At 64.4% G+C, this 56,252-nt stretch carries 55 protein-coding genes and 2 tRNA genes (2 of these 57 cut by a window edge); 14 read left to right on the top strand and 43 right to left on the bottom strand.

Annotated elements, in window-relative coordinates; translation table 11 throughout:
• The 5 genes from rbfA to rimP form a co-directional block, all read right to left on the bottom strand.
• Positions 1 to 244, bottom strand: the 5' portion of a protein-coding gene (rbfA, locus tag AC1MBU_RS08270) for a 30S ribosome-binding factor RbfA (RefSeq protein ID WP_277359862.1). Its footprint begins 203 nt before the window's first position; 244 of the gene's 447 nt are visible here — the first part of the coding sequence; the start codon lies at positions 242 to 244; the stop codon falls past the left edge of the window.
• A 117-nt stretch (positions 245 to 361) separates the two neighbouring features.
• A complete protein-coding gene (gene infB, locus AC1MBU_RS08265) occupies positions 362 to 3,256 on the bottom strand; it encodes a translation initiation factor IF-2 (RefSeq protein WP_479786923.1) in 2,895 nt (964 codons plus the stop codon).
• A 205-nt stretch (positions 3,257 to 3,461) separates the two neighbouring features.
• Positions 3,462 to 3,740: a YlxR family protein gene (locus AC1MBU_RS08260; protein WP_082566066.1), complete on the bottom strand. Its 279-nt coding sequence runs from the start codon at positions 3,738 to 3,740 to the stop codon at positions 3,462 to 3,464.
• A 74-nt stretch (positions 3,741 to 3,814) separates the two neighbouring features.
• A complete protein-coding gene (gene nusA, locus AC1MBU_RS08255; protein ID WP_277359211.1) occupies positions 3,815 to 4,786 on the bottom strand; it encodes a transcription termination factor NusA in 972 nt (323 codons plus the stop codon).
• A 30-nt stretch (positions 4,787 to 4,816) separates the two neighbouring features.
• Positions 4,817 to 5,434 carry a ribosome maturation factor RimP gene (gene rimP / locus AC1MBU_RS08250; protein WP_277359210.1) on the bottom strand — a complete coding sequence of 206 codons (618 nt, stop codon included), beginning with the start codon at positions 5,432 to 5,434 and terminating at the stop codon, positions 4,817 to 4,819.
• Between the two features lie 104 nt (positions 5,435 to 5,538).
• Between rimP and AC1MBU_RS08245 the strand changes: the two genes are divergently transcribed.
• A complete protein-coding gene (locus tag AC1MBU_RS08245) occupies positions 5,539 to 6,621 on the top strand; it encodes a DUF4439 domain-containing protein (protein ID WP_277359209.1) in 1,083 nt (360 codons plus the stop codon).
• Positions 6,622 to 6,630: 9 nt separating this feature from the next.
• Entirely contained in the window at positions 6,631 to 7,635 is a 1,005-nt protein-coding gene (locus AC1MBU_RS08240) for an aminoglycoside phosphotransferase family protein (protein ID WP_479786922.1), read from the top strand.
• 6 nt (positions 7,636 to 7,641) lie between these two features.
• On the opposite strand, the gene AC1MBU_RS08235 is transcribed toward AC1MBU_RS08240, so the two are convergent.
• The 10 genes from AC1MBU_RS08235 to dxr all read right to left on the bottom strand — a co-directional run bounded on the left by AC1MBU_RS08235 (position 7,642) and on the right by dxr (position 17,288).
• Positions 7,642 to 8,436 carry a sulfite exporter TauE/SafE family protein gene (locus AC1MBU_RS08235; protein ID WP_277359207.1) on the bottom strand — a complete coding sequence of 265 codons (795 nt, stop codon included), beginning with the start codon at positions 8,434 to 8,436 and terminating at the stop codon, positions 7,642 to 7,644.
• A gap of 9 nt (positions 8,437 to 8,445) precedes the next feature.
• The gene (locus AC1MBU_RS08230) at positions 8,446 to 10,245 is read right to left on the bottom strand and encodes a proline--tRNA ligase (protein ID WP_479786920.1); all 1,800 of its coding nucleotides are present in this window, start codon (positions 10,243 to 10,245) and stop codon (positions 8,446 to 8,448) included.
• Between the two features lie 110 nt (positions 10,246 to 10,355).
• Positions 10,356 to 11,147: a hypothetical protein gene (locus AC1MBU_RS08225; protein WP_346028870.1), complete on the bottom strand. Its 792-nt coding sequence runs from the start codon at positions 11,145 to 11,147 to the stop codon at positions 10,356 to 10,358.
• Positions 11,148 to 11,191: 44 nt separating this feature from the next.
• Positions 11,192 to 11,971, bottom strand: coding sequence for a GNAT family N-acetyltransferase (locus tag AC1MBU_RS08220; protein ID WP_277359204.1), 780 nt, complete (start codon positions 11,969 to 11,971; stop codon positions 11,192 to 11,194).
• 67 nt (positions 11,972 to 12,038) lie between these two features.
• Positions 12,039 to 13,205 carry a flavodoxin-dependent (E)-4-hydroxy-3-methylbut-2-enyl-diphosphate synthase gene (gene ispG, locus AC1MBU_RS08215; RefSeq protein WP_056548510.1) on the bottom strand — a complete coding sequence of 389 codons (1,167 nt, stop codon included), beginning with the start codon at positions 13,203 to 13,205 and terminating at the stop codon, positions 12,039 to 12,041.
• 55 nt (positions 13,206 to 13,260) lie between these two features.
• On the bottom strand, positions 13,261 to 13,557 hold the full coding sequence (locus AC1MBU_RS08210; protein ID WP_277359203.1) for a YciI family protein: 297 nt from the start codon (positions 13,555 to 13,557) through the stop codon (positions 13,261 to 13,263).
• A 17-nt stretch (positions 13,558 to 13,574) separates the two neighbouring features.
• Positions 13,575 to 14,009, bottom strand: a complete 435-nt coding sequence (locus tag AC1MBU_RS08205) for a hypothetical protein (RefSeq protein WP_479786918.1) — start codon at positions 14,007 to 14,009, stop codon at positions 13,575 to 13,577.
• The gene (locus AC1MBU_RS08200) at positions 14,009 to 14,629 is read right to left on the bottom strand and encodes a MarR family transcriptional regulator (RefSeq protein WP_277359202.1); all 621 of its coding nucleotides are present in this window, start codon (positions 14,627 to 14,629) and stop codon (positions 14,009 to 14,011) included. The genes AC1MBU_RS08205 and AC1MBU_RS08200 overlap by 1 nt, the downstream gene beginning before the upstream one ends.
• A gap of 64 nt (positions 14,630 to 14,693) precedes the next feature.
• Positions 14,694 to 16,043, bottom strand: coding sequence for a M50 family metallopeptidase (locus AC1MBU_RS08195; protein ID WP_479786916.1), 1,350 nt, complete (start codon positions 16,041 to 16,043; stop codon positions 14,694 to 14,696).
• A gap of 27 nt (positions 16,044 to 16,070) precedes the next feature.
• Positions 16,071 to 17,288 (bottom strand): 1-deoxy-D-xylulose-5-phosphate reductoisomerase, encoded by a 1,218-nt coding sequence (dxr, locus tag AC1MBU_RS08190; protein ID WP_346028866.1) that lies wholly within the window; start codon positions 17,286 to 17,288, stop codon positions 16,071 to 16,073.
• Positions 17,289 to 17,409: 121 nt separating this feature from the next.
• Between dxr and AC1MBU_RS08185 the strand changes: the two genes are divergently transcribed.
• Positions 17,410 to 18,369 carry an NAD-dependent epimerase/dehydratase family protein gene (locus AC1MBU_RS08185; protein WP_479786915.1) on the top strand — a complete coding sequence of 320 codons (960 nt, stop codon included), beginning with the start codon at positions 17,410 to 17,412 and terminating at the stop codon, positions 18,367 to 18,369.
• Positions 18,370 to 18,393: 24 nt separating this feature from the next.
• Here the strand turns inward: AC1MBU_RS08185 and AC1MBU_RS08180 are convergent, their stop codons facing one another.
• Genes AC1MBU_RS08180 through AC1MBU_RS08150 form a run of 7 tightly spaced genes read right to left on the bottom strand, consistent with a single transcriptional unit; the run spans position 18,394 to position 26,045 of the window.
• Positions 18,394 to 19,206: an HpcH/HpaI aldolase/citrate lyase family protein gene (locus AC1MBU_RS08180; protein ID WP_346028864.1), complete on the bottom strand. Its 813-nt coding sequence runs from the start codon at positions 19,204 to 19,206 to the stop codon at positions 18,394 to 18,396.
• Positions 19,199 to 19,714 (bottom strand): MaoC family dehydratase, encoded by a 516-nt coding sequence (locus AC1MBU_RS08175; protein WP_479786914.1) that lies wholly within the window; start codon positions 19,712 to 19,714, stop codon positions 19,199 to 19,201. The genes AC1MBU_RS08180 and AC1MBU_RS08175 overlap by 8 nt, the downstream gene beginning before the upstream one ends.
• Positions 19,704 to 20,360: a CoA transferase subunit B gene (locus AC1MBU_RS08170; RefSeq protein ID WP_056548528.1), complete on the bottom strand. Its 657-nt coding sequence runs from the start codon at positions 20,358 to 20,360 to the stop codon at positions 19,704 to 19,706. The genes AC1MBU_RS08175 and AC1MBU_RS08170 overlap by 11 nt, the downstream gene beginning before the upstream one ends.
• 2 nt (positions 20,361 to 20,362) lie before the next feature.
• Complete coding sequence (locus AC1MBU_RS08165; RefSeq protein WP_471673238.1) at positions 20,363 to 21,157, bottom strand: CoA transferase subunit A; 795 nt, start codon at positions 21,155 to 21,157, stop codon at positions 20,363 to 20,365.
• 48 nt (positions 21,158 to 21,205) lie between these two features.
• Positions 21,206 to 22,369, bottom strand: coding sequence for an acyl-CoA dehydrogenase family protein (locus AC1MBU_RS08160; protein ID WP_479789747.1), 1,164 nt, complete (start codon positions 22,367 to 22,369; stop codon positions 21,206 to 21,208).
• The gene (locus AC1MBU_RS08155; protein ID WP_479786912.1) at positions 22,363 to 24,435 is read right to left on the bottom strand and encodes an acetyl/propionyl/methylcrotonyl-CoA carboxylase subunit alpha; all 2,073 of its coding nucleotides are present in this window, start codon (positions 24,433 to 24,435) and stop codon (positions 22,363 to 22,365) included. The genes AC1MBU_RS08160 and AC1MBU_RS08155 overlap by 7 nt, the downstream gene beginning before the upstream one ends.
• 5 nt (positions 24,436 to 24,440) lie before the next feature.
• Positions 24,441 to 26,045, bottom strand: a complete 1,605-nt coding sequence (locus tag AC1MBU_RS08150) for a carboxyl transferase domain-containing protein (RefSeq protein WP_479786911.1) — start codon at positions 26,043 to 26,045, stop codon at positions 24,441 to 24,443.
• Between the two features lie 174 nt (positions 26,046 to 26,219).
• On the opposite strand from AC1MBU_RS08150, the gene AC1MBU_RS08145 reads away from it, so the two are divergent.
• Together AC1MBU_RS08145 and AC1MBU_RS08140 are read left to right on the top strand one after the other, a co-directional pair.
• Positions 26,220 to 26,834 (top strand): SACE_7040 family transcriptional regulator, encoded by a 615-nt coding sequence (locus tag AC1MBU_RS08145; RefSeq protein WP_479786910.1) that lies wholly within the window; start codon positions 26,220 to 26,222, stop codon positions 26,832 to 26,834.
• Positions 26,835 to 26,873: 39 nt separating this feature from the next.
• Positions 26,874 to 27,413 (top strand): GNAT family N-acetyltransferase, encoded by a 540-nt coding sequence (locus tag AC1MBU_RS08140; protein WP_318533035.1) that lies wholly within the window; start codon positions 26,874 to 26,876, stop codon positions 27,411 to 27,413.
• A 117-nt stretch (positions 27,414 to 27,530) separates the two neighbouring features.
• On the opposite strand, the gene AC1MBU_RS08135 is transcribed toward AC1MBU_RS08140, so the two are convergent.
• The 3 genes from AC1MBU_RS08135 to pdhA are packed head-to-tail and all read right to left on the bottom strand — an operon-like array spanning position 27,531 to position 31,104.
• Entirely contained in the window at positions 27,531 to 28,934 is a 1,404-nt protein-coding gene (locus AC1MBU_RS08135) for a dihydrolipoamide acetyltransferase family protein (protein WP_479786909.1), read from the bottom strand.
• Positions 28,935 to 28,942: 8 nt separating this feature from the next.
• Positions 28,943 to 29,959: an alpha-ketoacid dehydrogenase subunit beta gene (locus AC1MBU_RS08130; protein ID WP_346028858.1), complete on the bottom strand. Its 1,017-nt coding sequence runs from the start codon at positions 29,957 to 29,959 to the stop codon at positions 28,943 to 28,945.
• Positions 29,959 to 31,104: a pyruvate dehydrogenase (acetyl-transferring) E1 component subunit alpha gene (pdhA, locus tag AC1MBU_RS08125; protein ID WP_479789706.1), complete on the bottom strand. Its 1,146-nt coding sequence runs from the start codon at positions 31,102 to 31,104 to the stop codon at positions 29,959 to 29,961. The genes AC1MBU_RS08130 and pdhA overlap by 1 nt, the downstream gene beginning before the upstream one ends.
• 214 nt (positions 31,105 to 31,318) lie before the next feature.
• On the opposite strand from pdhA, the gene AC1MBU_RS08120 reads away from it, so the two are divergent.
• The 3 genes from AC1MBU_RS08120 to AC1MBU_RS08110 all read left to right on the top strand — a co-directional run bounded on the left by AC1MBU_RS08120 (position 31,319) and on the right by AC1MBU_RS08110 (position 32,973).
• Positions 31,319 to 31,789, top strand: a complete 471-nt coding sequence (locus AC1MBU_RS08120) for an Lrp/AsnC family transcriptional regulator (protein WP_056549215.1) — start codon at positions 31,319 to 31,321, stop codon at positions 31,787 to 31,789.
• A 106-nt stretch (positions 31,790 to 31,895) separates the two neighbouring features.
• On the top strand, positions 31,896 to 32,315 hold the full coding sequence (locus AC1MBU_RS08115; protein ID WP_346028856.1) for a DUF4383 domain-containing protein: 420 nt from the start codon (positions 31,896 to 31,898) through the stop codon (positions 32,313 to 32,315).
• 16 nt (positions 32,316 to 32,331) lie between these two features.
• Positions 32,332 to 32,973 carry a hypothetical protein gene (locus AC1MBU_RS08110; RefSeq protein ID WP_479789705.1) on the top strand — a complete coding sequence of 214 codons (642 nt, stop codon included), beginning with the start codon at positions 32,332 to 32,334 and terminating at the stop codon, positions 32,971 to 32,973.
• Between the two features lie 90 nt (positions 32,974 to 33,063).
• Here the strand turns inward: AC1MBU_RS08110 and AC1MBU_RS08105 are convergent, their stop codons facing one another.
• Entirely contained in the window at positions 33,064 to 34,683 is a 1,620-nt protein-coding gene (locus AC1MBU_RS08105) for a solute symporter family protein (protein WP_277359679.1), read from the bottom strand.
• Positions 34,680 to 35,063, bottom strand: a complete 384-nt coding sequence (locus AC1MBU_RS08100) for a DUF485 domain-containing protein (protein ID WP_277359680.1) — start codon at positions 35,061 to 35,063, stop codon at positions 34,680 to 34,682. Before AC1MBU_RS08100 ends, AC1MBU_RS08105 begins: the two co-directional genes overlap by 4 nt.
• 260 nt (positions 35,064 to 35,323) lie before the next feature.
• Here AC1MBU_RS08100 and AC1MBU_RS08095 point away from each other — a divergent pair, with 260 nt between their 5' ends.
• From AC1MBU_RS08095 to AC1MBU_RS08080, 4 genes are read left to right on the top strand one after another with little or no spacing between them, the layout of a single operon-like run.
• Complete coding sequence (locus AC1MBU_RS08095; RefSeq protein ID WP_277359681.1) at positions 35,324 to 36,517, top strand: sensor histidine kinase; 1,194 nt, start codon at positions 35,324 to 35,326, stop codon at positions 36,515 to 36,517.
• Positions 36,518 to 36,573: 56 nt separating this feature from the next.
• A complete protein-coding gene (locus AC1MBU_RS08090; protein ID WP_056548551.1) occupies positions 36,574 to 37,293 on the top strand; it encodes a LytR/AlgR family response regulator transcription factor in 720 nt (239 codons plus the stop codon).
• Positions 37,294 to 37,298: 5 nt separating this feature from the next.
• Positions 37,299 to 37,679, top strand: coding sequence for a DUF485 domain-containing protein (locus tag AC1MBU_RS08085; protein WP_479789704.1), 381 nt, complete (start codon positions 37,299 to 37,301; stop codon positions 37,677 to 37,679).
• Positions 37,680 to 37,690: 11 nt separating this feature from the next.
• The gene (locus AC1MBU_RS08080; RefSeq protein ID WP_479789745.1) at positions 37,691 to 39,151 is read left to right on the top strand and encodes a sodium/solute symporter; all 1,461 of its coding nucleotides are present in this window, start codon (positions 37,691 to 37,693) and stop codon (positions 39,149 to 39,151) included.
• A gap of 23 nt (positions 39,152 to 39,174) precedes the next feature.
• Here the strand turns inward: AC1MBU_RS08080 and AC1MBU_RS08075 are convergent, their stop codons facing one another.
• The 6 genes from AC1MBU_RS08075 to rpsB form a co-directional block, all read right to left on the bottom strand.
• Positions 39,175 to 39,753, bottom strand: coding sequence for a DivIVA domain-containing protein (locus tag AC1MBU_RS08075; RefSeq protein ID WP_346028926.1), 579 nt, complete (start codon positions 39,751 to 39,753; stop codon positions 39,175 to 39,177).
• Positions 39,754 to 39,824: 71 nt separating this feature from the next.
• Complete coding sequence (locus AC1MBU_RS08070) at positions 39,825 to 40,679, bottom strand: phosphatidate cytidylyltransferase (protein ID WP_346028925.1); 855 nt, start codon at positions 40,677 to 40,679, stop codon at positions 39,825 to 39,827.
• A gap of 155 nt (positions 40,680 to 40,834) precedes the next feature.
• Positions 40,835 to 41,392: a ribosome recycling factor gene (gene frr / locus AC1MBU_RS08065; protein ID WP_056548557.1), complete on the bottom strand. Its 558-nt coding sequence runs from the start codon at positions 41,390 to 41,392 to the stop codon at positions 40,835 to 40,837.
• A gap of 108 nt (positions 41,393 to 41,500) precedes the next feature.
• Complete coding sequence (pyrH, locus tag AC1MBU_RS08060; RefSeq protein ID WP_277359638.1) at positions 41,501 to 42,238, bottom strand: UMP kinase; 738 nt, start codon at positions 42,236 to 42,238, stop codon at positions 41,501 to 41,503.
• 207 nt (positions 42,239 to 42,445) lie between these two features.
• A complete protein-coding gene (tsf, locus tag AC1MBU_RS08055) occupies positions 42,446 to 43,282 on the bottom strand; it encodes a translation elongation factor Ts (RefSeq protein ID WP_277359639.1) in 837 nt (278 codons plus the stop codon).
• Between the two features lie 114 nt (positions 43,283 to 43,396).
• Positions 43,397 to 44,356 carry a 30S ribosomal protein S2 gene (gene rpsB, locus AC1MBU_RS08050; RefSeq protein WP_277359640.1) on the bottom strand — a complete coding sequence of 320 codons (960 nt, stop codon included), beginning with the start codon at positions 44,354 to 44,356 and terminating at the stop codon, positions 43,397 to 43,399.
• A 456-nt stretch (positions 44,357 to 44,812) separates the two neighbouring features.
• On the opposite strand from rpsB, the gene AC1MBU_RS08045 reads away from it, so the two are divergent.
• A complete protein-coding gene (locus tag AC1MBU_RS08045; protein ID WP_346028853.1) occupies positions 44,813 to 45,325 on the top strand; it encodes a M23 family metallopeptidase in 513 nt (170 codons plus the stop codon).
• 14 nt (positions 45,326 to 45,339) lie between these two features.
• Here AC1MBU_RS08045 and AC1MBU_RS08040 read toward each other — a convergent pair whose 3' ends face one another.
• The 7 genes from AC1MBU_RS08040 to AC1MBU_RS08010 form a co-directional block, all read right to left on the bottom strand.
• On the bottom strand, positions 45,340 to 46,530 hold the full coding sequence (locus AC1MBU_RS08040; protein WP_277359642.1) for an acyl-CoA dehydrogenase family protein: 1,191 nt from the start codon (positions 46,528 to 46,530) through the stop codon (positions 45,340 to 45,342).
• Between the two features lie 169 nt (positions 46,531 to 46,699).
• A tRNA-Ile gene (locus tag AC1MBU_RS08035) sits at positions 46,700 to 46,773 on the bottom strand.
• 63 nt (positions 46,774 to 46,836) lie between these two features.
• Positions 46,837 to 48,033 (bottom strand): glycosyltransferase, encoded by a 1,197-nt coding sequence (locus AC1MBU_RS08030; protein WP_479789703.1) that lies wholly within the window; start codon positions 48,031 to 48,033, stop codon positions 46,837 to 46,839.
• Positions 48,034 to 48,076: 43 nt separating this feature from the next.
• The gene (locus AC1MBU_RS08025; protein WP_346028852.1) at positions 48,077 to 48,967 is read right to left on the bottom strand and encodes a DMT family transporter; all 891 of its coding nucleotides are present in this window, start codon (positions 48,965 to 48,967) and stop codon (positions 48,077 to 48,079) included.
• 13 nt (positions 48,968 to 48,980) lie between these two features.
• Entirely contained in the window at positions 48,981 to 49,589 is a 609-nt protein-coding gene (locus AC1MBU_RS08020; protein WP_318533044.1) for a CDP-alcohol phosphatidyltransferase family protein, read from the bottom strand.
• Positions 49,590 to 49,669: 80 nt separating this feature from the next.
• On the bottom strand, positions 49,670 to 50,524 hold the full coding sequence (locus AC1MBU_RS08015; RefSeq protein ID WP_479789702.1) for a phage holin family protein: 855 nt from the start codon (positions 50,522 to 50,524) through the stop codon (positions 49,670 to 49,672).
• A gap of 74 nt (positions 50,525 to 50,598) precedes the next feature.
• A complete protein-coding gene (locus AC1MBU_RS08010) occupies positions 50,599 to 52,038 on the bottom strand; it encodes a sugar porter family MFS transporter (RefSeq protein ID WP_479789701.1) in 1,440 nt (479 codons plus the stop codon).
• 253 nt (positions 52,039 to 52,291) lie between these two features.
• Here AC1MBU_RS08010 and AC1MBU_RS08005 point away from each other — a divergent pair, with 253 nt between their 5' ends.
• Positions 52,292 to 53,515 (top strand): multidrug effflux MFS transporter, encoded by a 1,224-nt coding sequence (locus AC1MBU_RS08005; RefSeq protein WP_479789700.1) that lies wholly within the window; start codon positions 52,292 to 52,294, stop codon positions 53,513 to 53,515.
• A 37-nt stretch (positions 53,516 to 53,552) separates the two neighbouring features.
• On the opposite strand, the gene AC1MBU_RS08000 is transcribed toward AC1MBU_RS08005, so the two are convergent.
• From AC1MBU_RS08000 to dnaG, 3 genes are all read right to left on the bottom strand, one after another.
• The gene (locus tag AC1MBU_RS08000; RefSeq protein ID WP_346028849.1) at positions 53,553 to 55,031 is read right to left on the bottom strand and encodes an SDR family oxidoreductase; all 1,479 of its coding nucleotides are present in this window, start codon (positions 55,029 to 55,031) and stop codon (positions 53,553 to 53,555) included.
• A 93-nt stretch (positions 55,032 to 55,124) separates the two neighbouring features.
• A tRNA-Asn gene (locus AC1MBU_RS07995) sits at positions 55,125 to 55,197 on the bottom strand.
• A 55-nt stretch (positions 55,198 to 55,252) separates the two neighbouring features.
• Positions 55,253 to 56,252, bottom strand: the 3' portion of a protein-coding gene (gene dnaG, locus AC1MBU_RS07990; protein WP_479789699.1) for a DNA primase. 938 nt of this gene lie beyond the right edge of the window; the window shows 1,000 of its 1,938 coding nt (coding positions 939-1,938); the start codon falls outside the window, past its right edge — the gene reads right to left on this strand; its stop codon occupies positions 55,253 to 55,255.

Raw genomic sequence — 56,252 nt, 5'->3', positions numbered from 1 at the left:
TCCGACCCACCTCAGAACGGAGCACGCCCTTGGCCGACTCGAGTGCCTTATGCACTGCTGCCTGCTCTTCGGACTCACCGAACACTGTGTAGTAGATGGTGGCATGCTGCAGATCGTTGGTAACACGGGCGTCAGTAACGGTGACCGCTTCCAGCCGAGGGTCCTTCACCCGGCGGCGAAGGGCCTCCGCAACGATGACCTTGATGCGCTGTGCCAGCCGTGCAGCGCGTGCGGCGTCTGCCATGACTTCTCCTTACTTCCTCCCCCAGGGGAGCTGAAACGGCGATCGAGCGCTCATGCGTCGATCGCCGGTATGGGCTGGATGGGCCCGCTGCGAGCAGCGGACCCACCCGATACGGGCCTAGACCCGAGGCTTCTCACGCATCTCGTAGGTCTCGATGGTGTCGCCTTCCCTGATGTCATTAAACGATCCGAGCCCGATACCACACTCGAAGTCCGTGCGGACCTCGGTGGCGTCGTCCTTGAAGCGGCGAAGCGTGTCAACGCTGAGGTTGTCGCCAACCACCACTCCGTCACGGATCAGACGTGCCTTCGTGTTCCTGCGGATAACACCGGAACGGACAATCGAGCCCGCGATGTTGCCGAACTTGGAAGACCGGAAGACCTCCCGGATTTCCGCGGTACCGAGCTGCGCTTCCTCGTACTCCGGCTTGAGCATGCCCTTGAGTGCAAGCTCAATGTCATCGATGGCTCCATAGATGACCGAGTAGAAGCGCAGGTCCACGCCTTCGCGCTCAGCGAGGTCAGCCACACGTTCGGCCGGCTTGACGTTGAACCCGATGATGATCGCGTTGTCCACCGTTGCCAGGTTGACGTCGTTCTGCGTGATCGCACCGACACCGCGGTGGATGACGCGCAGTGCGACTCCCTCGCCGACGTCGATCTTGAGCAGCGAGTCCTCGAGCGCCTCCACGGCACCGGAGACATCGCCCTTGAGGATGAGGTTGAGAGTGTCAACCTTGCCCTCGGCCACGGCCTGGTCGAAGTCTTCCAGGCTGACGCGCTTGCGGCGCTTGGCCAGGGCCGCGTTGCGATCTGCTGCCTCGCGCTTCTCGGCGATCTGGCGGCCCGTGCGCTCGTCCGGGGTGACGAGGAACGTATCGCCGGCACGGGGAACCGTGGACAGACCCAGTACCTGGACCGGACGGGACGGGCCCGCCTCGGTGACGTTGTCGCCGTTCTCGTTGAACATTGCGCGGACACGGCCGTGCGCGATGCCCGCGACAATGGTGTCTCCGACAACCAGCGTTCCGGACTGGACCAGCACGGTAGCAACCGCACCGCGGCCCTTGTCGAGGTTTGCCTCGATCGCGATACCGCGGGCGTCCTTGTTCGGGTTTGCGCGCATGTCAAGTGCGGCATCGGCGGTCAGCAGAACCGCTTCGAGCAGTTCGTCGATTCCCTCGCCGCGCAGCGCCGAGACGTGCACGAACATGGTGTCGCCGCCATACTCTTCGGGGACCAGTCCGTACTCGGTGAGCTGGCCCTTGACCTTGTCCGGGTTGGCGCCCTCCTTGTCGATCTTGTTCACCGCCACGACAACCGGCACGCCGGCCGCCTGGGCGTGGTTCAACGCCTCGACGGTCTGCGGCATGACGCCGTCATCCGCTGCCACAACAAGCACAGCGATGTCGGTAACCTTCGCGCCACGGGCACGCATGGCGGTGAACGCCTCGTGACCCGGGGTGTCAATGAAGGTGATGGGACGGTTGTCGCCCTCGTGCTCATGGTCGATCTGGTACGCACCGATGTGCTGGGTGATGCCGCCGTGTTCGCCGGCCACGACGTTCGACTTGCGGATCGCATCCAGCAGACGGGTTTTACCGTGGTCGACGTGGCCCATAACGGTCACTACGGGGGGACGTGCTTCAAGCTGCTCGTCACCCTCGGCCGCAAGTTCAGCATCCAGGTTGATGTCGAAGTTGTCGAGCAGCTCGCGCTCCTCGTCTTCCGGCGACACAACCTGGATCTTGTAGCCGAGCTCGCCGCCCAGTACCTCGAAGGTCGCTTCGTCCAGGGACTGGGTTGCTGTGGCCATCTCACCGAGGTGGAACAGAACGGTAACCAGTGCTGCGGCGTTCGCATCAATCTTCTCGGCGAAGTCGGTGATCGACGATCCGCGACGCAGCCGGACAACAGTGTTGCCGTCGCCGCGGGGAACGCTGACGCCGCCCAACGATGGAGCTGACATCTGCTCAAGCTCTTGCCGCTTTGCCCGCTTCGACTTGCGCTGCTTGCCGCGGCCGGCTCCACCCTTGCCGAAAGCACCGGCAGTGCCGCCGCGACCGCGGCCGCCCTTGCCGAAACCGCCACCGGCGGGCGCTCCACCACCGGCACCGGGGGCTCCCCCGGGGCCGCGCCGAGGTCCAGCGCCTGCACCGGCAGCTCCACCACGACCGGGCGCAGCCGGACGCTCGGTACGGTTGGGCATCATGCCCGGAGTCGGTCGGGCTCCACCGGCACCACCGGGGCGCGGAGCGCCAGGGCGAGGCGCACCCGGACGCGGCGCTCCGGGTCGCGGACCACCTGCACCAGCGGCAGGACGTGGGCCGCCTGCACCCGCGGCAGGACGGGGGCTGCGCTCATCGTCGCGGCGCCCTCCCGGACGGGGCATGCCCTGGGATGGCGCGAACGGGTTGTTGCCCGGACGCGGACCACCGGCGCGGTCGCCTTCTCCGCGGCCGGACCGCGGCATACCCTGCGATGTCGCGAAGGGGTTGTTGCCGGGGCGCGGCCCACCGGAGCGGTCGCTGCCTGGGCGGGCTGCTCCCGGACGGGCAGAGGTTGGCCGTGCGGCTGCGGGCTTTGGCCCCGGCTTGCTGTCGGTGCCGGGGTCGCTGCTGGGAGCAGCATCCGTGCCCGCGCCTTGAGGGGTCTTCGTCTCTGCTGCGGGAGTCTCCGGCGCCTTGAATGCGGGCGCTGCCGGAGCCTGCTCCTGCGGAGCAGCGGGGGCCGGCGCTGCCGGCTTTTCCGGGGCAGGTGCCGGGGCTGCCGGAGCAGGACCTTGCGTTGCCGCCTTGGGGGTGGGCTGCGACCCACGTGCCGGTGCCGACGCCGGTGCCTTGGCTGCCGCCGGGGCGTCCGGGAAAGCGCCGCGAAGTTTCTTCACGACGGGCGCTTCAATGGTTGAGGATGCCGACCGGACGAATTCGCCCAGTTCCTGCAGCTTTGCTACTGCATCCTTCGAAGTAATTCCGAGCTCTTTGGCGAGCTCGTGTACGCGGACCTTGGCCACATTTCTCCTGTCTCGGTCCGCACCGAGTCAGGAGCGAACCGTCTAATTCCTACTGCAGACCCCAGCCGCCGGGGCAGCTGACGCGCTGATTGCAGAGCTCAACAGATTGTTCATCGTTGGGCACTCATCGCTGGGTACTCATCGGGTTTCCATCAGTTTTCTGACCCGCTTTCAGGGAGGACGGTGTACGTGCGGGGAACCTCCATCAGGAGGTGCCCCGGAGTGTGTGCAGCCACTGCTCAACACTCTGCGAATCAACGACACCACGAAAGGCGCGGTTGAACGCTTTGCGTTTGAGCGCAAGCTCCACACAGGACGGTCGGGGATGCAACCAGGCACCCCTGCCCGCTAGCTGACGGCGGTGATCCACCTCGGCGACAGTGACGCCGCTGCGGTTGACCGCTGACCATCGAACCAGATTGGCTTGGTCATCACGACTTCGGCAACCGATACAGGTTCGTACCGGTTGATGACGTAACGACATAAGCCCTATCCATTCTAGCGCCAAGCATCTCGATATGACGCATCGGCGGGTTTATTGAGGCGAGCCCCGGTGCTTCACGCGCCGGCGGCGTCCGAGGCGATGTCGATCCGCCATCCGGTCAGCTTCGCGGCGAGCCGCGCGTTCTGGCCTTCCTTGCCGATGGCGAGTGACAGCTGGTAGTCCGGCACAACCACCCGGGCGCTGCGGGTTTTTTCATCAGTGATGGTCACCGATGAAACCCGCGACGGCGAGAGTGAGCTGGCAATGAAGGTGGCTGGATCGTCGCTGTAGTCAACAATGTCGATCTTTTCGTCGTTGAGCTCGTTCATCACGGCGCGGACGCGTGATCCCATCTCTCCGATACAGGCGCCCTTGGCGTTCACTCCGGGAACATGTGCCTTCACAGCGATCTTGGTGCGGTGGCCGGCTTCCCTTGCCAACGCGACGATTTCCACGCTCTTGTCGGCGATCTCCGGTACCTCGAGCTCGAACAGCTTCCGGACGAGACCGGGGTGCGACCGCGAGAGCGTGATGGACGGACCCTTCATCCCGCGGTGGACGTCAATGACGAAAGCGCGCAAGCGGGTACCGTGCAGGTATTTTTCACCGGGTACCTGCTCGGGCGGCGGAAGCAATGCCTCAACTGAGCCCAGGTTCACCTGGATCATGTGGGGGTTGTTGCCCTGCTGGATAAGGCCGGCCACGAGCTCGCCTTCCTTACCGCGGAATTCGCCGAGGATGTTGTCATCCTCCGCATCGCGCAGCCGCTGCAGGATGATCTGACGAGCTGTGCTCGCCGCGATCCGTCCGAAACCGGTCGGTGTGTCGTCGAACTCCCCCACGGCCACGCCGTCGTCGTCGACCTCGGTAGCCCAGATGGTGACGTGGCCCGTCCGCCGGTCCAGCTCCGCCCGGGCAATCTCCTGCGCACCTGTGGTCTTGTGGTAGGCAACAAGGAGTGCCTGCTCGATCGTGGGGATCAGCAGTTCAAGGGGGATCTCGCGTTCCCGTTCCAGTAGCCGCAGAGCGCTCATATCTATGTCCATTGGGGCCTCCTCAGCAACCAGCGGTGGTAATCAGTCATTGTTGCCGCCGGATTCCTCGGCATCAGCGTGGGCGAATTCAACCTGGACGGTCCCCTTGCGGATTTTGTCGTAGGGAATTGCCCGATCTTCCCCGAACTTCGGTTTGGTGCCCTTCTTGACCGTCATCAGCGGCTTTAGCGACACCGACGTCTCATCAGCATCAATCAAGCGGCCTTCCAGCACCTCGCCATCGACAAGTCTCACATCAACCAACCTGCCGATATTCCTTCGCCAGTGACGTGGCTGGGTCAACGGCCTGGAAACTCCGGGTGAGGAAACCTCCAGATTGTAGGGGCGTCCATCATCCCCCGGATCATTATCGAGAGCATTGGAGACGCTCTGGGACACCTCGGAGACAGTGTCAAGACTCACGCCGTCGACGCCGTCATCCGGCAGATCCACCACCACATGGAGGGTACGGTGGCTGCCGACGATGCGGACTTCAACGTCTTCGAGGAGAAGCTTGTGCCGTTCCACTGTGGGGCGCAGGAACTCCCGCAGCCGTTCGGCCTCAGCCGCCGCATCGAGGTGCGCAGGGGCCGGATTCCGGCGGGGTATGGAAGTGTCTTGCCTTGCAGCAGTGTTCTGCTTGCCGGATTTACCCGCCATTGCCGCCTCCCGCTCGATGATCTTGTAGCTACTACCCTAACGACTTTATGACAGGTCGGTGAATGGCACACGGAACGGTCGTCCGCATGGCATGATGATCGGTTGTGACGCACTCGAAGGCCCGTTCCGCCTCCACCGGCAGCGGCTTCAAGGCAGCAGTGTGGCGTGTTGTCCGCACGGTGATACTGCTGTTGATCCTCCTTCTCGTGGCTTCGATCGGGCTCGTCATCGGCAGAGGGTCCCCGGAGCCTGAGCCGAGCGCCTCCGAACTGGCCCTCAGCGAGGGAACGCAAGCGGCGCAGACCCTCGCTGAAGCCGCCGCCTTTCTCGAAGATGCCGCTCCTCCGGCCGGACCTGATTACGCGGCGCTGGCCGGGATGCTCCGGTTGCACGCGATCGCCCTGCGCCCTGGAGCCAGCTCCCCCGAGCCCACCCCTTCCGCTTTCCCGGCGGCACCACCATCCGCACCTGCATCGCCGTCCGCATCGCCGGATACTCCAACGCCGGCAGACCTTCTGAGCGGCCTCAGGAACTCCTACACCGGTGCCTTTGAAGCAGCAGCGGTGGTTGACGCCGGGCCGGCACGGGTGCTGGCATCGGCTGCGACTGCCCAGTGGCTCCGGAGCCGCACGCTTGCAGCGAGCCTGGGCGAGGAGCCGCCTGCGATTCCTGTTCCGGAGATACAGTACGACGACGACGCCCCCACCTGCCCGCCGGAGACAACGCTCACGGCTGTTAGCGGCCTGGCCGGTGCCCGGACAGCCGTACTCGCCGAACAGCGTGCAGCCTACGCCTATGAAGTGGTTGCGGCCCGTTCCGCCGACCCCGCACAGCTTCTGCAACGGATGGCGCAGCACGAAGCCGCGGCGGCCGTGGGTTCGGCCGTTTTGACCCGGCACTGCGTCGCTGAGCCCCTGCCGGCCGCGGCCTATGCGCTGGACGAAGTGTTCCTGGCTGATCCTGGACCCGCCTTGCGGGATTTGGAGGAGTCGCTGGTCGGTACCTACGCGGACCTGGTCGGTATGAGCGGGCGCGGACCGTTGCGTGACTGGGCATTACGGCAACTGGTCGGTACAGCGCAGTATTCCTTTGAATCCGCGGACAGCGTGCCCGCCGGCGGAGAACCCGAGGCGTTTCCCGGTATCAACCCGGACCAGTACCCGCAGCTGTCCGGGCCGGGCAGCTAGTCTTAGCGGGTGGACGCACGCAACATCGAGCTCCCGCGCACCCTTGTGCGCAAGGTGCTGAACCTGCCGGGTGGCAGGGCGTGGGTGGAAGCCTGGGCTGACATCGCAAACCGCTACCTCGAGACATGGGATCTGGTTCTTGAGCTGGAACCGGGAGCTGAGCCATGGAGCGGTCACTGCGCCGTCGTGCTTCCGGTTGTCCGCACCGACGGACGGCCGGCCGTCCTCAAGATTACCGTCCCGCACGCGGAGGCAGTTCCTGAGCCGGACGCGCTAGCACTGTGGGAGGGACGCGGCGCCGTCGGACTCCTGGACAGTGCGCCGGAAGATTTCGTCCTGCTGCTTGAGCGGCTGGACGGGGACTCATCCCTGGCTGAGTTGCCGCTGGCCGAGACCACCGACATCTGGGGATCGATCATGCGTCGGCTCTCGATTCCTCCGGCTGGTGCGGCCGGTTCCGATCCCCGCTGGTTCTCCCTTCCCTCTGTTGCCGACCAGGCAGAACAGTGGACAGATACGCTGCCGCTTGAATGGGAGGCCCTCGGGCGCCCCTTTGACCGTTGGCTGCTGGAGTACGCACTCGAGGTGTGCCAGCTGCACGGCGCAGTTGGCCGACGCCGGAATCACGATGTGCTGGTTCACTCCGACCTGCACTACCTGAACATCCTGCCGGTCCTTGGAGATCCCCGGCAGTTTCTGGCGATCGATCCGAAACCGCTCCTGGGCGATGCGGAGTTCGCGGTGGCGCCGATGCTCTGGAACCGGATCAGTGAGCTCTCTGCGGTTGACCCTGCCAGCCATCTGCGTGATCGCTGCACGGATCTGGCACTCGCTGCGGATCTGGATCCGATGCTGGCCCGCGACTGGTCGGTGGTCCGGGAGGTTGATAACGCGCTGGACTACCTGAGGGAAGGCAGATCGGACGACGCGGACCGCTCACTCTGGGTGGCGAGCAACCTGCTGCGCAAACCGCTGGAGAACCTGCCGCCGGCGGCCCGGCTGACGGCGCCCTGAACGGCGTCAGCGGATATTCTCCACCCAGACGTCGTAACCGAGCTTCACGATAAGCGCACCGACCACGGCCAGGAACACCACCCGGATGAAGGTGCTGCCGCGGGTGATGGCCATCCGGGATCCCAGGTAGCCGCCCACCATGTTGGCGCCGCCAAGGATCAGTCCGAGCCCCCACAGCAGAGATCCGTTGGGCAGGAAGAAAACCAGGGCGCCGAAATTGGTTGCCATGTTCACTATCTTCGCCTTGGCGCTGGCACCGAGGAAGCTGTACCCGAGCAGCGTGACCATCGCGATGATCAGGAATGAACCCGTGCCGGGCCCAATCAGGCCGTCGTAGAAACCGATGACCAGACCGATCGCCCCGGCCGTCCCGTAGTGCCGGTGGCCCGTATACCGGAGTTTGGTCAGGGTACCGACGGTAGGCCGGAACGCGGTGAAGATCGCGACGGCGACGAGGGCGACGATGATGATCGGCTTGAACACCGAAGCCGGAAGGAACGCCGCCAGCATCGCGCCGCCGAAACTGCCCACGAGCGCAACCAGCGCCATCGGTACCGCCGTCCGGAGATCCGGTCTCGCACGACGAAAGTAGGTGATGGCACTTGTTGTGGTCCCGAAGATGGAGCCCATCTTGTTCGTGGCCAGCGCCTGCACCGGCGTGATGCCGGGAACCATCAGCAGCGCGGGAAGCTGGAGCAGGCCGCCCCCGCCAACGACGGCGTCGACCCACCCCGCGGCAAAGCCGGCTACCACGACAAGCACGATCGTAGAGAGCTGGATCTCCTCCAGCCCGGACATCATCGACGCGCCTCAGGCGCTGATCAGCGCATGCAGATGATCGACGACGTCGGCAACAGCGACGTTCTCGCTTGTGCCCGAACGGCGGTCCTTGACCTCGATGTGGCCTTCGGCCAGCCCGCGTCCGACGACGACGATGGTCGGAATACCGATCAGCTCGGCATCGCCGAACTTCACCCCGGGCGAGACCTTCGGGCGGTCATCGAACATGACACTCAGTCCCCTGGCCTCAAGCTCCCCGGCAAGCTGCTCTGCCGCGGCAAATACCTCGTCACCCTTGCCTGTTGCTACTAGATGAACGTCAGCCGGTGCCACGTTCCGCGGCCAGATGATGCCCTTGTCGTCACGGTTGGATTCCACCAGTGCGGCCACCGCTCGTGTGACTCCGACGCCGTAGGAACCCATGGTGACCGTGGTCAGCTTGCCGTTCTGGTCCAGAACCTTGAGGTGCAGTGCCTCGGCATACTTTCGCCCGAGCTGGAAGATGTGGCCCATTTCGATGCCGCGCTGGGTACGGAGCGGACCGGAGCCGTCAGGAGCTTCATCTCCAACACGCACTTCGACGGATTCGATCACCCCGTCCCAGGTGAAGTCCCGGCCGGCAACGAGCCCGAAGACGTGCTTCCCGCGGACGTTGGCGCCGGTCACCCAGGTGGTCCCGGACACGATGCGCGGGTCAACCAGGAACGTCAGGCCGGTGGAGCCCTTCGACCCAAGTACTGCCGCGTCAAGGCTCAGGCCGGGCCCTATGTAGCCCTTGACGAGGCCCGGGTGCTTCTTGAGGTCCTCATCAGTTGCAGCCTCCACAGTTACCTCTCCGCTGACGGACAGGTGGAGACCGATGTTGGCTTCGATCCGCTTGAGGTCCACGCTGCGGTCACCGGGAACACCAATCACCACCAGCTGGCGCCCACCGGTAGGCAGGACCACGGCCAGCACCACGTTCTTCAGCGTGTCTGCGGCCGACCAGGGACGATCCTGCCGAGGCAGCGCGGCGTTGGCGTGATCAACCAGCGTTTCGATCGTCGGAGTGTCCGGGGTATCCCGAACTTCCGCCGGCTGCGCGTCCGCGTAATCCAGCTCGGAGGGCACCACTGTGGTGACGGCCTCGACGTTCGCCGCGTAACCGCCGTCGGACACTACAAAAGTGTCCTCGCCGATTGCGGAAGGGTGCAGGAACTCCTCACTCCGGGAGCCTCCCATGGCGCCGGCTGTCGCGGCGACCGGGATGACATCGAGTCCCAGCCGGGAGAAAATGCGCAGGTACGCTTCCCGGTGCAGCTCATAGCTGCGTTCCAGGCCGGCGTCGTCGATGTCGAACGAGTAGGAGTCTTTCATGATGAATTCACGGCCGCGCAGGAGTCCTGCCCGCGGCCGGGCCTCATCACGGTATTTCGTCTGGATCTGGTAGAGGCTGAGCGGGAGGTCCTTGTAGGAGTTGTACAGGTCCTTCACCAGCAGGGTGAACATTTCCTCATGCGTAGGCGCCAAAAGGTAGTCCGCGTCCTTGCGGTCCTTCAGGCGGAAGATCCCTTCGCCGTACTCGGTCCAGCGGTTGGTTGCCTCGTAAGGCTCCTTCGGCAGGAGCGCAGGGAAGTGAACCTCCTGCGCACCAATCGCGTCCATCTCCTCGCGAATGATGGACTCCACCCTGGCGAGCACCTTCAGGCCCAGCGGAAGCCAACTGTAGATTCCGGGAGCGGCGCGGCGGATGTAGCCTGCGCGCAGGAGCAGGCGATGACTTGCCACCTCAGCTTCGGCGGGATCTTCGCGCAGCGTGCGCAGGAAAAGAGTGGAGAGTCGAAGGACCACGCTTGGAATCCGTTTCTTTGGCACTTTTCTGCCGCGGTTCTAGGATCAGGGCGGCAGCAACAACACCTACCAATCTAACCGGTCCGGCGGGTTGCCGGTGACAGGCAGTCTCAGCGCGCGCGGAGCTCAGCCGCCACGAGATCCGTGAGGCGTTCAGCGCGCGCCGCATCGGCTGCCGGATCGGGAGAGCCGCCCACCAAAACGTCAACGACGGTGCTGCCCACGACGGCACGCACCGTAATGGATTCCTGGATGGTTCCCGGAACCTGCGCGGTGGTGCGCAGGGCAAGGTCCTCATCCGCGGCAGTATCAACGTCAACCTCGGAGACGGTGGTTCTGATCTCCTGGTTGGATACCTCCATGGTGAACTCTGAGCAGGCGTCCAACTGGTCCCTGCCGGCGCGTAGCTGCGTGCGGGCTGCTTCCTCCGAGGCGAGGCCGGAGAGACTCACGGTGTCCGGCTGCAGCGAGGACTCCCCCGCGAAGGTCATCGCTGCGCGGCTGGCTTCAGCGGAAAGGCTCTCCGTACTGGATTCCGCGTACACGTTGCACTCCTCGGGAGTGACCACGATGTCCTCTGCCCCGCGGGCTCCCTCCTCCTCAAGGGCGCGCAGCTCCGCGTCAGCGATGATCTGCGCATTAAGGGACTCCGCCTCGCTGACTGCCGCCAGCACCGCCTCGAGCTGTTCGGCGCTCAGTCGGGACCCGCTGCCCGGTGTGGAAGAAGGGGTTGCCGTTGGACTGGATGTGGCCGGGGCCGGCGTCCCTGAAGCCGGAGCGGCTGTTTGCGCCGCGGTTTGGGATGGCTGTTCCGGCGGCTGTCCGCGCGGCGGATCCGCGGTGCAGGCCGTCAACGCGAGAACCAGCGTTAATCCGCCGGCAAGACGAACCACACGCCTCATGGTTGACCTTTCAGGACGGCGGGGAGGAGCGGCGGCGAAACGGTTCAGAAGAGCACCGTCGCAAACTCACCCGTCCGGGTAAACCCGACGGTCCGGTACAGCGCCAGGGCACGTGTGTTGAATGAATTGACGTAGAGACTGACAACGGGTGCAAGCTTGAGCGCCTCGTTCACCACCGCCGACATATAGCCTGCACCCAGCCCCTGCCCGCGGTAAGCGGGATTGATCCAGACACCCTGGACCTGGGCAGTAGTGGCCGAAACCGTTCCCAGTTCCGCCTTGAAGATCACCTGGCCGGCGTCGTCGAAATCCACCAGCGAGTGCCGCCTTCGAATCAGGTTGGCCACTCGCCGCCGGTAGTGCTCCTCGCCGCCGACATACGGGGAGTAGCCCACTTCCTCCTCAAACATGGCCGCGCATGCGGGCAGGATCTTTTCCAACTCAGACGGTTTGGTATGCCGGAGGGTGGAGGTGGGCGGCACCGGCGACGGCTCCCGGATCTCCAACAGCGGTTGCTCGGACCGGACGTCGAACGGCTCCGCGCTGAAGGAACTCAACGTGGACCAAATGCCCATCACGGAAGCCGCGGGACCAAAAATGGAGGAAAAGCGGCGGCCGCTCTCCCCGAGGAGGGTTCCCAGGGCGGCGGCATCGCTACCCGCCATCCCCACAGGAACAAGGTTGACCCCGGTCCAGCATGCGGAGACCATGCGTGAATCGTGGAACGCGCCGATCACTTCACCGCCCGACGACGAAGGTGCCGCCGTTCCTGCTGCCTCCAGATGCGCAGCCATGAAGACATTGGCCGTGCTGTCTGTGTTCACCAGCTGCCAGAGATCACAGGTGTCTTTCCCGCCCAGGGTACGGAATGCAACTCCGCCCGGGGTGTGCTTACCGGACGGAAACCACGGGGCTACCCGAGCCAGCAGTTTCGCCATCGGTTTCGCCCATCTCTTCTGCAATCCTCATTGCTTCTTCAATGAGTGTCTCAACAATCTGGTCCTCAGGAACAGTCTTAATGACCTCTCCCTTGACGAAAATCTGCCCCTTCCCGTTTCCGGAGGCAACGCCGAGGTCAGCTTCACGTGCTTCGCCGGGACCGTTCACCACGCAACCCATGACCGCGACCCGCAACGGGACCTCCATGCCCTCGAGCCCAGCGGTCACCTGCTCGGCGAGGGTATACACGTCCACCTGGGCGCGGCCGCAGGACGGACAGGAGACTATATCCAGCTTGCGCGGGCGCAGGTTCAGCGACTGCAGAATCTGGTTCCCGACTTTGATTTCTTCCACGGGAGGCGCTGAGAGCGAGACCCGGATGGTGTCCCCGATTCCCTTGGCGAGTAGTGCCCCGAACGCAGTGGCCGACTTGATGGTGCCCTGGAAGGCCGGGCCGGCTTCAGTCACACCCAGGTGCAAGGGCCAGTCGCCCCGCTCAGCGAGCAGCTCATAGGCGCGCACCATCACCACTGGGTCATTGTGCTTGACGGAAATCTTGAAGTCGTGGAAATCGTGTTCCTCGAACAGGGAGGCTTCCCAGACGGCCGATTCAACGAGCGCCTCAGGAGTTGCCTTGCCGTACTTCTGAAGCAGGCGCGGGTCGAGGGAGCCGGCATTGACGCCGATTCGGATGGACGTCCCTGCAGCCTTCGCGGCGGCGGCGATTTCCTTGACCTGGTCATCGAACTTCCGGATATTGCCGGGGTTGACCCGGACAGCAGCACAGCCCGCATCGATGGCTGCAAACACGTACTTCGGCTGGAAGTGGATGTCCGCGATAACCGGTATCTGCGACTTCCTGGCGATGATGGGCAGCGCTTCGGCGTCATCTGCGGAGGGGCAGGCCACCCGGACGATGTCGCAGCCTGAAGCCGTCAGCTCGGCGATCTGCTGCAGGGTGGCGTTGATGTCCGTGGTGGGCGTGGTGGTCATTGACTGCACGCTGATAGGCGAGTCCGAGCCCACCCCTACGGAACCCACCTTGATCTGGCGGGTCTTGCGCCGCGGTGCCAGTGTTGGCGGCGGAGCGGCAGGCATTCCGAGGTTGACCGAGGTCAAAATGTCCTCCAGGGCTAGATTCTTGATGGATACGTTTCTGATCGCTACCGATCAGTCAGCGATCCGCATGTTCGGCGAGAACGCCAATCACTGGATTCCACTGCGTTGTCTTGACCGCGGAGATGACACCTGCAGCGGCAAAAGGATCCTGCTTCAGCAGCTCATTGAGCTGCGCTTCACCGTCCGCGACGAAAAGCAGCAGCGCTCCCGCATTGTCCACGAAAGGGCCGGATGCAAGGACGTTTCCCTGGCTGACCAGCTGGTTCAGCCACTCCCGGTGTGCGGGACGGTACTCATCCCGGCTGGCTGCGGATTCAGCGCCATACACGTACTCGACTGCGAAAACACTCATGGCTCCACCCTACGTGATCAGAGCAGGTAGGCAGCTGTGAGTCCCGCGACAGCGCAGGCCCACAACAACGACGTCAGCGTCCCGATGATGAACCGTTCGGCGGCCGCGGGCGTTTCCTTCAGCTCCGCGTAACGCCCCAGTCCCTTGATAGCAACGACGTAGGCAATGGCAACCGGTTCGTTCAATAGAATTGCGAGCGCCACACCCGTGCGCTCCAGGATGCCGATCACCAGCCCGCCGCGGAGCACACCCGGTGTGTCCGGAGCGGTCTCCTCGACCGCCGCTTCCGTTTCACCCGTTACCTCGACAGCGGGCGTCTCACTGTTGGTGACGGGGGCAGGGGGCCGCTTCTGGTCATCAACAGCACGCGCCAGGCGCAGGACGGCGAGCGTGATGGGAGAGCCCAGGCCGCCTGCAACGACGAGCGCCATAACGCCCCAAAAAAATTCCACTATTCCCTTACCCCATCTGCGGTATGCCCAGCATCTGCACTTGCCAGCTGCAACAATACTGCGGCGGCGGGACGGGCAGCCCACTCTTCGATCCAGGCTGATCGGAAGACCGCCTTACTGACCGCCTGCGGGCTGATATCCAGCGTCCTGGCCACCGCCGATTGGCTCCCTCTCTGTTGCGGTTCGAGCAGGTCCAGAATGCGCCACTCCGCATCTGTCCGGTGCATGACGAACCGTCCAATGAGCGAGAGCACCCCTTCCGCGTCAGCGGCGCCGTCTGCACCCTCCACGGCGAGCGGCGCACGGTCACCTGTTTTCTTTGCCCGCTCGACGGCGGCTCTTGCAGCCACGAAGGCGCTCCCCCTTCCCTCGCGCGGGGTCGGCGGCAGCGGAAGCTCCACTGTGCCGATGCCGATGCCGACGTACCATCCGCCGGAACGCAGGCAGCGCAACGCAGCTTCAACAACGTCTTCCCCGGCCGCCAGGACTCCCTGGATCTCATCCCCCACTGACCGCTCGAACGGAACGGCTGCGGGGACCCCCTCCAGATAGTTGAGCAGGGCGGGAACGCGGTCGGGCTCGTTGGTGCTGTTCCGCTGATCGATCGTCAGAACGTACATACTGGAACCTTAGAAGGTTGATCTTAGAGATTCAACCTATTTAAGGTGAATTTATGAATTCAACCTAGCCGAAAAGATCCACCGGCTTCACAATGTCGGCGTAAATGAGAAGCGCACCCATTCCCATCAGCAGAATCGCGACGGCGTAGGTCACGGGCAGCAGCTTCGCCATATCAAATGGCCCCGGGTCCGGGCGTTTGAAGAGTTTAGCCACGCCGCGCCGCAGTCCCTCCCACAGCGCGCCGGCTACATGGCCGCCGTCGAGCGGCAGGAGCGGAATCAGGTTGAACACGAACAGCGCCAGGTTCACGCCTCCCACCAGGCCGACCAACGTCGCTGCACGGGCTTCCAAGGGGATTTCCTCCATAGCGGAGACCTCCCCGGCGATCCGGCCGACACCCACCACGCTGATGGGGCCATTCGGATCACGCGGTGCGTCGGAGAACGCGGCTTCGGCCACCTGCGCGACACGTTGAGGCAGATTGAGCACGACGCCGGTCACGCGGACCAGGCTCTCGCCCACCGCCGGCATCACTTCCGAAGCCGGCTGCGGCACCAGTTCCTGCTGGGACCCGACCCCGATGAAACCGACTTCCTGCATGACCGGGGTGCCGTCGTCATTGAGCATTGCCCTGCCATCGACGTCGGGGACGGGGCGCTCGGTGAGCAGCGGCTCAATGGTTTCGTTGATCGTCTCGCCGTCCCGAACGTAGGTGATCGGCACTTCCTGACCGGCTGCATCCCGGATCCAGGACGAGAGTTCGCTCCAACTCGTCACCTCGCGTCCGTCGAAAGCTACGATGCGGTCCCCCGGCTGGAGCCCGGCTTCGAAAGCGGGAGCGGCCGGATCCGCGGGGCCGCAGTCTGTCTGACCGGTTTCCTGCTGCTGATCGGCCGCAACCACACACTGATACACCTCCGAGACCCTGGTGGTTGCCTGCGCGGATCCGAAGCCCATGATGAGGACGGCGAACATGATGATGCCGATCAGCAGGTTCATCAGCGGCCCACCGAGCATGATCACAATCCGCTTCCAGATGGGCAGCTTGTAGAACACCCTGAACTCGTCACCGGGCTGGAGCTGTTCGGCTGCCGCCTGGCGGGCATCTGCTGCAAGCTGCTGGAACATACCGGTGCTGGACTGGCGGACTGTTGCGCCGCCGTCGGCCTTCTTCGCCGGAGGGAACATACCGACCATGGACACGTAGCCGCCCAGCGGGAGGGCCTTGATGCCGTACTCGGTTTCGCCCCTGCGACGGGAGAAAATGGTGGGACCGAACCCGATCATGTACTGCGTGACCCGCACCCGGAAGAGTTTCGCGGGCACCAGGTGTCCCACCTCATGCAGCGCGATGGAGGCCGCGATACCGACGGCCACAAAGAGCACGCCGGCTATGAACAGCACAATGGTCACTCGTCAGTTCCTTCTCGCTGGTAAGTCTCAGTCCTGGAAACCACAACGAATCCGAGCCCGGCGCCGTGCCCAGGTTTCGGCGTCGAGCACTGACTGCAGGGTGAGGTGCGCTTCGCTGGTATGGTCTTCGACCACGGCGCGCACGGTGTCCACGATATCCGTAAAGCGGATCCGGCCGGCGTGGAATGCCGTTACTGCCTCCTCGTTTGCTGCGTTGTAGACCGCCATGAAGGTCCCCCCGCGCGCCGCTGCGTCCTTTGCGAGCGCAACGGCGGGGAATGCGTCCTCATCCAGCGGTTCAAACGTCCAGGAGGTGGCCGTGGTCCAGTCGCACGCCGATGCTGCGCCGCGTACGCGGTCTGGCCAGCCGATACCGAGGGCGATGGGCAGGCGCATGTCGGGCGGCGAGGCCTGGGCGATGGTGGAGCCGTCAATGAACTCCACCATCGAGTGCACCACGGATTGCGGGTGCACGACGACGCCGATCCGGTCGAGCGGCACGTCAAACAGCAGGTGCGCCTCAATCACCTCGAGGGCCTTGTTCACCATGGTGGCGGAGTTGGTAGTGACCATCAGCCCCATGTCCCAGGTGGGGTGGGCGAGTGCTTCCGCAGGGGTGACCGACGCCATTTCGGCGCGGGACCGACCGCGGAACGGTCCGCCGGAAGCTGTGAGCACCAGGCGCTGGACCTCCTCGGCGGTTCCGGAGCGGAGTGCCTGGGCAATGGCGGAGTGCTCAGAATCGACGGGAACGATCTGCCCCGGACGGGCCGCGTCACGGACCAGTTGACCGCCGGTGATGAGCGATTCCTTGTTGGCGAGCGCCAGGAGATGGCCCTGCTTCAGTGCTGCAAGAGTAGGTGCAAGGCCGATCGAACCGGTGATGGCATTGAGAACGACGTCGGCGTCCGGCCGGGCGGCAAGGCCGGCGGATGCGTCGGGACCAGTGAGCAGTTCCGGCCGGTACCCCGCTTTGCCTGCCTTCCGGGCGGCGTCAGAGATAGCGGCGTTGAGTTCCTCCTCAGAGCTGGCCGCCGCGGCCACCGCCGGAGACTCGGCGTTCACCGCTTGTTCAGCGAGCAGCGCCAGGTTGGATCCTCCGGCGGAGAGACCCGCGACCGTGAACAGGTGCGGAGACTGTGCGATGACATCCAGGGCCTGGGTACCGACTGAACCGGTGGATCCAAGAATGATGACGCGACGCGCGGACTGTGCAGGATCGGGTTGGGGCAGCGGGAACTCCATCTCCCCAGTATCCCGCACTGCCTTGAGCGAGGCGGAACAACCGTCCTCTTGTACCTTTGCACCTGCTCTGCCAAGGTATGGATATTTCTTGATCGTTGCCGATCGAAGCGGAGGACGGCGAGTGACTGGCATTCATGTGGTGGTCGGAGCCAGCGGCGGCACCGGCAGAGCGCTGGTACGCGAACTAGTCCGGCGCGGCCGTCAGGTACGGGCCATCAACCGCAGCGGCAGCATACCGGTGCCGGAGGGTGTGGAGGTTGCCGCCGGCGATGCAACCGACCCGGATCGGATGATTGAGCTGTGCCGGGGAGCGGCTGTTGTCTACAACGCCGTCAACGTCCCCTTTGTGCAGTGGAGAGAGGCCTTCCCCAAAGCCGTTGATGGTGTGTTGGCCGGCGCGCGAGCCGCAGGTGCGGTCATGGTCTTCGCGGATGACACGTGGATGTACGGCCGGGTTGAAGGTGCGATGAGGGAGGATCTGCCCTATCGTCCGGTCAGCGACAAGGGGGTGTTGCGCGCGTGGCTGGCTGAGCGCGTTCTGGCCAGCCATTCCCGCGGCGAGGTCCGGACGGTGATAGCGCGGGCACCCGAACTCTATGGACCCCAGGTTGAGTCCCTCCTGGCCCGCAACCTCTTCGGGGCCGCCGTCGGCCGTTCGCCGGCGGTGTGGGTGGGTGCGATGGATCAGCCGCTCGGCCCGCTGTTCATTGACGATTTTGCCCGTGGAATGATCGAGCTCGGTGAGCAGGAGGCGTCCTATGGTTCGGTGTGGCATATTCCTACTCCGCCGGCAATAACCGCCCGGAAGTTCCTGTCAATCCTCGAAGCCGAGTCAGGTAGCCGAGTGCGCGCGCTTCGTGTAGGCGCCGGAACCGCTCGGGCGCTCGGTCTGGTGTGGAAAGTGGCGCAGGAAGGCGCCGAAATGCTCTACCAGTTTCACCAGCCGCATGTAGTGGATGGGAGTGCGTTTCAGGGATGCTTCGGTCCGGTGGAACCCACAGCCTATTCGGAAGGAATAAGGCGCACCCTCCAGTGGTACCGCCAGTCACCGCGACAGCGGCTCATGTCACTCGGAGCCTGAGGCGGCAACGCTCACACCATCGCGTTAGGGCTGGCCAGCCCTGCGGAGGGTCTGCTCTGCGTGGCGGAGGATCGGCCCGTCCACCATAGTGCCGCGGAAGGTAAAGACGCCGCCCTCGTGCTGCGCCGCTGCCAGCACGTCGCGCGCGAACTGTTCCTCGTCGGCCGAAGGCTGGTAGGCCTCCCGAATGATGCTGACCTGACTAGGGTGGATGCAGGCCTTCATACCGAACCCCGAAGCGACGGCGTCACGCGCCTCCGCGGCGAGCCCGTCCACGTCCGGGATATTGACGTAGACCGAATCAATCGCCTGCTTCCCTGCAGCGGCCGCCGCCAGGAGGACCGTGGAGCGGGCATGCATCGCGATGTCGCGGTAACTGCCGTCCTCCTTGCGGCTGCCCGTACCACCCAGGGAAGCGACGAGGTCCTCGGCTCCCCACATGAGGGCGACGACGTTGGGTTCCTCGGCAAGCTCGGTCGCCTTCAGCACTCCGCACGCCGTCTCGCAGAGCGCGACAACACTGAAACCGTTCAGCGACCACAGGTCCTCTACGCCCTCCGCCTTGGCCAGCATGACCGTGCGGTACTGGGTGTCCCGAAGCGCCTGCAGGTCCAGCGCAAACTCGTGGCTCTGGGCGGGATTCACCCGCACGATGGTCCTCGCAGGATCAAGCGGGTTCGCGATCAGGGCTTCGCGGGCTGCTGCCTTGCTCTCAGGGGCAACCGCGTCTTCGAGGTCGAGGATGACGGCGTCCGCGCGCTCTGCTGCCTTGGAGTACCGCTCGGGACGGTCAGCAGGGCAAAAGAGCAGGGCAGGGCCCATGCCGAAGTCAGTCATGAATGCGCTCCCCGACTCCATGCGCCACAGCCATCCACATCAGGACGGTGCGGGTAGCGAGCGCCACGATCTCGCCGTCCTGATTGCGTCCGGTATGTTTCATGGTCACGAGCCCCTGGCCGGGGCGGGACTTCGACGGCCGCTTCTCGGTGATCTCCGTCTCGGTGTACAGGGTGTCGCCATGGAAGACCGGCTTGGGGAAGGAAATGTCCGTCAGTCCCAGCTGCGCCACGATGGTCCCCTGCGTGAGCTGCGTGACTGACTGCCCGACGACGGTCGCCAGCGTCAGCATCGAGTTCACCAACCGCTGCCCGAAGGGCTGTTCCCCGCTCCACGCAGCATCAAGATGCAGCGCCTGCGTATTCATGGTCATGGTGGTAAACAGGACGTTGTCCGCTTCAGTGAGCGTCCTGCCCGGACGGTGCGCATACACCACGCCCGTCTGCAGTTCGTCATAGTAGAAGCCGCGCTGCACCACTGTTCCGGGCGCTGGTTCCTTACCGCTCATCGAGGTCGACCTCCAACGGGGCACCGGTGGCCGCGATCACGTCATCAACGCTGACTCCTGGAGCGGTCTCACGAAGGATCAGCGTTCCTGAGTTGCGCCCGGAATCCACGTCAATGACGGCGAGGTCGGTGATGATGCGGTCCACGCACCCCTTGCCCGTCAGCGGCAGCGAGCACCGCTCGACAATCTTCGGGTTGGAGTTCCGGTCCACGTGCTCCATCATGACGATCAGCCGCTTGGCTCCGAACACCAGGTCCATGGCGCCGCCCATGCCCTTGACCATCTTGCCCGGGATCATCCAGTTGGCCAGATCCCCGTTGGCGGCAACTTCCATGGCACCGAGGACAGCGACGTCGACGTGCCCTCCCCGCACCATGCCGAAGGAGGAAGCGGAATCGAAGAAGGCCGCGCCGTCATTGACGGTCACAGTCTCCTTGCCCGCGTTGATCAGGTCCGGGTCCAGCTGGTCCTCCGTGGGATACGGTCCGACACCGAGGATTCCGTTCTCCGAGTGAAGTACCACTTCAACGCCTGCAGGAATGTAGTTGGGAATGAGCGTGGGCATGCCGATGCCCAGGTTCACGTACTGCCCGTTCTCCAGCTCCTGCGCCACCCGCGCAGCCAGTTCGTTACGTGTCAGGGCCATGGTTAGAGCTCCTTCGCCTGGCCGGAGAATTCTTCCGGGCTGGAGGTAGTCAGGGAAACCGTCCGCTTCTCGATGCGCTTTTCGGTGTCCGGCGCATGCACAACCCGCTGAACGAAGATGCCGGGAATATGGACGTGCTCCGGATCGAGCTCGCCCGGCTCCACCAGTTCCTCCACCTCCGCGATAGTGATGCGGCCGGCCTGCGCACAGAGCGGGTTGAAGTTCATGGCCGTCGCGTGGAACACCAGGTTCCCGTGGCGGTCACCCTTCCACGCATGGACGAGGGCGAAGTCAGGTGTGACTGACTCCTCCAGCACGTAGTCCTGCCCGTCAAACTCCCGCACTTCCTTGGGGGAGGAAGCAATGGCGATGTTGCCGGCGTCGTCGTATTTCTGGGGCAGCCCGCCCTCGCTCACCTGCGTGCCTACCCCGGCAGTCGTGTAGAAGGCGGGAATGCCGGCGCCGCCGGCCCGCAGCTTCTCCGCCAGCGTTCCCTGCGGCGTCAGCTCAACCTCAAGTTCCCCCGCGAGGTACTGGCGGGCGAACTCCTTGTTCTCACCGACATACGAGCTGATGGTGCGCCGGATCCGGTGGTCGTCAAGGAGCCGTCCCAGGCCCCAGCCGTCCACACCGCAGTTGTTGCTGATGGTTTCGAGTTCCTTGGTTCCCTGCTGGTGCAACGCATCGATGAGGGCCACAGGAATACCGCAGAGCCCGAACCCGCCCACGGCCAGGGACGCGCCGTCAGGAATGTCCGCTACGGCCTCGGCTGCTGAGGCGACGACTTTGTCTATCACTGCTTCTCCCTTACTCGTTTCAATCAGGTGAGTGGCCGACTGCCCGGCTCAGAGTCCCAGTTCGCGGGCAATCAGCATCAGCTGCACCTCGGTGGTTCCCTCTCCAACCTCGAGGATCTTCGAGTCACGATAGTGGCGGGACACCGTGAACTCATTCATGAACCCGTAGCCGCCGAAAATCTGCGTGGCATCGCGGGCGTTGTCCATCGCTGCCTCGCCTGCGACCAGCTTAGCGATGGATGCTTGGGTCTTGAACGGCTTGCCCGCGAGCATCCGCGCAGCGGCGTCGTAGTAGGCGAGCCGGGCAGTGTGAGCGCGTGCCTGCATCCGCGCGATCTTGAACTGGATCGACTGGTAGCTGCCGATATTGGTGCCGAAGGCCTGGCGTTCCTTGGCGTAGCGGATGGATTCCTCTACACAGCCCTGGGCGGCTCCGGTAGCGAGCGCAGCGATGGCGATACGGCCCTCGTCGAGGATTTGGAGGAAGTTCGCGTAACCGCGCCCCCGCGTCCCGAGCAGGTTGGCTTCCGGTACGCGCACGTCCTTCAGGGTCAGCGGGTGAGTGTCCGACGCGTTCCAGCCAACCTTGTTGTACGCTTTTTCCGCCGTGAAGCCCGGTGTGTCGGTGGGCACGAGGATGGTGGAAATCTCCTTCTTCACCGAGCCGTCCTCCCGCGTGGCAGTGTCAGTGACGGCGGTGACCGTGACCAGGCGCGTGATATCGGTTCCGGAGTTGGTGATGAACTCCTTGCTGCCGTTGATGACCCACTCACCGTCGACCAGCTTCGCGTTGGTCTTGGTGCCGGAAGCGTCAGAGCCGGCCTCTGATTCGGTCAGCCCGAACCCGGCGAGCGCCTCACCGCTGGTCAGCATCGGCAGCCACTGCTGCTTCTGTTCCTCGGTACCGAACCGGTACACGGGCATGGCGCCCAGTGAGACGCCCGCCTCGAGGGTGATCGCCACCGACTGGTCGACCCGCGCCAGTTGCTCAAGGGCCAGGCACAGCGCGAAGTAATCGCCGTCCATGCCGCCGTACTGCTCCGGGAACGGGAGCCCGAACAGGCCCATCTCGCTCATCTGGGCGATGACCTCGTAGGGGAAGCTGTGCTCTTCATCGTGCTTGGCGGATACCGGCGCCACGACCTGGTCAGCAAACTCCCGGACGGTATCAACCAGGTCCTGGTATTCCTCGCTCAGTTCAAAGTTCATGATTGGGGCTCTTCCTGTTCGGTTGGAACTGTTCCGGCGGCAGGATCTTCTGCCTCGCCGGACGGGACGGGGTGAATGCGGGCAACAACCTGGTTTGCTGACACGAGGTCACCCGGGCTGAGGGTGATAGCAACGGTGCCGGACACTGTCGCGGTGAGCTGGTGTTCCATCTTCATTGCTTCGACGCTCACAAGCACCTGCCCTTCGGCAACGGAATCACCGTCGGCGACGTTCACCGTGATCACCGTGCCGGGCATCGGCGAGCGCACTTCAGGATCGGCGGCGCCGTCCGTTCGGGCAATGGAAGCCAGCTGTGTCTGGAGGACCTCCTCGCGGCTCAGCATCCGTACTGGCTGGGACCAACCGGCATCCGTCAGCCACAGTGTGGAGCCGTTCGGGGCGAACCGGGTATCCAGCGTGACACCGTCGACAACGGCGCGGCCCGTCCCGTTTCCCTCCCCATCGACGAGCCAGTCAACCTCGTAGCGATTGTCATTGAGAGCAACCACACTGCGCGCGCCGTCGCGCGTCAGGAACACGGTCTGCGGCGAAGTGTTCCCGACCTGAAGCTGAACGGGTGTTGCCGCGTGCACCCCGCCAATGCGCCAGCCGTCCCTTGAGTGCCAGGGGGAGGCCGCACCGCCACCTGTGGAATGCCCTGCCAGTACGACGGCGGCCGCAGCGATCTCCGCGTCGGAGGCCGTCCGGAAGGCGAGGTGGGGAAGCTTCCGCTCGATCATGGTGGTGTCGAGCCGGCCGGCGCGGACGTCGTCGTCATTGATGAGCAGGCGGAGGTACTCCACATTGGTGCGCAGGCCCGCTATCCGGGTGCGCGCAAGCGCAGAATTCAGCCGGTTGAGGGCCTCCGAGCGGGACGGCGCCCACGCAATGACCTTCGACAGCATCGGATCATAGGTGGGGGAGATTTCCAGCCCCGGCAGCAGCGCGCTATCAACCCGAATGCCCTCACCCTGCGGTTCGGCCAGGTCGACGACGGTCCCCGCCGAGGGCAGGAAGCCCGCCTCCGCGTCTTCCGCGTACACGCGCGCTTCCACTGCGTGGCCGGTGAGGACGACGTCGTCCTGTGCCAGCGTGAGCTTCTCGCCGGCGGCGATACGCACCTGCCACTCGACGAGGTCCACGCCTGTCACCATTTCGGTGACGGGGTGCTCGACCTGGAGCCGCGTATTCATCTCCATGAAGAAGAATTCATCCGGCGCGTCGTCGGACACCAGGAACTCAACGGTCCCGGCCCCCACGTAGTCCACGCTGCGGGCCGCGTTGCACGCGGCCTCGCCGATCCGCGCGCGGGTCGCCTCGTCAAGAAGCGCCGAGGGAGCTTCCTCGATGACCTTCTGGTGCCGCCGCTGCAGCGAGCACTCCCGCTCCCCCAAGTGAATCACGTTGCCATAGGAATCCGCGAGCACCTGCACCTCGATGTGCCGCGGTGTGCGGATGAGCCGCTCGAGGAACAGGGTGTCATCACCGAAGGCGGACGCTGCAACGCGGCGCGCCGTCTTGAGGCTCTCCGAGAGATCTTCAGCGCGTTCCACGGCGTGCATGCCTTTGCCGCCGCCGCCGGCCGAGGGCTTGATGAGCAGCGGGTAGCCCACCTGGCCGGCTGCTTCGATGAGGTCTTCGTCGGTCAGGCCCGACTCAGCGATGCCGGGGACCACGGGCACGTCGAAGCCGCTGACGTGGTTCTTGGACCGGATCTTGTCACCCATGACGTTGAGGGCGTGGACCCGCGGCCCGATGAACACCAGGCCGGCTTCCTCGAGCGCGCGGGCAAAGGCCTGGTTCTCGCTGAGGAACCCGTATCCGGGATGCACGGCGTCGGCGCCGGTCGCATTGCAAGCCGCGATGATCGCTTCAATGTTGAGGTAGCTCAAGGCAGCGGCAGCCGGGCCGATCCGCACTGCCTGATCAGCCTCTAGCACGTGGCGTGCACCGGCGTCGGCGTCGCTGTACACGGCGACCGAGCGGATGCCCAGTGCGCGTAGCGTCCGGATCACCCGGCAGGCGATTTCACCGCGGTTGGCTACCAGGACTGTTTCAAAAAGGGGCATCTCACTCACATCCTGAAGAGGCCGAAGGAGGTCTCCGGCAGCGGCGCGTTGGCGCAGACATCGAGCGCGAGGCCAAGCACACGGCGGGTGTCCGCCGGGTCAATGATGCCGTCGTCCCAGAGCCGCGCGGTGGAGTAGTAGGGACTCCCCTGTGCTTCGTACTGCTCGCGGATAGGAGCTTTGAACGCCTCCTCATCCTCGGCGCTCCACTCTTGCCCGCGCGCTTCCAGCTGGTCGCGCTTGACCGTGCTCAGCACGGAAGACGCCTGGTTGCCGCCCATGACGGAAATGCGGCTGGCCGGCCACATCCAGAGGAAGCGCGGCGAGTAGGCGCGCCCGCACATCGAATAGTTACCCGCACCGAAGGAACCGCCGACGACGACGGTCAGCTTGGGCACGCGGCACGTCGCCACCGCTGTGACCATCTTTGCCCCGTGCTTGGCGATGCCGCCGGCTTCATAGTCGCGGCCGACCATGAAACCCGAGAGATTCTGCAGGAAGATCAGCGGAATGCCCCGCTGGTCGCACAGTTCGATGAAGTGGGCGCCTTTGAGAGCTGACTCGCCGAAGAGCACGCCGTTATTGGCAACGATGCCCACGTGGTGGCCATGCAGTGTGGCGAAACCGGTGACGAGAGTGGTGCCGTACTCCTTCTTGAACTCGTGGAACTTACTGCCGTCCACGATGCGCGCGATGATCTCCCGGGCGTCATAGGACGCATTCACGTCGACCGGCACGGCGCCGTAGAGGCTCTCCGGCTCCACGGCTGGTTCTTCGGGAACAGCAGGCGCCCACGCCTGCTCCGGCACGGGCAGGGTCGAGACAATATCCCGAACGATCTCCAGTGCGTGCTGGTCGTTCTCCGCGAGATGGTCGACAACGCCGGACGTCTTCGCGTGCACGTCCCCGCCGCCGAGCTCTTCGGCGGTGACGATCTCACCGATGGCGGCTTTCACCAGCGGCGGGCCGCCGAGGAAGATGGTTCCCTGGTTCCGGACGATCACCGTTTCATCACTCATCGCCGGAACATACGCTCCACCTGCGGTGCACGAGCCCATGACTGCGGCGATCTGCAGAATCTTCCGCGCGGACATGGTGGCCTGGTTGTAGAAGATGCGGCCGAAGTGCTCGCGGTCCGGGAATACCTCATCCTGTCGGGGCAGGAACGCTCCGCCTGAATCCACCAGGTACACGCAGGGCAGGTTGTTCTCCAGCGCGATCTCCTGGGCGCGAAGGTGCTTTTTGACCGTCATCGGATAGTAGGTGCCGCCCTTGACTGTGGCGTCATTGGAAATGACGAGGACGTGACGTCCGTGCACCAGACCGATACCCGCGATGACTCCCGCTCCGGGGCTCTCGTCGTTATACATCCCGTTGGCGGCCAGCGGGGCTATCTCCAGAAACGGACTGCCCGGATCGAGCAGGTGGTCGATCCGGTCCCGCGGCAGCAGCTTCCCGCGGCTGACGTGACGTTCGCGGGAACGCTCCGGGCCGCCGAGGGCAGAGTCAGCGAGCCGGTCCCGCAGCTCGGCAGCGAGTGCGCGCTGGCCGGCGTCGTTCTGCCGGAACGCTTCGGCGTTCGGGTCCAGTCGCGAGGCCAGGGTCTCCATTGACGTCCTTTCGGTCCGCGCGCGAGCCTTCAAACTTCACGCACTCAACCACTCAGTTAGCAGGGATTAACTCAAATTTAGGTTAGTAGCTATTAACCGAACTGTCCACCAGAATGGAGGAATCCCCTCCGAAGTATTCCGCCACCGAAGTTCCTCCACCGAAGAAAGACAGGCATGGACGCCCCAGCTCCCACCCGGATGACCGGCCGCAGCCTCGCCAAGGCCTCACGGCGAGCGGCACTGTTGGATGCGGCCGCGCAACTGTTCGCCGAGCGCGGCTACAACGGAGTCTCCATCGAGGACCTGGGAGCAGCAGCCGGTGTCAGCGGACCGGCGGTGTACCGGCACTTCAGCGGAAAACCAGCAGTGCTCGCCGCGCTGCTGGCCGGCGTCAGCCAGGACCTGCTCGAGGGCAGCCGTGCCGTTGTTGCTGAATCCCCCGGCCCCCAGCAGGCGCTCCGCGGGCTGATCGAGTTCCAGGTGGACTTTGCACTCCGCAATGCCAACGTCATCAGGGTTCAGGACAGGGATCTCAGCTCCCTGGCTGATGAGGACCAGGAGACCGTGCGTTCCCTGCAGCGCACCTACGTGGAGGTATGGGTGGATGCCCTCGCCGCTCTCGCGCAACAACCAGACCGAACCCATCTGCGCCGCAAGGCCCACGCCGCATTCGGGCTCATCAACTCCACCCCGCACTCCACTCACCGTCGCCGCAGCAGCAAGGACACCGCAGACCTGCGCCAGCTGCTTGAGGAAATGGCGTGGGCCGCCCTCAGCGTGGAGCCATGAGTGCACACGGGGCGCCACTTCCCGCGTCCTAGTACGCTGATGAGTAGAGCACCTCACGTGCACCCGAACCTCGCAGAAACCACCCCTGTTCCGCCTACCGGAAAGTCTCCAGTGATCACGCTACGCGCCGTTGAACCCACCGATCTGGACGAGTTCTTCTCACACCAACTCGACCCCAGCGCCAACCACATGGCCGCCTTCAGTGCCAAGAACCCCTCGGACCGGGGGGTCTTCGACCTCCACTGGCAGAACATCCTCAATGACCCCACGGTCACAGTCCGCACCATCGAGGCTGACGGAGCGGTGGTGGGAAGTATTCTCGCCTACCGCGACGCCGACATCCCCGAGATCAGTTACTGGATCGACAAGGCGCGCTGGGGCCAGGGAATTACGACGGCGGCAGTCGGCCTCTTCCTCGAAGAGTTCACCGAGCGCCCGCTCCGGGCACGCGCAGTCGCAGACAACACCAATTCGATCCGGATCCTCGAACGCTACGGATTCACCCAGGTCGGTGAGACGCAGGGTTTCGCGAACGCTCGCGGCGCGGTGGTCAGGGAGCTCGTCCTCGAGCTTCGCTAACGCTCCCAAGAACGGAACTTTTGTGCAGCTCCGGTGACTTCGACGCTTGTCGAAGTCACCGGAGCTGCACAAAAGTTCAGGGTGGACGGGCGGCCCAACCCGAGGTGGACAGGTCCGTCAGACCATCGTCAGGACCATGCCCGGGTCGGACAGGATGGTCCCGATATCCGCGAGGAAGCGTGAGCCCTGTTCGCCGTCCACCAGCCGGTGGTCGAAGGACAGGCTGAGGGTCATGACCTGCCGCAGGGCAACCTCATTCTGGTACTCCCACGGCATCTTCCGCACCGACCCCATGGCCAGGATCGCCGCTTCTCCCGGATTGAGGATCGGCGTGCCCGCGTCAATGCCGAACACACCGACGTTGGTGATGGAGATGGTCCCGCCGGAGAGATCCGCGGGACTGGTCTTGCCGGCACGTGCCGTTTCCGTCAATCCTTTGAGCGCATCTGCCAGCTCGCGGAGCCCGAGCGTGTGCGCATCCCTGATATTCGGGACGACCAAGCCGCGCGGAGTAGCGGCTGCAATGCCCAGGTTCACGTAGTGATGCTGCACAATCTCCTGGGCGGCCTCATCCCACCGGGAGTTCAGCGTGGGATTGCGGTCCAGCGCGATGCACAGTGCTTTGGCCACCAGCACCAACGGAGTAATGCGGACATCTGCGAACGCCCTGCTCGTTTTCAACCGTGCCAGCAGGTCCATGGAAGCCGTGACATCCACGGTCAGGAACTCGGTGACGTGCGGCGCAGTGAAGGCGCTGGCCACCATGGCAGCGGCGGTGTGCTTCCGCACGCCCTTGATCGGTGTGCGTGTCTCCCGCTCGCCACTCATGCGCGACGCCGGCGCCCCGCCTGTCTCCGCAGGCTGCACCCCGCGGTCGGATCCCTGCTCTCCGGATCCCTCCTGACCGGATCCCCCCTGTGCCGCCAGCACGTCTTCGCGGGTGATGAGACCCTGTGGACCGCTGCCGTTCAGAGCGGTGAGGTCGATGCCGAGATCACGTGCAAGCTTGCGTACCGGCGGGGTTGACCGCGGACGCTCCAGCTGCGCCTCCGCCGGAACGGAGGGCTGCGGTGCCTCAGCCATCACAGGAGCGCCAACGGGTTCTGCAGCGCGGGCAGGCTCTGCCGCTCCGCTGCTGCGCCGAGCCCGCCGCGCGGGCCGGCCCGTCTTCTCAACAGCCGCTCCGTACCCCACGAGGTTGGGTTCCCGCTTGGCCGGCGGCGCGTCGTCGTCGTTTGTGTCCGCTGAGGCGTCCGGAGAATTGGTGGAGGGTCCGCCGGAACCCGGCACGTCGAAGGACACGATCGGCGAGCCGACCTCCACAACCGTTCCGGGCTGCTCGTGCAGCTTCGCCACAACGCCCGCGTACGGCGACGGCAGTTCCACGACCGCTTTCGCGGTTTCAACGTCCGCGATGACCTGGTTCAGCTCCACGGTGTCGCCCACCGCTACATGCCAGGCGACGATCTCCGATTCAGTCAGGCCTTCGCCGAGGTCGGGCAGTCGGAATTCCTTGATCACCGGTGACACTATCCTTCCAGTCCACTGCGGGAGCTAAGGGAGTTTGACCGGCCCAGGGCGCGGTCAACTCCATCGAGTATGCGGTCCAGATCCGGTAGATGATGGAACTCAAGCTTGGAGTAGGGGTACGGGATGTCGAATCCCGTCACGCGGACCGGTGCGTGCTCCAGGTGGTAGAAGCAACGCTCGGTGATGCTCGCCGCAATTTCGGCGCCGAGGCCGCCAGACTGAGCGGCTTCATGCGTAATGACCAGGCGTCCGGTTTTCCGCACCGACTTCTCCACGGTGGCGAAGTCAATCGGAGCCAGGGAGCGCAGGTCAATCACCTCGATCGAAATGCCGTCGTCGGAGGCTGCAATGGCGGCGTTCTGTGCCGTCGGCACCAGAGGCCCGTAGGTGACGAGCGTGACGTCGCTGCCCTCGGTAACCACTTTCGCGTCATTCATGCTGGTGGCGCCCAGGTCCACGCCCTCGTCCACCTCACCCTTCACGTGATAGCGGCGCTTCGGTTCGAAATAGAGCACAGGGTCATCGCTCGCAATGGCCTGCTGGATCATCACAAAAGCATCCTGGGGGTTGGAGACGCTCACCACCCGCAGCCCGGACGTGTGGGTGAAGTACGCTTCCGGGGACTCCGAGTGGTGCTCCGGGGATCCGATACCGCCGCCGAACGGCACCCGGATGGTCAGCGGCACCTTGACTGCACCCTGGGTCCGGTAGTGCAGCTTGGCAACCTGGCACACGATCTGGTCGAACGCCGGGTAGATGAAGCCATCGAACTGGATTTCGACGACGGGACGGTAGCCGCGGTAGGCCAGGCCGACTGCCGTGCCCATGATGCCGGACTCCGCGAGCGGCGTATCGAGGACGCGGTGGGACCCGAAGTCCTTCTGCAGGCCGTCGGTGATGCGGAAAACGCCGCCCAACTTTCCGATGTCCTCGCCCATCAGGACAACCTTCGGGTCATTTTCCATGGCCCTGCGAAGGCCTGCGTTGATGGCACGGCCGAATGTCATGGTGGACATCAGCGGCTCACCTCCCTGGAGGAGTTGGATGCAGCGGTATCTGCGTCGGCGGAATCAAAGTACTTCAGATACTGCTCATAGGAGTCCTGCTGGCGATCGAGCCATGAATTCGGCTCACTGTAGACGTGCTTGAAGACGTCAAGGACCTGCGGCTCCGGCATAGAGATGCAGCCCTCGCGAAGCCGGGCGGCGACGTCGTCGGCGGTGGCCTTGACGGAATCCGCCACCTCCGCGGACAGCAGGCCGCGTGCGTCCAGAAGCGCGGCCAGGCGTGCGATGGGATCCTTCGCGGCCCAGTCCTCAAGCTCGTTCGCGTCCCGGTAGCGGGTGGGGTCATCGGCCGTGGTGTGCGGGCCCATCCGGTAGGTCACCGCCTCGATGAAGGTGGGACCGCCGCCGGTCCGGGCGCGATCGAGCGCCTCACGGGTAACGGCGAGGCACGCGAGCACATCGTTGCCGTCCACGCGGACGGAGGGGATGCCGAATCCGGGCGCGCGGTGGGCGATGGGCACGTGTGCCTGCAACCCGACCGGCTCGGAGATGGCCCAGTGGTTGTTCTGGCAGAAGAAGATGACGGGCGCCTGGTAGCTGGCGGCAAACACCATCGCCTCGTTGACATCGCCCTGGCTCGTGGCACCGTCTCCGAAGTAGGTGACCGCAACGGAGTCCGCACCGTCCGCCAGAACGCCCATGGCGTATCCGGTGGCGTGCAGGGTCTGCGCGCCGATGATGACCTGCGGCGGAGCCATGTTGATGGCGTAGGGATCCCAGCCGGCGGAGGCGTTGCCCCGCCAGACGCGCAGGAGATCCGTGAGGTCCACGCCGCGGCAGTAGGCAACGCCGTTCTCGCGGTAGCTGGAGAAAACAAAGTCATCTTCGCGCAGAGCGCGGCCGGAGCCGATCTGCGCCGCTTCCTGTCCCAGCAACGGCGGCCAGAGCGCAAGCTCACCCTGGCGCTGGAGAGCCGTGGCTTCGGCGTCGATCCGGCGGATGACGATCATGTCCTCGTACAGGGCCTGCAGAGCGGCGTCGTCGACGTCGGAGACCCAGCGGTCATACGCGGCGTTGCTTCGGCGTTCGCCATTGGGCGCAATGAGCTGGACCAGCTCATCCTGCGTGGCATCCGCATCGTTGTTCAGAGGCACGTTCACTCATCCTTCTTCTTACCGGCTTCGGCGTTTGTACACCGGTCAACCGCAGCCTCCGACGCCGATCCGTGGGTGTTCGGCGGGCCGAGGGCGCCGTGGCCCGAGGTTTAGTGTGACGATACTCACGCAAGCCACACAGCACAACCGAACATGGAATGACTGAGCATTGTGCTCGATTTGCTGCCTTCGCGCCGTGCTACCGTTGCGCACTATGCAGCCCCTTGATGCCACTGACACGCGGCTCCTTCTCGCGCTGGCCCGGGACTCCCGGCGGACCGTCGTCGCCCTCGCCCAGAAGCTGGGGCTCTCGCGCAATACCGTCCAGGCACGGATGACCCGGCTGGAGAAGAATTCGACGTTCCTGTCCTTTGAACGGCGGATCAATCCGGCAGCGCTCGGCTACCCGCTCACCGCGTTCATCAATGTCCACGTGGACCAGCGGAAACTCGGCTCCATCACCGGCCAGCTCGCCGGTATCCCCGAGGTCCTCGAGGCGCACGGGCTGACCGGGCAGGCGGACATCCTGGTCCGCGTGGTGTCAGTGGACGCCGAAGACCTCTTCCGGATCAATGGAAAGATCCTGGCCTGCGACGGAGTGGAACGCTGCGATACCTCCCTCGCCATGCACGAGTTGATCCCTTACCGCATGGAGCCCCTGCTGGAGCGCGGTTCCGCGGAGTAACCTCTTCCATTCCTGATCCGAACAGCAGAACCATCCAAAGTGAGCACTGATCCGAATGGTGTGCAGAGCTCCACCAGGGAGCGCACATCACACGAAAGGCATCACCATGGGAACCTCCCCCAACCGGCTACTCGCAACCGTCTTCGGAGCCGTCTACCTGCTCGTCGGGATCCTCGGCTTCTTCGTTACCGCCGGAGTCGGCTTTTTCGCCACTGAGGGCAACACGCTCATCATCTTCGAGGTCAACCCGCTCCACAACATCATCCACCTGGCCATCGGCGCAGCACTGCTGCTTGCCGGCCTCAACTCGGTGAGCGCCGCCAAGGGCGTCAACACCACCGTGGGTGCGGTCTACCTCCTGGTGGGCATCCTCGGGCTCTTCCTGGTCGGCACCTCGCTGAACATCATTGCCCTCAACGGTGCCGACAACGTTCTGCACCTCGCGAGCGCCGTCCTCCTGCTGGGCGTAGGCCTGTCACAGGACAAGAACGTGCGCACCGCCAGCACCCACGCACACACCGCGTAGTCCGGACGTCGCTTTGATGAAGAGTGCTGCGGTTGAGGAGCGGGCCCTGCCCGCTTTTCAACCGCGCGCCGACGCGGAGCAGGGCACCACGGGTGAACTGCTCCGCCTGCTGGCCGGATTCACTGCCCTCGGCTCAGGCCTGACGTTCTTTGCCCTCGCAGCCGACGCCCTGCTGGCTGCCGGCGGCATCCTGAATGTTGTGGTGGGAATGCTCACCGGGCTGTGGGCGGCCGCACTTACCCTGTGGGGAATTCTGGCGCTGCGCGGAACGCCCGGGCGGAACCGGGTTCCTGCCCTGCTGGCAGTGGTGGTGCCTGCCGTTCTTCCCGGTGCCGCCGCCGTCGTGCTGGGTGTTCTGGTGTGGGGTGCGCTGCTCGCGCCGGCCGGAAGCAGGAACTTCGACCTCACGCTTGCCTCCGCACTGGCGCTCGTCCTCCTGCAGCTCGGTTGCCGCGGCGCCCTGCGCCGGCGGGCAGACCGTTCAGCTGCCGGCGCGAAGCTCTCCCCCGGCAGGCTCCTCACCGGGCTCTTCCTCTCTGCCGTCCTGGTTGCCGGAATTACGACGCCGGGACTCGCCGCATCAACGGCCGGTGACAATGCGGTGCCGCACGGCGAGCACGGCCTGGTTCCCGCTCCGGCGGAGCATCCCGGTCACTGAACAAGCGAGTTCATGAACAGACAAGTTCGCGAAGATGACAGTAGGGGCCGGAATCGACATGATTCCGGCCCCTGCTGCGTCTAGTTGGGACTAGTGGTTGGTCGCCTTTTCCGCGCCTACCCCTGTCAGCGAGCGGACCTCCATCTCCGCCTGCTTCTGCGCATCCTCAGTCCGCTTGGCCAGCACGGTGCCGAGCCAGCCCAGGAAGAACGCCAGCGGGATCGAGACGATCCCCGGGTTGCTGAGCGGGAACCAGGAGAAGTCAGCCGTCTGGATCATCGACTTCTCCCCGCCGGAGACCACCGGCGAGAACGCGATCAGGATGATTGCGGTGAGCAGGCCGCCGTACATGCTCCACAGCGCGCCCTGGGTGTTGAACTTCTTCCAGAACAGCGAGTAGATGATGGTTGGCAGGTTGGCGCTCGCCGCCACGGCGAAGGCCAACGCGACGAGGAACGCAACGTTCTGTCCCTGCGCACCTATTCCGCCGACAATCGACAGCACACCGATAACGACGACGGTGCGGCGCGCCACCTTCACCTCACCGTCCGGATCCACCTTGCCCCGGCGAACCACGTTCGCGTAGATGTCATGCGCGAAGGATGCGGCGGCGGTAATGGTAAGTCCCGCAACCACCGCGAGGATGGTGGCGAAGGCAACCGCGGAGATGATTCCCAGCAGGAATGGCCCGCCGAGTTCGAACGCCAGGAGCGGTGCGGCCGAGTTGACGCCGCCGGGTGCATTGTTGATGCGGTCGGCGCCGATGAGGGCTCCGGCGCCGTAGCCGAGAACCAGCGTGAACAGGTAGAACGCTCCGATGAGCCAGATCGCCCACACCACTGAGCGGCGGGCTTCCTTGGCTGTGGGAACGGTGTAAAAGCGCATGAGAACGTGCGGGAGGGCCGCGGTTCCCAGGACGAGCGCCAGGGCCAGGGACACGAAGTCCAGGCGCGTGGTGCCCGAGGCGCCGTACTGCAGTCCCGGGCCGGTGATGGCAGGGTTGCCGGAGGTCTCGATGGCGGCACCGAGCAGGGTCGAGAGGTTGAAGTCGTGCAGGGCGAGCACCCAGATGGTCATCACGAATGCGCCCGCGATGAGCAGGCAGGCCTTGATGATCTGGACCCAGGTGGTGCCTTTCATGCCGCCGATCAGCACGTACAGGATCATGAGCCCGCCAACCACGGTGATGACGAGGGACTGTCCCAGCCGATCGTCGATGCCGAGGAGCAGGGACACCAGGGCGCCGGCTCCGGCCATCTGCGCCAGGAGGTAGAAGAAGCAGACAGCGAGCGTGGTGATGGCCGCTGCTATCCGTACGGGACGCTGCTGCAGCCGGAAGGACAGGACGTCCGCCATCGTGAACTTTCCCGTGTTGCGGAGCAGTTCCGCGACGAGGAGCAGTGCCACCAGCCAGGCGACGAGGAAGCCGATCGAGTACAGGAATCCGTCATAGCCGTTGATCGCAATGGCGCCCACGATGCCGAGGAAGGACGCGGCGGACAGGTAGTCCCCGGCAATAGCCGTTCCGTTCTGCGGGCCGGTGAAGGATCGTCCGGCAGCGTAGTAGTCCGCCGCCGTCTTGTTGTTGCGGCTCGCGCGCAGCACGATCACCAGGGTGATTGCCACGAAAATGCCGAAAATGGTGATGTTCAGCCAGGGCTCGCCGACCTGCGTCGTCTCAACGGTCTGCAGCGGCAGGTACTGCCTCATTTGGTTCCTCCCTCTGGGGCATTGAATACCTCAGGTGCGGCGTCTTCGAGGTCGTTGCGCAGTTCCTCGGCGATGGGATCGAGTCTCCTGTTGGCGTAGCTGACGTACCACATGGTGATCCCGAAGGTGCTGACAAACTGCAGCAGCCCAAGGAGCAGTCCGATGTTGACGTTCCCCCATACGGGCGTGGACATGAATTCGTGTGCGTAGTCAGCGAGCAGCACGTACAGGAAGTACCACAGCAGGAATGCTGCTGCCATGGGAAAAACGAAGCTGCGGTGACGCTTCCTCAATTCCTGAAACTGCGGCCGCTGCTGGACTTCCGTGAAGTCCACGGGCGCCGACGGCGGTGCGCCGGGTGCGGATGGGTCGTGGCCCATTGATACCTCCTCGTTAGGCTCCCACGCAGGATCAGTACCGCACTGGACGGCAGGGAACGAGGGAGTGTGACTCCCATCACTGTTGGTCACATCGCGTGAGGGCGCCAGCACCTTGGGCAGGCACATCGCCCAACGCGCGTCGGCCTGCGATAAACGGTGCGCGCCTGCGCCGAACGGCTCACGGCCACTGCGCCAGACGATTCAAGGCCACCGTGCCGAACGGTTCAGGGCATGGCAGGGTTCACGGCTACTCTTGACCCATGCTGAGCCCCGCCGTCGACGCCGCGCTGGTCGGCGCCGTCGTTCTCGTCACCCTCGCGGTGGTGGCGGTCCTCGGCTTCAGGTTCTCCCGTTCCTACCGTGACCTCGGTTCCGACGCGGACCGCGCCACCTACGCGACGCTGCACACCGTTGCGCTGGCCTCTGAGCACCTGAGGACCGGCCTGACGCCCGGCGGAGCGTCGAAGGCGGCACGGCACCTGCGGGGCCTGCTGCGCAGCCAGGCTCTCCTGGTGACGGACCTGAACGGCGTCCTGGCGTGGGATGGCACCTCCGCCGAACCCGCTGAGGTGATGACCGTTGTGCAGGAGGTCCTCTCCAGCGGGCGGACGCAGATCTTCAAGAGGCTCCGGCTGGGGCCGGTGACCGGAGGAGAGGAAGGACTTGCCGAGGCAGTTCTGGCACCGATCCGGGTAAACGGCCGGGTGGTGGGAACGGTGGGAGCCTTCGCACCGACAGTCAGCGCAGGGCTCGTCCGCGCGACGAATGAGGTCGGCGCCTGGGTGGCCACCCAGGTGGAGCTTGCGGAGCTGGATTCCTCGCGCACCCAACTGATGGAGGCCGAGGTCCGTGCGCTCCGGGCGCAGATCAGCCCGCACTTCATCTACAACTCCCTGAACGCCATCGCGTCCTTCATCAATACGGACCCACAGCGGGCGCGGGAGCTCGTCGTCGAGTTCGCGGACTTCACCCGCTACTCCTTCCGCCGCCACGGCGACTTCACCACCGTCGCGGAGGAGCTGAGGTCCATCGACCGCTACCTGCTGCTGGAGCGGGCGCGTTTCGGTGACCGGCTCCGCGTCAGCCTCCAGATCGGTCCGGAGGTGCTCAGCACCGTGATCCCCTTCCTCAGCCTCCAGCCGCTGGTGGAGAACGCCGTCCGCCACGGCCTCGACTCAAAGGACGGGACAGGCAACATCACCATCACAGCGCACGACGCCGGCGCCTACGCGGTGGTCACCGTCGAGGACGACGGCGTGGGGATGGATCCCGATCGCCTGCGCGCCGTCCTTGCCGGGCACGTCGACGGAGTCCACGTGGGGCTGCGGAACGTCGATTCCAGGCTGCGTCAGGTGTACGGTGACGCCCATGGGCTGATCATCGATACCGCACCCGGCGCCGGCACCCTGATCACGCTGCGCGTTCCGAAATCCCAGCCCGCCCACCAGACCTGAGGGTTGCCCTGCGTCCCGTGGCGCGGACGCCTGATCGACCGCGTAACCTAAGGAGCATGGTCAACGTGGTCATCGTGGACGATGAACTCCCGGCGCTCGCCGAACTCGGCTTCCTGCTCTCCAAGGACGCCCGCATCGACGCAATCCATCAGGCGTCCAGCGGCGCCGAGGCTCTCCGGATCCTGCAAAGCCACCCGATAGATGCACTGTTCCTCGACATCCACATGCCGTCCCTCTCAGGGCTGGACATCGCCAGGGTCATCTCGCGCTTCAGCCGGCCTCCCGCCGTCGTCTTCGTCACGGCGGACGAGGACCGGGCGCTGGAGGCGTTCGAACTTCGCGCCGTCGATTATTTGCTCAAGCCGGTGCGCACGGAAAGGCTGACCGAGTCCGTCCGGCGGATCTGCGAGCTGATGGAGGACGGCGCAGCCACCCCGGACGTCATCACCGTGGATCAGGGCGGCATCAGCAGGATGATCCGGCGCGACGAGATCCGCTACGTGCAGGCGCAGGGCGACTACGCCCGGCTGCATACGGCCGAGGCGAGCTACCTCATCCGCATTCCACTCAACGACCTTGAACGGCAATGGGCCGATGCCGGTTTCCTGCGGACGCACCGCTCCTACCTCGTGGCCATGGATCAGGTGACCCAGGTCAAGCTCGGGTCAGGCAGGGCAAGTGTCCTCGTGGGCGAGGCGGAACTGCCCGTCAGCCGGCGGCACCTGTCCCAGATCCGCGGCAAGCTGGAAGCCACCCGCCTGAGGCCGGGACAGTAACGAACGTGACAGAGCCTGAGGACCGCCCGGCCCGGGTTCGGGTCACCGCGCCGCACTCCGCCGCCGGGCCCGCCGGAACCTTTCCCGTCTCGCGGGAGATGGCTGAACAGTCCGACGTCGGCGAGCTGTTTGTGCGTTCACTCATCCGATCCCAGCTGCGCCTCGCCGTGGTGGTCGCCTCCAGTTTCCTTGTGATCCTGGTGGGCATCCCCATCCTGTTCAGCATCTTCCCGGCCGTCACAACGTGGACCGTCGCAACCGTGCCCGTTCCCTGGCTCCTGCTCGGCCTGGGCATCTACCCGCTCGTGATTGGCTGCGCCGTCCTGTATGTGCGAAGCGCCGGACGCATTGAGCAGCGCTTCCGGGACCTGGTGGACGACCGGTGACATTCCCTGAGCTGAACCCTGTGGTCGGTTACGTGTCACTGGTGATGGTCGCGGTCTCCACCGTCCTGATCGGCATCTATGGACTCCGGATCTCCCGGACCACCGGTGACTTCTACGTGGCCTCGCGTACGGTGCGACCCTGGTGGAACGCCTCGGCGATCGGGGGCGAATACCTCTCAGCAGCCAGCTTCCTCGGCGTGGCCGGCCTGATCCTGCTCTCCGGTGTGGATGCGCTGTGGTTCCCCATCGGTTACACGGCCGGTTACCTCATGCTCCTGCTGTTCGTGGCCGCTCCCCTGCGGCGCTCCGGCGCCTACACCATTCCTGATTTCGCTGAAGCCCGCCTCGAGTCCCGCAATGTCCGCCGGATCACCAGCCTCCTCGTCATCGCCGTCGGCTGGCTCTACATCGTGCCGCAGCTGCACGGCGCCGCCCTTACCGTGCGGATCACTACCGGGCTGCCGTCGTGGGTAGGTTCCGTCGCCGTCGTCGTGGTTGTCTGCCTCAGCGTCATTACCGGCGGCATGCGGTCCATCACCTTTGTCCAGGCCTTCCAGTACTGGCTGAAGCTGACTGCGCTGGCCGTCCCCATCATCTTCATCCTGGTTCAGCTGACCGGCACCGGTGAATCGATCACGAACGACGGCGCGGTCTTCGCACCGGAACTCAACACCACCTCCGATGCCACCCTGTACCAGAACATCTCGCTGGTCATCGCCCTGCTCTTCGGCACCCTGGGACTGCCCCACGTGCTGGTGCGTTTCTATACGAACCCGGACGGCGCTTCCGCCCGCCGGACAACCCTGCTGGTGCTGGGGCTGCTCTCCGTGTTCTACCTCTTCCCGACGCTGTATGGACTGCTGGGACGGATCCACACTCCGGATCTGGCGGTCCGCGGCGCGGCCGATGCCACCGTGCTGCTGCTCCCGAGCCGCATTTTCGACGGCGTTGGCGGAGACATCCTGTCGGCATTCGTCACGGCGGGTGCATTCGCCGCATTCCTCTCGACCACCAGCGGTCTTGTGGTCTCGCTGGCCGGCGTGGTGAGTCAGGACTTCTTCCGTGCCAGCGTTTCCGGGTTCCGATGGGCGGCGATTGTCTCGGCGCTCATACCGCTGGGGTTTGCCCTGCTGACGGACACCCTTGCCCTGGCCGGCAGCGTGAGCATGGTTTTTGCCTTCACTGCCTCCACGATCTGCCCGCTGCTGGTGCTCGGCATCTGGTGGCGGGGGCTCACGGATGCAGGAGCCATCGCGGGCATGGTTTCCGGGGCGGTTCTGTGCGGCGGATCGATCCTGATAGCTGCGGGCCTGGGTATGGATCAGGCCCCGCAGTGGCTCCAGCTGCCCGCGCTCTGGACGGTCCCTGCTGCGTTTGCGGTCACCATCACGGTGTCGCGGCTGACCGCAAACCGCCGGCCGATGAACACATCACGGGTGCTTGCGCGGCTGCATACGCCTGAGGCTGTGTGACGGTACTGGTACGTGCCCGGAAGCTAGTCGATGGCCGCCATGAGTTCAACCACGCGGTCTAAAAAGGCATCCACCTGGGTCTCCTCGTACCCGTCCTGGCCGATAGCTTCACGGAAAACGGCCCGGCGGACTACATCGACGCTGAGCGGCATGTCCCTCTCGAAGTACCCGAGCAGCTCGTTGCAGAGGGCATCTACGTCCTCGATGTCATAGCTGGTCGTGTTCTTCCGGGAAGGACGCCGGAACCGCTCCCCCGGCGGCCTGTGCAGCCTGCTCCTCAGGACGGCGGACGTGCGCCCGATCTGCATCAGCCACGCCTGTTCGCCGCTCGCCGCGATCAGGGTGTCCCGCTCCCGCTGGGCAAAGACGTCTTCCAGCCGGTCCAGTGCGGCATCGACCGCGCGTGGTTCATATCCGCCCCGGGCAGGATCAAAGGCGGTGGTGCGGACTTCGGCACTGGTCACAGGCTCACCGTCGGTGCCGTCCGAGTTGTAGAAGGTGCGTGCACGGGTCAGGAACCTGTCGACCTGCTTTGCCTTATAGCCGTATTCACGGCGGCCGACACGGGCGAACGGCGAACTGCCGTTGCGTGCTCCATCCATAGTTGTGCGTTTCACTTTCTTTGCAACGGCTTCGGTGCAACGGCGCAGTCACGACGCGCCGTCGTCAAGTTCTATAGGGTCCCGGGTACCAATGTAACGGACAGCAGGAACGCAACCGGCGAAGCAAAAACAATCGAGTCAAGCCGGTCCATCACGCCGCCGTGTCCAGGCAGAATGCTGCTCATGTCCTTGACTCCGAGTTCCCGCTTGATCATGGACTCGGCGAGGTCTCCGGCGGTAGCCGCGGCGACAACGGCGACCGCCAGGCAGATACCAACCCACCAGGGCCTGTCCAACAGGAAAACCACTGCAAGTACGCCGACAACCATTGCTCCGCCGATCGACCCGCCAAAGCCTTCCCAGGACTTCTTCGGGCTGATCCGGGGTGCCATGGCGTGCTTGCCGAAGAACGCCCCCACCAGGTAGCCGAAGGTGTCATTGGCAACCACGAGCAGCAGCAGGGTTGCCACCTTGATCGGTCCCGAAGGCTCCTGCAGCAGCAGCATTGCGAAACTCAGGAGGAACGGTACCCAGAGGAGGACGAAGGTTCCCGCCATGATGCTCCGCGCGGCGTCGGGCGCAGGGTCGAGGCTGCGCCACAGAGCGATCGCGGTCACGGACACCACTGTGGCGAATGCCAACGCCTCAGGGCCGCCGAGGTAGGCGGCGAAAGGCAGCGCCACGCCGGCAGCCAGCGCCGGAACGGTGGGAACCTTGATTTGGCGCACCTCAAGCGCCCTGCCGACTTCCCAGACGCCGACGACGCCGATCATCGTGGTCAGCGCCACGAACGCAAGGGGAAGGAACAGCATGCCGACCAGCAGCGAGATCAGCAGCGCAAGCCCGACCCCGATGGCCGCGGGAAGGTTCCGCCCTGCCCGTGAGGGCTCGCCGGACTTGGCACGGGGCGGACGGCGCTTGAACATGCTTTTGCTCTGGAGTGCCCCTTCGCGCAGTGCACGCCTGCCGGACAGCGCACCGGAAGCCGGCGGACCGGCCGGCGCCTGGTGCGCGGCATCAGCGTTTGCAGCATCAGCGGCAGGCGTGCGGCCAGCCTCTGGAGAAGGCTGGGAGTCGCTCATCAGACTTCGAGCAGCTCGGTTTCCTTGCGCTTGAGCATGTCGTCGATGGTGTCAGTGTGGGACTTCGTCCGTGCGTCGAGGTCTTTCTCGGCGCGGGCGCCGTCGTCCTCGCCGGCGTCACCGTCCTTGACCGCCTTGTCAATGCCGTCCTTGGCCTTGCGGCGGATGTTCCGGATCTGGATCTTGGCGTCTTCAGCCTTGCCGCGCACTACCTTGACGTATTCCTTGCGCCGCTCCTCGGTCAGTTCGGGAAGAACCACACGAATGACGTTGCCGTCGTTGGACGGGTTGGCGCCAAGATCTGAGTCACGGAGGGCCTTCTCGATCTCAGAGAGCGCGGAGCGGTCGAACGGCGTGATGAGCAGCGTGCGTGCTTCCGGGTTCTGGAAGGATGCCAGCTGCTGCAGCGGCGTCGGCGAGCCGTAGTAGTTCACGACGACCTTCGAAAACAGGGACGGGTTGGCACGGCCAGTGCGTATGGTTGCGAAATCTTCCTTCGCCGCCTCGACTGCCTTGTCCATGCGCGCGGTTGCCTCTGACATGGTCTCTTCGATCACGATTGCTCCTTTGGTTCGAAATCCGCTGCTTCTGAGCGTCCGATTCAGTTGATAATCCTAGTTCACAGCCGGGCTCCTGCCGGGACTTCACCGACCGCTGCGCGGCGCTCAGGCCGTGACGACCGTGCCTATCCGTTCACCCATGATCGCGCTGGTGACGTTGCCCTCGCCCTCCATGCCGAAGACCACCATGGAAAGATTGTTGTCCTTGCACATGGTCATGGCCGTCTGGTCCATGACCCGGATGTCCTGGCGCAGCGCGTCGTCATAGGACAGCGAATCGAGTTTCTGCGCGCTCGGGTCCTTGCGGGGGTCCGCGGTGTAGACGCCGTCGACACCGCTCTTGGCCATCAGAACGACGTCGGCACGGACTTCCAGCGCCCGCTGGGCGGCGACTGTGTCGGTGGAGAAGTAGGGCAAGCCTGCACCTGCACCGAAGATGACGACCCTGCTCTTTTCCAGGTGGCGGATTGCCCGGCGGGGGATGTAGGCCTCGGCGACCTGGCCCATGGTGATTGCGCTCTGCACACGGGTTTCAACGCCGGCCTGTTCCAGGAAATCCTGCAGCGCCAGGCAGTTCATGACCGTGCCGAGCATGCCCATGTAATCCGCACGCGAGCGGTCCATCCCGCTCTGCGAGAGCTCGGCACCGCGGAAGAAGTTGCCTCCGCCCACCACGATGGCAACCTCCACTTCGCCGATCGTCGCGGCAATCTGCTTGGCTATGCCGCGCACCATGTCAGGATCGACACCGAGCTTGCCCCCGCCGAAAACCTCTCCCGAGAGCTTCAACAGCACGCGCCGCCTCGGGGATTCGCTGTGACCGGCCTTGTCGTATGTGTCCATGATGCCTCCCGGGCAGTCGTACGTGCGTGTCAGAATCTGAGTTCCGTGTGGGTGTCAGCGCGTCAGCAGTGGAACTGATGTCCGGCTTGGTAAGTCTTACAGGTTTCCGGCAGGTCCACTCGCCGGACATGGCGGAGGGGCGGCCACCGTGGCGACCGCCCCTCCATCATCTCAAACAAAAACCGGCCCGGAAGGGTCAGTACCTGATCAGGCACCCACCCGGAAGCGAGCAAATTCCTTGGGCTCGACAGAAGCTTCCTTCAGTACCTGGGCAACCGACTTCTTGGCGTCCTTGGCGAACGCCTGGTCAACCAGCACGCCCTCCTTGAAGAACCCGGTCAGGCGGCCTTCGACGATCTTGGTGAGGGCGGCCTCGGGCTTGCCTTCGGCGCGTGCGGTCTCATCGGCAATACGGCGCTCGGTCTCGACCAGCTCTGCCGGTACGTCCTCACGGGTGAGGTACGTGGGCGAGTAGGCGGCAATGTGAACTGCCACATCATGGGCAGCCTCAGCCGCGGCGTCTCCGCTACCTTCAACGGCGAACAGCACGCCCACCTGTGCGGGGAGGTCCTTTGACGTCTTGTGCAGGTAGGCATCGACAATGGCGCCCTCGACGCGTGCCACGCGACGGATGTCGACCTTCTCGCCGAGCAGCGCACCGGCCTCGATGACATGTTCGGAAACCGGCTTGCCGTCAAGGGTGTAAGCGAGCAGTGACTCAACGTCAGAGGCGCCGGACTCGATGGTCGCAGCGAGCACCTTGTTGGCGAACTCGATGAACGGCCCGGCCTTGGCCACGAAGTCGGTTTCGCAGTTGACCTCGACCATGACACCGACGTTACCGTCAACCTTGGCGGCCACGAGACCTTCAGCGGTTGAGCGGCCTTCGCGCTTGGTGGCGCCCTTCAGGCCCTTGATGCGGATGAGCTCCATGGCCTTCTCGGCATCGCCGTTGGCCTCGTCGAGCGCCTTCTTCACGTCCATCATTCCGGCGCCGGTCCGCTCGCGGAGAGCCTTGATGTCAGCGGCAGTGTAGTTTGCCATTTGAACTCCTCAGATGTGGGTTTCTCGTCAAGTATTGAGTAAAAGTTCTCCGGATCTTTCTCCGGCACAAGCGAAAGGGTGCGGGCTTTGACGTCCCGCACCCTGTCGATGAAACTACTTGCTCTCGCTGTTTGCAGCTTCCTCAGCAGGAGCGTCAGTTGCGGGGGCTTCCTCAGCAGCGGCAGCCGGTGCTTCTTCAGCGGCGGGAGCTACTTCAGCGGCGGGAGCCTCAGTTGCCGGAGCTTCCTCAGCAGGCGCGTCTGCAGCGGGAGCATCAGCAGCGGGTGCACTCTCGGCAGGTGCGGCGCTACCCTCAAGCAGCTCACGCTCCCACTCGGCGAGCGGCTCTTCTGCTGCGGCAGCATCATTGCCGGAGGACCGGTTATTGCGGGCGATGAGACCCTCAGCAACGGCGTCAGCGACAACGCGGGTCAACAGGTTGACTGCGCGGATGGCGTCATCATTACCCGGGATCGGGAAATCAACTTCGTCAGGATCACAGTTGGTGTCGAGGATGGCGACAACCGGGATGTTGAGCTTCTTCGCCTCGTCGATTGCGAGGTGTTCCTTCTTCGTGTCGACAACCCAGACGATGGACGGAGCCTTCGTGAGGTTGCGGATGCCACCCAGGTTGGTCTCGAGCTTGGTCAGCTCGCGCTGCAGCAACAGCAGTTCCTTCTTGGTGTGCCCGGAACCGGCGACATCCTCGAAGTTGATCTCCTCAAGTTCCTTCATGCGCTGGATGCGCTTGGAAACCGTCTGGAAGTTGGTGAGCATGCCTCCCAGCCAACGCTGGTTGACGTACGGCTGGCCAACACGGGTTGCCTGCTCGGCAATTGCTTCCTGTGCCTGCTTCTTGGTGCCGACGAACAGGACGGTGCCGCCGTGGGCAACAGTGGCCTTGATGAACTCGTAGGCGCGGTCGATGTAGGACAGCGACTGCTGGAGGTCAATGATGTAGATTCCGTTGCGCTCCGTGAAAATGAAGCGCTTCATCTTCGGGTTCCAGCGACGGGTCTGGTGGCCGAAGTGGACGCCGCTGTCAAGCAGCTGGCGCATGGTAACGACTGGCATGCCGTTCCTTTCGTTGGGCAGCACAGGCACTGCTGTGTTCTGCCGGTTTGACGGTTGATGTCCCGCGGGTGAACGCGGGGGTCCTGGTGCCCGTCAGCTGTGCGCTCACTCCTCCAACCGGATTTCTCCGGACCGCTGGAGCAGTGTTCCCAGGCGTAAGCTCACTCATGAAAATCGATGGCGAGATGCCTGCGAATCGGGGACACGCGTAGTCAGTTCCCGACACCCAACGGACCGAAAGAGCCTTTCATGGCACGACGGGATACGGAGAACTGCTTCATCAAGTGTACTACAGCCGCCACATCCCCCGGACTGGCAAAGGCAGGCGTCACTCCGCCTCCACAACACTCCACCTGCACAACACTCGACCTGCACAGCGCGCCGCTTCCGCTGAAGCTGTCCACATAGAGCGCACGACGCCGATCCCGCGCAGCCAGGCTCGTTCACAGTGGGTGGGTGGCTACTTTCGCGAATATATTCCGCTTCCTGGCGGGCGCCGCCGTCTGCATCGGACTGCTGCTCTCCCCCGGGCCGTCGCCTGCTTCCTCGAATCCGGAAGCTCCCTGGAGTTGGCCGCTCGACGGAACCCCGCCCGTACTGCGGCACTTTGACCGGCCGCCGGAACCCTGGATGGCTGGGCACCGCGGTGTTGACCTCGGCGCGTCGGACGGCGTAGTCCTCAGCCCGGCTGAGGGCGTGGTGGTGTTCGTCGGCACGGTGGTGGACCGGCCGGTACTGACTCTCGACCATGGCGGCGGACTGTTATCCAGCTTCGAACCTGTGACAGCCTCGGTAGCGGAAGGAGATACGGTCGTTGCAGGGCAGGAGGTGGGGCGTATCAGCACGGAACCCCACTGCCCATCCCTGTGCGTGCACTGGGGCGTGCGGGAACACGGGGAATACGTCAACCCACTACCCTTCGTCTCGGACCGGCGGCCGTCAGTCCTGCTGCCGCTGGCCGATCCCTGAGCCGGTGCAGCGACTTAGACGAAGGCAGCAATTCCCGTGATGGCCCGACCCGTCACAAGCGAGTTGATTTCGTAGGTTCCCTCGTAGGAATAGACGGCTTCGGCATCGGCGAAGATCTTGGCCATCTCGTAGTCGGTGACTATGCCGTTGCCGCCGAGGATGCTGCGGCCCAGGGCAACTGTTTCCCGCATCCGGGCAGTGGTGAACGCTTTGGCGAGGGCGGACTGCTCATCCCGCGCGCCGCCATCGTCGGCCAACTGCGCCAGACGCACCATCATGCCCAGGGAGCTCACCGTGTTGCCGAGCATCTCGACCAGCTGCTGCTGGATGAGCTGGAAGGACGCGAGCGGGCGGCCAAACTGCTGGCGCTCCACGGCATACCGCCGGGCAACATCGAAGGCTGCCAATTGTTGCCCTACAGCCTGCCACGCCACCGAAAGCCGTGTGATGCGCAGGACCTTGTTGGTGTCCTTGAAGCTGTTGGCGCCGGTGAGCCGGTAGTCGTCGCTGATCTGGAGGCCGTCGAGCACAATGTCGGCATTTTCAACGGTGCGCAGAGCGGTTTTGTTCTCGATCTTGGTGGCCTTGTAGCCAGGTAGCGAGGTGTCAACCATGAACCCCTTGACCTGGTTGTCCGCAACATCACGGGCGAAGATGACAACCCAGTCGGAGAAGGTAGCGTTCCCGATCCAGCGCTTTGCACCGTTGAGGACCCACCCGTCTCCGCTGCGCTCCGCGGTTGTCCGCGTACCGCCCGCGACGTCGGAACCGCCGAGCGGTTCCGTCAGGCCGAAAGCGCCGATCTTTTTCATGGCGTAGATGTCCGGAAGCCATTCGGCTTGCTGCTCCGGGGAGGCGAGCGTCTCGATGGAGCCGGTGAACAGGCCGTCGTGAACACCCATGAACGTTGCAATAGAGGTGTCGGCACGGGTGAATTCGGCGTGCAGCAGGCCCGCGAACAGGTTTGAATAGCCCAGCCGTTTGACTGGAGACACAATGTCCAGCTCGGCGATCCGCGGGATCAGCTCAGTGGGAAAAGCGCCAACGTTCCACCAGGACGCTGCGTGCGGGCGGACTTCCTGGGCCAGCCATTCCCTCACCTCAAGGAGCCGGGTACGCTCCTTCGGGTCGAGCATCTGCTCGAAGAAGTAGAAGTCGCCGTCCGCGTACGGCAGGTTGTCAGCGTCGATTGCGGGTGCACCCATGAAACGTTCCTCACCATCAGTCGCACCGGCGCTCAACTGCACCGGCGCTGTCCGTACCCTCGCGGTGCGGATCACCTCGGCCTATGTTACCCGCGGGTAACTTCCAGTGCCACCCGTGCGCACGATGCAAAAAACCCCGGCCCATCCGGACCGGGGTTTCCTGCACGAGTAGGGCTGCTGGGGCTTGAACCCAGGACAAACGGATTATGAGTCCGCTGCTCTAACCAGCTGAGCTACAGCCCCGCAACGCCGACGACGCGCCGGCGCAGTCCATTGTAGCCACGATGGTGGCCGTGAATCAGACGGCTAGACCGTTTCGGTGTCGTGGAACCTGCCGAAGTAGAGGTCCTCGAACGTGGACAGTGTGGCATCGATGCTGTGCTTTTCAACCATGGAACGGCTCATCTTCCCCATCCGCTCGCGTTCAGCCTCCGGCATGGAGATGATTTCGGTAAGGCGGCGGCCCAGCTCGGCACTGTCATGGGGAGTGAACAAATAGCCGTTTGCCCCGTCTTCGACCAGGTGCGGCAATGCCATGGCGTTTGCCAGCAGAACCGGGGTGGAAGCGGACATCGCCTCGAGTGTGACCAGGGACTGCAGTTCCGCTGTCCCCGGTTGGCAGAACACGGTGGCACGCAGGTACGCCTGACGGAGTTCCTCATCAGAGATGAGGCCGTGAAATGTGACCCGGTCTTCAAGCCCCAGCCGCTTGACCTGCGCCTGCAGAGCCGGTTTCACTTCTCCCCCGCCGACAATCTCCAGGTGCAGGTTCAGCTCGCTGGGAGTCTTCGCGACCGCGTCGATGAGCACGTCGACGTGCTTTTCCTCAGCGAGGCGCCCCACGAACAGGGCGGTCGGGTGACCGGGATGCTCGAGCTGCTCGCCGGGCCTGGCCTCGTACGCTGCCGCGTCGATGCCGTTCGACAGCGGCAGCACTTTGCGCAGAAACGCGTGTTCGTGCATGGCCTTTGCGGCAAGAGGCGTAGGCGTGGTCACAACGTCTGCTTTCCCCATGACCTTGCCCATGTCGCGCCAGGAATTCTTCGCGACAATGTTCTTGAACCACTTAGGGAAGGGCAGGAAGGGGTTCAGGTTCTCCGGCATGAAGTGATTGGTGGCGACCACACGGATCCCGCGCTTCACGGCTTCATACAGCGCGTACTCACCCACCATGTAGTGGCACTGGATGTGCACCACATCGGGCTGCACCCGGTCGAAGAGCATGCTGATCTCGCGCTTGATTTCCCAGGGTAGGCAGATCCGCCAGTATTCGTGGGTGGGGACAGAGTGCGAACGGAGTCGGTGCACCGTCCAGTCTCCGCCCGGCTCGGTGAAGCTCCGGCCGTTGATCGTGTTCGGGGCAAGAACGTGAACGTCATGGCCGCGGGCCGTCATCCCCTTGGCCAGGCGGTAGCCGAACATGGAGGCGCCGTTGACATGCGGCGGGTAGGTGTCTGCAGCGATCAGGATGGTCAGCGGCGCATCTGCTGCCGTATCGGTCACGAAGTAGTCCTCGGGTTGGCAACGGTGGGAGAAGTTACGGGCGTTACCGCCGTCGTGCTTCTTTCTGTCGCTTGACCACATCGGGATGGTGGCGCGACAGTGCTATTACTCCAACAATAGCAACGATGGCGGCCGCTCCCATGGCAATTGCAATCACCGATTCAACGTTTGGCTGGAGTTCACCCAGCACCACTATGCCGACGGCAATTCCCACGATGGGATCAATGACCGTGAGGCCGGCAATCACCAGATCCGGCGGGCCGGTGGCATAGGCGCTCTGGACGAACCATGAGCCGAGGCCGGCGGCTGCGATGATCGCAATGACGCTGTAGATGGGGACGTTGAGAAAGACCCGGCCGTTTGGGTCCAACAGGTGCGTAGCAATGATCTTGGTCAGCACGGCAACGAAGCCGAAGAGGACGCCGGCGCCGAGAATGTAGGCGAAAGCGCTGAGCCTGCGCTTGAAGACGACGGCAAGCGTGCCGAACAGTGCGACGGCGATGCACAGCAGCAACACGGCGGTCAGTTCCTGGTCCGGCAGGACAACATGGTCTTTGCGTGTCACATTGAGTGCCAGCAGCACGAACAGCGCACTGCCTGCGACGCACGCGGAGATTGCGACGACGGTGGGCCGGTTGATGCGCACGCCCTGGTCCCTGGAGTTCACGACGGTGGTGATGACCAGCGCGATGGCGCCGATCGGCTGCACAACGGTGAGGCTGGCCAGGCTGAGGGCGATGACGTTGCACACCATCCCGGCACCGAGCAGGATCAGGCCGAGGATCCAGCGCGGATTGCGCAGCAACCGGACGAACCCTGTGGAGTTGAGGGACAGCCCGCCGGTATTGGAGCGCACCGCACTGCCCTGGCGCTGGGCACCGACAGCAAGGAAGCAGGCGCCGAGGAGCGCAAGGAGTACCGCTACCCAGGCCATGCGCCCGCTTTCGTCATGCGGTGCGCTCCAGCCGGTACACCCGGTGCGACGCCGTGAAATAACCGTAGAACGCAATGACGTGACCGATGCACCCGAGGATCAGCAGCACGTTGGCGGTGATCTCGAGCCACAGCTGGTCGAACCCTTCCACACGCTGCAGGAGCAGGAGGGGGGATCCCACCAGCAGCAGTGCGGTCCGGATCTTGCCGATGTTGGACACGGGCAGACGCAGCCGTCCGCCGAAGAGGATCAGGACGTTGATGATGAGAATTGCATCAGGGATCACGATGGCCCACACGAGCCAGGCGGGCGCAACGCCGTCCACCACGAAGGTCACGGCAACCACGATCAGCGCCGTTCGGTCTGCCACGGGATCAAGCCACTTGCCCACCGAGGACACCTGGCTGAACCTGCGGGCGATATAGCCGTCGATCCAGTCGGTTGATCCGAGCAGCACCAGGGTGATGACGGCCGCGGCATATTCGCGCTGGACAATGAACATCACAAACAGCGGGACCCCAAGGAACCGGACAACGGTGATGATGTTCGGTACGGTCCAGAACGTGTCCAGTTCGGCCGTCGCCTGACCAGGCTTTCCCCCGGCGCCAATAAGTCTGATCACAGTCCCTCCGCTCCCATTATGCAGGCAGGGCCCTGGATGCACCGAAGCGGCTGACGCAGCGTCCGCGCGATGTGCAGTGCCTACTTGGCGACGAGCCGTCTTACCATGACAGCGATTGCAGCGGCAGAAGCGGCGACAACGCTTAGTGGCTTCCAGCGGTCAGCGAGCGTCTGGTTGTGACGTGCAGGGGCAGATGACCCAGGAGTGTGGGTCACGCGGGTCGAGCCGCTACGGGTCCGCTGCGCTTCCCGGGCATGAACTGCCGAGGACTTGGCTTGGGCGGCGGCGGTGCGCGCGCGTGATTTCGTGTGGTCCACCTGGGACTTGAAGTCCAGTCCGCGCCCGAGATCATCCCTGGTTTCTGCAATGTGATCGCGGCGGCGGCCGGAGCGGCTGCGGAGCTCAGCGTACGACGGCGCAGGCGGCTTGGGGTCCCCTGTTTCCTTGTGCTTGGGCTTCTTTTCTTCCTTGGGCTTCTTGACGTCAAGCGTGGCCGGGTTGAACTTGCGCCCTTCCTTGAGCACACCGATGTCATACTTGATGCCGCGAATGGCGTCTTCCGGCAGGAGCGGCAGCGCCTTCTTGAAGCGGGACAGGCCCATCAGTGCTGCAATGGCGGCAATGATGAGGAACAGGGCAGCGAAGCACAGAGCAGCCAGCCAGGGGGGCATGACCGTAGCCAGGCCCATGATCGCCGCGACAATGAGGGCTACGGCAAGGAATGCCACAAACACCAGCGCTACGACGAAGAACGCCGCAGCAATGCCGGCCGTGATGCCCTTCTGTTTGAGCTGTTCGCGGGCAAGCGAGACTTCGTCGCCCAACTGGCGCGGGGTCAGCCGCAGCAGCAATCTGATCAAGCCGATCACCGACGGCTTGCCGCCGGCCCGGTTCACCCGCGTGCTGGTCGAGCTGTCCATATGCCCTGCTCCCATCCGTTCATCCTGCATCTGTTCCCAAAATTACCACTGACGCATACTTCCCGCCCGCGCCCGGGCCGATCACCGGCTCAGCGGGCCGGCAATTCGTCCCGGTCCTCGAGTTCCCGGCCGGCATACTCCTGAAGCTGGGTCTTCACAAACCAGAAGGAAACAACGGCGAAGCCGGTGAACACCGCGTACATGATCCAGACGCCAAGGTTCTCACTGACCCAGGGAAATGCGAGCGTGACAATGAAGTTGAAAATCCAGTTCACCATCGTGGCTACGCCCAGTGCGATGGAGCGCACCTTGTTCGGGAACATTTCTCCGAGTGTCACCCACATGACCGGCCCCCACGTCGCCGCGAAGAAGATGACGAACAGGTTTGCGCCGACCAGGGCCACCGGTCCCCATGCCCCGGGGAGCGAAACATCCGCTCCGCTCCCCGTTGCCTGCGCGAAGGACACGGTTGCGGCGAGAAGGCCGACAAACATTCCTGCGGAACCTACCAGCAGCAGCTTGCGGCGGCCGATCCTGTCAACGAAGAAGATGGCCACGAAGGTCATCGCGACGTTGATGATCGACGTGATCACCGACGTCGTAAATGACTCGCTCTCACTGAACCCGACTGACTGCCACAGGGTGGTGGAGTAATAGAAGATGGCGTTGATGCCGACAAGCTGCTGCAGGGCAGCAACGGTCATGCCCACCCAGAGAATGGGCTGCAGGCCGAGCATCGATCCGCGCAGATCACGCAGCGTCGTCTTGTCCTCCATCCGGAGGGTGGAACGGATCTCTGTCAGTTTGGCGGTGGTGTCCCGAATACCGGTCACGCGGGACAGCACATGTGCGGCTTCTGCGTCGCGGCCACCGCGAATCAGATAATGGGGCGATTCCGGAATGGTCAGCGCCAGCACTCCGTAGATGATTGCCGGTACGATGCCGACAAGCAGCATCCAGCGCCAGGCCGGCAGCCCCCACCACAGTTCTCCGGTGGCTCCGCCTGCCAGGTCGGCAAGCCAGGCGTCGGACAGCAGTGCAGCGAAGATGCCGACGGTGATTGCCAGCTGCTGAATGGATGCGAGTCCGCCACGCCACTTGGCCGGAGCGATCTCGGCGATATAGCCGGGCGCGATGACTGATGCGACTCCGATGGCGACGCCACCGATGAGGCGCCAGAGCATCAGGTCCCACTCGCTGAATGCGAAACCGGATCCGACCGAGTTGATCAGGAAAAGGATAGCTGCGCCCAACATGACGCGTTTGCGGCCGAGCCGGTCCGCGAGTTCACCGGCAAACCAGGCGCCCGCGGCACAGCCCAGGAGCGTGATCGCGACAGTGAACCCCAGGACGGCTTCCCCCAGGCTGAAGTCTTCCTGGATAGCGTCAACCGCACCATTGATGACGGCAGTGTCGAAGCCGAACAGGAGTCCACCGACAGCGGCCGCGACACTGACTCCGATGACTTTTCCCATGTGCGGCTGCGGTGCACCTGAGGGCGCACTTGTATCCCGATCTCCGGCGTTCACGTTGTTTCTCCTGACCTCTGCGCTACCCTGTGGACCTCTGAGCTGCATTTCACCCTACGACAATCCGAAGCCTACTGAGCACCCGGGTGTCAGCATTCATAGCGGCAGGTCTTCCGCGAGGTTGGCTGAGGGCCCTAAGATGGATGTTGATTCGTTCCGGCAACCACCTCGATGCCTCGACCGGCTCTCCACCACCTTTCGTCTGCAGCGCCGCAGTGCGACTCCCGCATCCGCCACGCCAGATAGGTATCTGTTGAGCACCACCACGCACCCCGGCGACGCGCTCACCAGGCGCCAGAAGCTGATCTACGTTGTCATTCTCGGCACGCTCACCGCGCTCGGTCCGTTCACTATCGACCTGTACCTGCCCGCGTTCCCGGCACTGCAGGATGATCTCGGCGTCACCGAGGCTGCTGTGCAGCTCACCCTGACCGGAACGATTGTGGGCTTTGCTGCAGGCCAGCTGATCGTGGGTCCGCTGAGTGACAAGGTGGGCCGGCGCCTGCCGCTGATCATGGCCACCAGCCTGCACGTCATCGCCTCGCTCGGGGCCGCGCTGTCCACAGAGATCGGCATGCTCATGGTCTATCGTGTGCTGCAGGGAATGGGCGCAGCCGGAGGCGGCGTGGTGGCCATGGCGATGATCCGCGACCTCTTCAGCGGCTACCCACTGGTTCGCATGCTTTCCTACATGGCGCTGGTGAACGGGATGGCCCCCATCTTCGCGCCCGTCATCGGGTCCCAGTTACTCGTGATCATGCCGTGGCCCGGAATCTTCTGGTTCCTCGCCGCGTACGGGTTCCTGGTGATCCTCGCCGTCTCGTTGTTCATCATTGAAACCCTGCCTGCGGACCGGCGGAAAGCGTCGTCGTCCACGGCTCTTCAGCGGTATCGCGCGGTGCTGACCGACCGTGTCTTCATCGGCATTCTGCTGGTGGGCGGCATGAACTTTTCGGGCCTGTTTTCCTATCTGTCGGCATCGCCGTTCCTGTTCCAGGACGTGTACGGGCTTGATCCCCAGCAGTACGGGCTGCTCTTCGCAGTGAACTCGCTCGGCATTGTGGCTGCTGTCCAGATCAGCGCCCGGGTGGTCCGGAGGGTGGGTCCGCAGTGGATCATCGCCTGCTCCACCGCGGCAATGCTCGCGATGGCGCTCCTGATGATCCTCTTCGACTACCTCGGCTTCGGATTCTGGGGTACCGCGGTTCCGCTCTGGTTCTACATCTCGGCTGCCGGCTTCACGTTCCCCTGCGTCCAGGTGCTCGCGCTGGCCAACCATGGCGCGCAGGCCGGAACCGCCGCGTCACTTCTCGGCGCGACCACCTTCGGGTTGGCTGGGATCATCTCACCGATTGTGGGAGTTCTCGGGATAGCGTCAGCCACACCCATGGCGGCGGTCATGGCCTGCTGTATTGCCCTCGGGATTGTGTTCCTCTGGACGATTGTGCGGCCGAGGACCGTACCCGCGATCAGCTAGCCAGCTCCTCTCAAGCGACGGCCAGGGACAGCAGGCTCTACGCCTGGTGCCCGGCGCGTTCGGCTGTACGCGTGATGTTGCGCGCCATGGAGGCGAACACCACGCCGTGGAACGGCAGCACGCCGAGCCAGTAGAGCCGGCCGGCCAGGCCGCGGGGGAAGAAGATGGCGCGCTGGCGATATTCGCTCGCTCCGCCGTCGGGCACTACCGAGAGTTCGAGCCAGGCTCGTCCAGGAAGTTTCATTTCCGCCCGCAGACGGAGCTTCTCGCCGCGCACCAGCTCTTCGACGCGCCAGAAGTCCAGGGCCTCTCCTGCCATCAGCTCCGACGAGTGCCGGCGTCCGCGGCGCAGGCCGACACCGCCGGCGAGCTTGTCCAGCCAGCCGCGGGCAGCCCACGCCACGGGCCAGGAGTACCAGCCGTTTTCCCCGCCGATGCCTTCGATCACTTTCCAGACCGCGGGAGCGGGTGCGCTGGAGCGGAAGGTGCGCTCGTCCTTGTAGACCGTGTGGCCGGCCCACTGTGGGTCGGAGGGAAGCGGATCCGCGACAGCGTCGCGCTGCGAAGCTCCCGCCCAACTCGTTTCCACCTCACCGGCGCTCATTTTGTTCAGGGCGAGGTCGACGGCGGCGCGATAGTCGGTGAGCCCGCCCTCCGGCAGCGGCACATACTCATGGATGTCTGCTTCGGCGGTGACCGCGTTGTGCTGGAGGGATTCAATCAGCGGCATCGCCATAGCCCGCGGGATGGGGGTCACGAGGTTCACCCAGTGCCCGGCCAGTCGCGGAGTGAGCACCGGCAGCGCCAGGACCGTTCGACCGGGCAGACCGGCGGCTTCCGCATAGCGCTTCATCATGTCCGCGTAGGTCAGGACGTCTCCGGAACCGATGTCGAAGGTCCGGTTGAGCCCCTCCGGCAGGTCCAATGCGCCGAGGAGGTAGTGGATGACGTCACGCACGGAGATGGGTTCGATGCGGTTCAGTACCCACTTCGGCGCGGGCATGACCGGCAGTACATCGGCCAGGTGCCTGATCATCTCGAAGGACGCGGAGCCGGAACCGATGACGACGCCGGCCTGGAAAGCGATGGTGGGAACGCCCGATGCCAGCAACACTTCACCCACGGCCACGCGGGAGCGCATGTGCGTTGAGAGCTTTACACCCTGCGGGTGGAGACCGCCGAGGTAGACGATGCGCTTGACGGAAGCCTGCGAGGCAGCCTTGGCGACGGTCGATGCGATCTGCGCTTCCCGCTCCTCGAACCCCCGTCCGGAGCCCATGGAGTGCACGAGGTAATAGAGCGTGGAGACGCCCTCGCTTGCACGGTTCATAGTTTCGGCGTCCTGCAGATCGCCTTCGACCACCTCGACCTGCGCTGCCCACGGTACGTCCCGCAGCTTCTGGGGTGACCGCACAACCACGCGGACCCGCCGGCCGTCTTCCAGCAGCCGGGAGACGAGCCGACCTCCGATATATCCAGTGGCGCCCGTTACCAGAACAAGATCATCATTGCGCATAGGGGTCAGACTACGCGCCCAGCCTGAGTGGCAACCCGGCGGCTAACGAGAAAGGCTCCTGACCGGCGAAAACGCAGGTCAGGAGCCTATTTGCTCCCCCGACTGGACTTGAACCAGTAACCCTTCGATTAACAGTCGAATGCTCTGCCAATTGAGCTACGGGGGAAAGCAGCAGAAACAACTTTACATAGGAAAACCGGGTAAGTGAAATTGGCCGGCTGCTAGTCCGAGCGCAGGGCGCGGCGTTCCATTTCGAGCTCCATCAGCTCCCGGTTCAGTTGCTGAAAGAGGGATGGATCAGCCGCCGGATCGAGCCTCTGCAGTGAGCTCAGCTTCTCTGCCTTCAGCCGGGTGATGCGCAGCTCCGAGAGCCTGCTGAGGATGTCTCGGCAGTACGCGGCCATCCCCTCTCCATCCGTCGCGGGCAGCGGCGTCACGGCGAGTTCGCTCACATAACCACGCAGCATGTCGGGAACCTCCTGGCGCACCCGTTCCACCCAGTTCGATGCGGAGTCGGCTCTGTCTCTCCCTGTAGTTCCGGCAGCACGCACTGCATCATGCAGCGCGGCGTAGGCGGGCACGGAGAAGCGGGAATCAGAAAAACGGTCCCACTGGTCCTGATCAAGCAGTTGCGGATACTGGAGAACCACCTCGAGCGCTTCGCGCTCCATCCGTGCAACAGGATCACGCGGATCTGGACGCCGGAACTGCGGCACTTCTTCCACCAATTCAGGGCCGCTGCCCGGTGCCTGGGCGGGCTGGCGGCTCTGCGGGTTCTGTGCACCCTGCTTGCCATCCTGTGCCGGTTGGGTTGCCCGCTTTGCCGCGGCCGTGACCGCGCGCGCCACCTGGTCCTCGCCAACGAATTGCATGCCGAGCCACCGGGACAGTTCCCGGGTGTAGACCGACCTCAGGGACACATCGCGGATGTTGGCCACGATGGGAGCCGCGTGCCGTAGCGCTTTTGTCTGGCCCTCGCCGGTGGAGAGATCGAACTGGTCAAACGATGCTTTGATGGCGAACTCAAACAGCGGGCGCCGGGTGCTGATGAGGTCCTGAACGGCCTGGTCCCCCGCGGTCTGTCGCAGCTCGCAGGGGTCAGCGCCGTCAGCGCCGACCGCCACATAAGTCTGCGCGTTGAACCGCTGATCCTCCTCGAAGGCGCGCAGTGCCGCTTTCTGCCCGGCGGCGTCGCCATCGAAGGTGAAGATGACCTCTCCG

Source organism: Arthrobacter sp. PTI12, assembly GCF_056679915.1.
This window is presented reverse-complemented; position numbering and strand designations above follow the sequence as displayed.

What these genes read in the sequence shown, in the direction of transcription:
- nusA (WP_277359211.1), bottom strand. Translation starts at nt 4,786, where the DNA reads ATGGACATAGATATGAGCGCTCTGCGGCTACTGGAACGGGAACGCGAG.
- AC1MBU_RS08075 (WP_346028926.1), bottom strand. Translation starts at nt 39,753, where the DNA reads ATGGATGGAGCACGCAACGGCAGTTCGCCGTTCGCCCGTGTCGGCCGC.
- AC1MBU_RS08200 (WP_277359202.1), bottom strand. Translation starts at nt 14,629, where the DNA reads ATGTACGTTCTGACGATCGATCAGCGGAACAGCACCAACGAGCCCGAC.
- dxr (WP_346028866.1), bottom strand. Translation starts at nt 17,288, where the DNA reads ATGGAGTTCCCGCTGCCCCAACCCGATCCTGCACAGTCCGCGCGTCGC.
- AC1MBU_RS08145 (WP_479786910.1), top strand. Translation starts at nt 26,220, where the DNA reads ATGGACGCCCCAGCTCCCACCCGGATGACCGGCCGCAGCCTCGCCAAG.
- AC1MBU_RS08100 (WP_277359680.1), bottom strand. Translation starts at nt 35,063, where the DNA reads ATGGGCCACGACCCATCCGCACCCGGCGCACCGCCGTCGGCGCCCGTG.
- AC1MBU_RS08115 (WP_346028856.1), top strand. Translation starts at nt 31,896, where the DNA reads ATGGGAACCTCCCCCAACCGGCTACTCGCAACCGTCTTCGGAGCCGTC.
- AC1MBU_RS08210 (WP_277359203.1), bottom strand. Translation starts at nt 13,557, where the DNA reads ATGAGTGTTTTCGCAGTCGAGTACGTGTATGGCGCTGAATCCGCAGCC.
- AC1MBU_RS08095 (WP_277359681.1), top strand. Translation starts at nt 35,324, where the DNA reads ATGCTGAGCCCCGCCGTCGACGCCGCGCTGGTCGGCGCCGTCGTTCTC.
- AC1MBU_RS08155 (WP_479786912.1), bottom strand. Translation starts at nt 24,435, where the DNA reads ATGCCCCTTTTTGAAACAGTCCTGGTAGCCAACCGCGGTGAAATCGCC.
- AC1MBU_RS08130 (WP_346028858.1), bottom strand. Translation starts at nt 29,959, where the DNA reads ATGTCCACCATGACATTCGGCCGTGCCATCAACGCAGGCCTTCGCAGG.
- AC1MBU_RS08040 (WP_277359642.1), bottom strand. Translation starts at nt 46,530, where the DNA reads ATGGGTGCACCCGCAATCGACGCTGACAACCTGCCGTACGCGGACGGC.
- rimP (WP_277359210.1), bottom strand. Translation starts at nt 5,434, where the DNA reads ATGGCGGGTAAATCCGGCAAGCAGAACACTGCTGCAAGGCAAGACACT.
- AC1MBU_RS08150 (WP_479786911.1), bottom strand. Translation starts at nt 26,045, where the DNA reads ATGGAGACCCTGGCCTCGCGACTGGACCCGAACGCCGAAGCGTTCCGG.
- AC1MBU_RS08225 (WP_346028870.1), bottom strand. Translation starts at nt 11,147, where the DNA reads ATGAGGCGTGTGGTTCGTCTTGCCGGCGGATTAACGCTGGTTCTCGCG.
- AC1MBU_RS08110 (WP_479789705.1), top strand. Translation starts at nt 32,332, where the DNA reads ATGAAGAGTGCTGCGGTTGAGGAGCGGGCCCTGCCCGCTTTTCAACCG.
- AC1MBU_RS08260 (WP_082566066.1), bottom strand. Translation starts at nt 3,740, where the DNA reads ATGTCGTTACGTCATCAACCGGTACGAACCTGTATCGGTTGCCGAAGT.
- pyrH (WP_277359638.1), bottom strand. Translation starts at nt 42,238, where the DNA reads ATGGACACATACGACAAGGCCGGTCACAGCGAATCCCCGAGGCGGCGC.
- AC1MBU_RS08015 (WP_479789702.1), bottom strand. Translation starts at nt 50,524, where the DNA reads ATGGGAGCAGGGCATATGGACAGCTCGACCAGCACGCGGGTGAACCGG.
- AC1MBU_RS08090 (WP_056548551.1), top strand. Translation starts at nt 36,574, where the DNA reads ATGGTCAACGTGGTCATCGTGGACGATGAACTCCCGGCGCTCGCCGAA.
- AC1MBU_RS08105 (WP_277359679.1), bottom strand. Translation starts at nt 34,683, where the DNA reads ATGAGGCAGTACCTGCCGCTGCAGACCGTTGAGACGACGCAGGTCGGC.
- AC1MBU_RS08000 (WP_346028849.1), bottom strand. Translation starts at nt 55,031, where the DNA reads ATGCGCAATGATGATCTTGTTCTGGTAACGGGCGCCACTGGATATATC.
- AC1MBU_RS08180 (WP_346028864.1), bottom strand. Translation starts at nt 19,206, where the DNA reads ATGACTGACTTCGGCATGGGCCCTGCCCTGCTCTTTTGCCCTGCTGAC.
- AC1MBU_RS08175 (WP_479786914.1), bottom strand. Translation starts at nt 19,714, where the DNA reads ATGAGCGGTAAGGAACCAGCGCCCGGAACAGTGGTGCAGCGCGGCTTC.
- AC1MBU_RS08025 (WP_346028852.1), bottom strand. Translation starts at nt 48,967, where the DNA reads ATGGCCTGGGTAGCGGTACTCCTTGCGCTCCTCGGCGCCTGCTTCCTT.
- AC1MBU_RS08120 (WP_056549215.1), top strand. Translation starts at nt 31,319, where the DNA reads ATGCAGCCCCTTGATGCCACTGACACGCGGCTCCTTCTCGCGCTGGCC.
- rpsB (WP_277359640.1), bottom strand. Translation starts at nt 44,356, where the DNA reads ATGCCAGTCGTTACCATGCGCCAGCTGCTTGACAGCGGCGTCCACTTC.
- tsf (WP_277359639.1), bottom strand. Translation starts at nt 43,282, where the DNA reads ATGGCAAACTACACTGCCGCTGACATCAAGGCTCTCCGCGAGCGGACC.
- AC1MBU_RS08235 (WP_277359207.1), bottom strand. Translation starts at nt 8,436, where the DNA reads ATGATGTCCGGGCTGGAGGAGATCCAGCTCTCTACGATCGTGCTTGTC.
- AC1MBU_RS08170 (WP_056548528.1), bottom strand. Translation starts at nt 20,360, where the DNA reads ATGGCCCTGACACGTAACGAACTGGCTGCGCGGGTGGCGCAGGAGCTG.
- AC1MBU_RS08070 (WP_346028925.1), bottom strand. Translation starts at nt 40,679, where the DNA reads ATGTTCAAGCGCCGTCCGCCCCGTGCCAAGTCCGGCGAGCCCTCACGG.
- AC1MBU_RS08140 (WP_318533035.1), top strand. Translation starts at nt 26,874, where the DNA reads ATGAGTAGAGCACCTCACGTGCACCCGAACCTCGCAGAAACCACCCCT.